The following is a 55727-nucleotide window of genomic DNA, read 5'->3' on the forward strand; positions in this document are numbered from 1 at the left end:
GATGGTGGGGTTGTCGAAGCTGACGTTGTACTTGCTGTTTTTTGCGCTGGCGGAGCGGGTGATGCGCAATGAGCGGTGGCGATCGCGCTTGCTGACGGTCTATCTGCTGACGGCGTTGCTGGTGAGTGTGGAGGGGATACGGCAGTGGATTTTTGGGGCGGAGCCGTTGGCGACGTGGACAGATCCAGAGTCGGCCTTGGCAAATGTGACACGGGTGTATAGCTTTTTGGGAAATCCCAATCTGTTGGCGGGTTATTTGTTGCCTAGTGTGCCGTTGAGTGCGGCGGCGATCGCGGTGTGGCGAGGCTGGCTGCCAAAGCTGTTGGCGGTGGTGATGCTGGGGATGAATACAGCAAGCCTGATATTGACGTTTAGCCGTGGTGGTTGGTTGGGGTTGGTTGCGGCGACGATCGCTGGGGTGGGGTTGCTGGGGATTTGGTTTTGGCCAAGGTTACCGCTGCAATGGCGGCGTTGGGGGGTGCCAACTGTGGGGGGGCTGGCGATCGCCCTCTGTATTGGTGCGATTGTGAGTGTGGCGCCGCTGCGGGAGCGAGCAGCGAGTATTTTTGTTGCCCGAGGGGACAGTAGCAATAATTTCCGCATTAATGTTTGGACGGCAGTGCAACAGATGATTTGGGCACGGCCTTGGCTCGGCATTGGACCGGGGAATGTGGCCTTTAACCAGATTTATCCACTCTATCAGGTGAATGTGCGCTTCACAGCATTGAGTGCCTATTCCATCTTTCTGGAAATCCTTGTGGAAGTAGGGGTGATGGGCTTTAGTGTCTTTCTCTGGTTGTTGGCGGTGCTCGCCGATCGCGCGTGGCGTTGTTTGCGGGCGTTACGGACAACAGCAAACCCTCAAGGGTTCTGGTTGATGGGAGCTGTGGCAACCATGGTGGGAATGCTCACCCATGGGTTGGTAGATACGATTTGGTTTCGCCCGGAGGTGGCTACCCTTTGGTGGCTGATGGTGGCGATCGTTGCCAGCTTTGCGCCGTTGGCAGACCGAACAGAGAATACAGCCGCTAACGGTCTGGATGCTGAGCCGTCAACCTAGGCATAAGCTCGGGATCGCCCGCTTGATCTTGCCAGCCACAGTGGGAGCAATGGCACTGACCTATCTTGAGTTGGGAGTGATGGATGGGTTGCCGACACGCAGGGCAGCGACCGGTGAAGTAAGGGTGGTACATCAGCATCCGAATCTGCTCAACAGGAGGAAGATGACCAATCACTTGCTCAAGACTGGCTGTGGGGGATTCTAGGGAAAACATCAGGGAGTCCACAGGAACGTTCGTATCGGTTGGCACAATCTCTTTTTTTCAGTGTGCGAGCGATCGCCGGCAAGGGGAATCGTAGAAATACGGAAATCTTCCCCCTCTAGCCTGTGGAAAACTCCAAAAAGCCTGTGGAAAATTCTGGGGAAAACCTGTGGAAAACCCCGGAAAAACTCTGAAAAACTGTGGAAAACTTTTTATTCTTTTTCCACTAAGATAATGGCTTGTGGAAAAACCCCCCACTTTTTCCACAAGTTTTCCACAGGGGGGAAGTGGCTCAAAGTCGCTCTGCAAGCGGGTTTCCGAAAATTTTTCCACATTTCCACAGCCCCTACTACTACTATAAATATTATTTAAATAATTTAGTAGCAGTAGTAGATCTCTAGATCTAAGGGGAATAAGATTCTGACAGAGAAAAATAAAAGATGTGATTTGGGGAACGTGGGGTTAGTTTGAAGCTGGCTTAGAGCTTGAGGAAATCTTGGTTGAGAGGGTTGTGATACTGGGAAACATTAGGAAGACAAGAACAAAACGAAAGGTTGAGATGGCTAGAGGATCAGAACTTCCAAGTGCTTGGGGAAAACTTTGGGGAATTTGGGGAAAACTGTGGAAAAGGATTTGAATTTAGGTTCAGGATGCTCTAATAAGGATCTGTTTGCGCCGCGAAAAATTTTTTTGGCCTGAGAAGGGTCTAGAAGCCCCTAGAAGGAGGGCGATCGCCCTAGTGAGTAGGTTTTATCGTTGAGGGGATTTTGCTGCCCATAGAAGCGATTTTATGAGGGGTTGTCTAGACAACCTTGGGATAACCGTTTGTCGATAGGATAGTCCAAGCAACTACCGTCCTCAAACTTGCCATGACACGCATTGTTACTCTCCTAGGAGCAACCCCAGAACAACAAACGGCACTGGGTCTGGCCATTGCCCAGTGGTTTGCCGGGCGACAGCAGCGAACCTTGTTAGCGGTGCCGAGTCCAGCCACTTCCCTGCAATTTCTCATTGGCAGTCCAGATCGGGCGATTGGTTGGCAACCCAAGTTGCTGTCGGAGGGATTAGCGATCGCCGAGCTGATGGCCACTGAAAGTCTCAACGCGGCATGGCAAGAACTTAGCCGTTTAGTGGAACCCTATTTGCCCCAAGAATTGGTGGGTAAGGTTTATGCGGGCGAATTGGTGATCTTGCCGGGGATGGATACTTTGCTGACCCTAAATGCGCTGCGCGTGCACTACAGCAGCGGTGAGTACGATGTGATTGTCTATGTGGGGGGGAATAGTCAAGATACACTGCGGCTGATTGGGTTGCCCCAAGGGTTGGCATGGTACTATCGCCGCTTTCAACGTTTGCTGGATCAACTGGATCTCAACGCGATCGCCAATGCGATTGGGGGGCCGATCGCCAGCGCAATTATGGCGGCCAATATTGACACCCAAAAAGTGCGTGAGCGTTTCGGTGAGGCGAAGGAGTGGATCGATCGCGGTGTGCAGATTGCCGCGGACTCGCAACGGTTATCGGTGTTTCTGCTAACGGATGGCACAGTGATCTCAACCGCTCAAACCGAATGGTTATGGGGCAGTGCTCAACAGGTGAATGTCCCTATTTCTGAGGTCTTTTGTATGGGGGAACCCACGCCAGAGGTCAGCCGCACGTTTGCACCGCTACGCATTTCCGCTCTTCCTAAAGACTGGAACAACTGGCAAAGTCTTGTTTCCTATCTTCCAGACTTGAACCAGCTAGGAGCGGCACCGGCTCCCTATGAGTTTGATGAGACGCAACAACAGGTGCGCATTTTTCTACCGGGATTTCGCAAAGATCAGGTGAAACTCAGCGAGTTTAGTGGGGAACTGACGGTGGAAGCTGGCGATCAGCGGCGCCACATTGAGCTACCCCCTAGCCTCAAAGGCAAACCCGTTCGCGGGGGTAAATTTGAAGCTCCCTACTTGATCGTCAGTTTCTAAGACTTTCTAAGGTTCAAGGCGCAGACGCACAGAGTCGCGGTGGGAAATCAGGCCTTCTGTTTCAGCGAGGGTCATGACCGCTCCCCCCTGTTTGCGCAAGGCAGCAGGGGTGTATTGAATAATGCTGGAGTGTTTGAGGAACGTTTCTACGCCCAAGGCAGAAGCATAACGGGCGGCACCAGAGGTGGGCAGGGTGTGATTGGGACCCGCGAGATAGTCGCCAACCGCTTCAGGGGTGGAATAGCCGAGGAAAATCGCACCGGCATGGCGCACCTGCTCGACAAGGCTCCAAGGGTCTTCGACTTCCAATTCCAGATGTTCAGGGGCAAAGTGATTGGAGAGTTCTACCGCTTGTTCTAGGCTCTCGACAATGCCAATCAGGCCATAGTGGGCGATCGCCTTCTCGGTGAGAACCCGGCGCGGATGGTCAGCCAATTGTTCGTTCACCGCTGTAACCACCGCCTTTGCAAGGGGCAAACTCGGAGTCAGTAAAATGGCCGCTGCCAAGGGGTCGTGTTCTGCTTGAGCTAGCAAATCAGCGGCAATGTGAACAGGATTGGCCGCCTCATCGGCAATGATTAAGACCTCTGAAGGCCCTGCTAGGGAGTCAATACCAACCCGCCCATAGACTTGCTTTTTGGCAAGCATGACATAGAGGTTTCCCGGCCCTGTAATCACATCCACGCGCGGAATCGTTTCTGTGCCATAGGCAAGGGCAGCAATGGCTTGGGCGCCACCAACGCGATAAATCTCTTGAATTCCCGCTTCTTGGGCGGCAACGAGAACCGCAGGATTAATACCTTTGCCCTGACCGGGAGGGGTGACCATGACAATCCGCTGCACACCGGCCACCTGAGCGGGAATCGCATTCATTAACACCGTACTCGGATAGGCAGCCCGTCCCCCCGGCACATACAGTCCGGCAGCATCAACAGCAGTGTAGCGTTTGCCGAGGACAATGCCATCTTCACCAAATTGCACCCAACTTTTGGGCACGCGCTGGCGGTGGAAGGCTTCAATTTGTTGCTTGGCAAGGCGAATGGCATCGAGGAGTTCTTTGGACACCTGTTGGTAAGCGGCATCCAGTTCATCTCCTTTCACTCGTAATGTTTCGGGGGTGAGGTCAATGTGATCAAACTGGGCAGTGTACTCAATCAGGGCGCGATCGCCTTCCTTGGCCACACGGCGCAAAATTGCCTCAACAGTAGCCTCTTGGTCGCTCATCTCCCCGCTATCGGTGCGATCGCAAATGCGGCGTAGTTCAGCGCGTAGGTCGGTTAACTGGGTGATGATCCGCAACATGGTCGTTCACGTAGGCGAGGCAGAGAGTCGGGGAAAGGTTAAAAAACCTTAATCAACCCTATCAATAGCTTACAGCGATTTTCCAATTACAGGGGCGGGCTAAGGCTGGCCAACAACGAGTGCTTAGGGCAAGATCGCGATTCACGAGACTGAGCCTTCGGAGTTCGCATCAGATTGCCAAGGCAGCCACTCCTCATCTAGAGCTTCCTCCATTGTGAAGTCGGGGACTTCCGGAATCACGTCAGGGGATAACCCAATCGCTTTCAACATATTTTTCCTTGCCTTTTGATAGGAGTCTAGGAAAGCTGCCTTTGCAAATGGCTGAAGACTGAGGCTATCCTGCAAAATTAGCGCAATTTCTAAACGGAAATGACTAATCTCCAACAGCCAACCCCTATAGCAGTATTGTCGCTCAGTTTCCCAGTATTTGAGCTTGAGAAGATGCTCACAAAGACGCAGTAGATAGCTGAATAGGGCGCATTTTTCGCTTCGACCCAAGCTCTCAATCTCCTCAATTAAATTTTCCACATCTAAGTGGTCAAAGTTCCCTGCCTTGAGGTGGGCAACGGTCTCCTTAAGCCAAAGGTAATAGTCGGTCTCATAGAGGAGTTGGGTCTTAAGACAAGGGGTCATGGGGACTAGATAACAACGGCAACTGGTTTTCTGGTGGAGTATAGCCTAGGTGTTGCCAAGCGCGGGGAGTGGCAACGCGGCCTCGGGGGGTTCGTTGCAGATAGCCCATCTGGAGCAGGTAGGGTTCATAGACCTCTTCAATGGTTTGCACATCCTCACCAGTGGCTGCAGCAAGGGTTTCAATGCCCACAGGCCCGCCTTGATAGGACTCAATTATCAGACTGAGGAGCCGGCGATCGCTCCAATCCAAGCCTGCTGGATCCACATTGAACAGTTCAAGGGCAGCGGTAGCCACCTCTAGGCTAATCGTGCCATCGTGCTTCACATCGGCATAGTCCCGTACCCGCTTTAGGAGCCGCAGGGCAATGCGGGGTGTACCCCGACTGCGGCGGCCAATTTCTAGAGCGGCTTCAGGAGTAATGGGAGTTTGTAAGAGGGCTGCCCCCCGCTGAACGATCTGCTGGAGTTCTTCGGGATGATAAAAGCGCAAGCGCTCCACTAAACCAAAGCGATCGCGCAAGGGCGAGGTCAAGGCGCCGGCACGGGTGGTTGCTCCCACAAGGGTAAAGCGATTGAGTTTCAGTCGTCGCGTGCGTGCCGTTTGCTGTTTGCCCACGGTGAGATCAAGGTAAAAATCCTCCATGGCGGGATAGAGGAGTTCCTCGGTCATGCGGGAGAGGCGGTGAATCTCATCAATAAAGAGAATATCCCCCGCTTGCAGGTTCACCAAGAGACCCACAATGTCGCGGGGGCGTTCCAAAGCTGGGGCACTGGTCACTTTGCAGTTGACCCCCATTTCTGCCGCTAAGATCAAGGCAATGGTGGTTTTCCCTAAGCCCGGCGGGCCATAGAGCAGCAGGTGATCAAGGGGTTCTTGGCGTGCCTTGGCTGCCTCGATCGCAATGTGCAGCACATCCTTGAGTTCCTGCTGGCCAATGTAGTCCTGCAAAAAGCGGGGACGTAGGGACTCCTCAGCCGGCGAGTGCTGTTCCTCTGGGGTGGGTTGATTGGAAAGCAGTAAAGGGGGGCGCGATCGCTCCGGCGGTGAATTTTGCGACGAAATAATCGCCATTGCTGCCCCCTAGGGCAAAGCTTAAGCCCGTTTTAACCAGCTAAACATGGAACGCAGTTCTTGACCCACCTGTTCAATGGGGTGTTCTGCCTCCCGTCGCCGCATTGCAGTAAAGCCCGGTTTACCCGCCATATTTTCCAGCACAAACTCACGGGCAAATTGACCCGTTTGAATTTCGTGGAGAATTTTGCGCATTTCCGCGCGGGTCTCCTCGGTAATAATCCGTGGGCCACGGGTGAGGTCGCCGTATTCTGCGGTGTTGGAGATGCTGTCCCGCATTTTGGCAAGCCCCCCTTCCACAATCAAATCCACAATCAGCTTCACTTCATGGAGACACTCAAAGTAGGCCAGCTCTGGCTGATAACCGGCCTGCACCAACGTTTCAAAGCCAGCCTTAATCAGGGCGCTGAGGCCACCACAGAGCACCACTTGCTCACCAAACAGATCGGTTTCTGTTTCTTCGCGGAAGGTGGTTTCCAGAATGCCGGCACGGGTGCCTCCAATTCCTTTGGCATAGGCCATGGCGAGATCACGGGCTTGACCACTGGCATTCTGATAGACCGCAAACAGGCAGGGTACCCCTTCCCCTTGGGCATAGGTGCGGCGCACGAGGTGACCAGGGCCTTTGGGCGCCACCATCACCACATCCACATTGTCGGGGGGCACAATCTGGCCAAAGTGAATGTTAAAGCCGTGGGCAAAGGAAAGGACATTCCCCGCTTGCAGGTGGGGGGCAATCTCCTGCTCATAAACAACCCGCTGAACTTCATCGGGCAGAAGAATCATAATCCAGTCGGCCAGTTTCGCAGCTTCCGCCACGGAGTGCACCGCTAGACCATCGGCACGGGCGCGCTCTGCAGAACGACTGCCGGCATAGAGACCCACCACAACATTGAGACCGCTATCCCGCAGGTTGAGGGCATGGGCGTGGCCTTGGGAGCCATAGCCAATGATGGCGATCGTTTTGTCCTTGAGGAGTTCTAATTGGGCATCTGCGTCGTAATACATGCGCGCCATAGTGATGATGTTCCTTTCCAATTGCATTCAGCAGGTCGTTATTATTTCTCTACCACATTGGCAGAGCCGATATAGCACCTCCTAGAGGGCTAGTTGCGGGAGTTAGCGATTACGGGAATAACGATTGTTCCCACCGCCCATGGCTTCACGGGGGCGTGCCTTGTTGACCTTGAGTTGCCGTCCCATCCACTCGGCACCGTCGAGATCAGCGATCGCCGCATCTTCTTCAGCATCCGTGGACATTTCCACAAAACCAAAGCCCCGCTTACGGCCTGTTTCCCGATCCACCGGTAAATAGACTTGTTTGACGGAACCGTACTCGGCAAAAACGGCCTCTAGGTCTTCTTGGGTGGCCGTGTAGGAAAGGTTGCCGACATAAATAGACATAATCTGATCTGCTCCAAAGCAAAAATTGAACCCTGTGTTGACGCTGACTTCGGAGAGACGACTGTCACGTAACCAACCTTCCCTAAAACCGAACTCAAGAATCGCTCTACTTAAAAAACTCAAGCGGCGATTACTCGCCAACCTTGTCTTCCGATTATAGCCGATTGCGATGGCCTGCGCTGCAAAAGTAGGGATGCTACCCTAAAAGAGGTAGATTTTTTGTGAATCTTAACAATGTCCGATTTACCGGCGGTTGTTGTGGGCCTTTCCGGCGGTGTTGATAGTTCCGTGGCCATTGCTAGCCTCAAAGCTCAAGGGTACCCCGTTGTTGGTCTGACGCTGTGGCTGATGAAGGGTAAGGGGCAGTGCTGCTCTGAGGGGCTAGTGGATGCGGCGCGTCTTTGTGAGGAGCTGGGAGTCCCTCACCATATTGTGGATAGCCGCGAAATTTTCGAGAAATATATTGTGAACTATCTGGTCAGTGGCTACGCCAGTGGGGTGACACCGCTGCCCTGTTCCCAATGCAACCGTTTGGTGAAGTTTGGGCCGATGCTCGCCTATAGCCGTGAGCAACTGGGGATTGACTACATTGCTACCGGGCATTATGCCCAAGTGAAATACAATCCCACCAGCGATCGCTATGAACTGTGGCGGGCGGTGGATCGTCATAAGGATCAAAGCTACTTTCTCTATGACTTGCCCCAAGAGATTCTGGCTCATGTGCTGTTTCCTCTTGGTCAGCAAACCAAGGCGCAGACCCGTGCCCTCGCGGCGCAGTATGGCCTGCACACCGCCAGTAAACCGGAGAGCCAAGATCTCTGCCTGATTGAAGCCCATGGCTCCATGCGCCAATTCTTGGATCAGTATCTGCCCAGACAGCAAGGGGAAATTGTCGATGTCCATGGCCGGGTGCTGGGGTACCATCAGGGGATTCACCACTATACGATTGGCCAGCGCAAAGGCTTGGGAATTGCGGCACCTGAACCGCTTTATGTGGTGGCCTTGGATCGGGAACACAATCGCGTCATTGTCGGCGATCGCGCCACCGCCGGCCGTCGTGAGTGTACAGTGGCCCGGGTGAACTGGGTCTCGATTCCCCCCCCCACAGAACCGATCACAGCCACGGTACAAATTCGCTATCGTACTCCTCCAGTGCCGGTGACTATCATTCCCGCTGCCAACGCTGAGCAGGTACAATTGGAGTTTACTGAACCGCAATTTGGGGTAACGCCGGGGCAAGCGGCGGTTTGGTATGCGGGCGATCGCCTGCTGGGGGGCGGCATTATCCAGCCCTTTGTGACACCGACACCACAACCCCTACAAGCAATGGCCACCCACGTTTAAGGAAAAGACTGACCATGCAAAAGCGCCTTCATTACTCATCCTTGGAAATTAACCGCCGAGCAGAAGAATTAATCAAGCACTCCGCCAATCGCTATCGGATTACGGTGCAAATTGCCAACCGGGCGAAACAGCGGCGGGGGCTAGAGGCCAGTGAAGATCTCGATGATCTGCCCCTGAAGCCGGTGACCCGTGCCATTATCGAAATGTCCGATGAAATTGCTCAACCGGAGTTACTGGCAGATTAGGCGCCATGGGAAGACGACGGGGCTGGACGTTTTTGGGCTGGGTGACGTGGGGGTGCTTGCTGGCACTTCTGTGGCTGCCCCTGAGCAGTACTTGGAGTGTGGGGCGATCGCAACCTGACCCCAACCTACCCGATGCCCCTGCCCAAATTCTCATTAACCCGCGGCTGGTGGCAGAAACCCTCTATCCGAAGTTGCCCGGTTTGCCGAAGGAAAACCACTATATCCGTCAAGACAACCGTCAGCCGGCACCAGAAAGTACCCTCCTTGAGCGATTCATTGTCTATCACACCACTGTCAAAGGGCGATCGCCCCTCTACCGTTTTGACTGGAAAATTTCCCTTGCTGACTATTTGGGGCTGAATGACTTCCTGCGCAGAGAAACCTATCCGGGACGTTCTTACCTGACAGTCAACCCCATGGAAGGGGATATGGCTGCCATTCGCCAACTCAATCGCCAACAACGGGATGCCTTGGTGAGCACACTGGCCACCTTCTACGCCCAGCAAGCGGGGTTACCCACGACTACACCCCAGCGTCCCCAACCCCAAACAACACTGCCAGAACCGACATGGAGACCCCCCACCGTTCTGCCCCCCGTTCCCCAACCCGGCAGTGCTGGACTTTTGGCGCCCCCCGAATCCCCCCGCCCGCTGCCCACTGGGGAATCCCGTTTTTTACTGCCCTAGATGTTTGCAATTGGGTTCATGAGTCATGGCTGTTCCGATTACTGAGTTGCTCACCCCAGAGATTCTCAAACCTGCTCGCTATTTGGGCAATGAGCGAGGGGCAGTTCATAAGCCGTGGCAGGCCGCAACGGTGCGCTGGGTGCTCAGCTATCCGGAAATCTATGAGGTGGGCGCCTCGAACTTAGGACACATTATTCTCTACAACATTCTCAATGCCGTCCCCGATCAACTGTGCGATCGCGCCTACTTACCCGCAGCGGACTTAGCCGCCAAATTGCGAGTGACCCAAACTCCCCTTTTTGCTGTGGAATCGCGCCGCGCCCTGCGGGAGTTTGACCTCATTGGCTTTAGCCTCAGTTATGAGTTGGGTGCCACGAACATTCTGGAAATGCTCGACTTGGCCGGCCTACCCCTGACTTGGCGAGAACGCCAACAGGCACCCCTAGAAGAGATTCCCCTTATCTTTGCCGGTGGACAGACAGCGACATCAAACCCTGAACCCTACGCTGACTTCTTTGACTTTTTTGCCCTTGGGGATGGCGAAGAACTCTTGCCCGAAATTGGCCTCGTGGTGGCAGAAGGCAAACGAGCCGGCTTGAGTCGGCAGGACTTGCTATTGGATTTGGCACAGGTGCCGGGGGTCTATGTGCCGCAATTTTACGATCGCCAAGGGGATGGCGCCGTCAAACCCAATCGTCCCGATGTGCCCGAGCGCATTTTGCGGCGAGTAGCTACCCCGATGCCCCACTATGCCATTGGCTTGGTGCCCTATGTAGAAACCGTTCACGATCGCTTGACAGTGGAAATTCGCCGGGGCTGTACGCGCGGCTGTCGCTTTTGTCAACCGGGGATGCTCACCCGCCCTGCCCGCGATGTTGCCCCCGATGAGGTGATTGCCGCCATTGAAACGGGGATGCGCGCCACGGGCTACAACGAGTTTTCGCTACTGTCGTTGAGTTGCTCCGACTATCTAGCTCTGCCCGCCGTGGGTGTGGAAATTAAAAATCGCCTGCAAAACGAGAACATCTCCCTCTCACTCCCCAGCCAGCGGGTGGATCGCTTTGATGAAAACATTGCCCACATTGTCGGTGGCACGCGCCAAGGGGGACTGACCTTTGCCCCGGAAGCGGGAACGCAGCGGCTACGGGACATTATCAACAAGGGGCTGACCAATGCGGAATTGCTGCGGGGGGTCAAAACTGCCTACGAACAGGGCTGGGATAAGGTCAAGCTCTACTTTATGATTGGCCTGCCGGGGGAAACCGATGCTGATGTGTTGGGCATTGCTGAAACGATCCGCTGGCTGAAGCGAGAATGCTGGATCAAAGGACGCAAGCCCCTGAGCTTTAACCTGACCATCTCTAACTTTACCCCCAAGCCCCATACGCCCTTTCAGTGGCACGCGGTCTCCACCAGTGAGTTTCTGCGCAAACAGGAGCTACTGAAGGCGGAATTCCGCACGATCAAGGGGCTAAAGGCCAACTTTACCGATGTGCGCATCTCAGCAATGGAAGACTTTGTCGGTCGGGGCGATCGCCAACTGGGGCCAGTGATCCGCCGCGCGTGGGAATTGGGGGCACGGGAAGATTCTTGGTGGGAAAGTCTCGATCGCGCCTATGCCGCTTGGACGCAAGCCATTCAAGAAGCGGGTCTGGACTGGAAATACCGTCAACTGGAAGCGGGTGAGTGGAATGTCTTTAGTGGTGGCAGCCACAACCTTGATGCGCCCCTGCCTTGGGATCACATTGATACGGGCATTAGTAAAACATGGCTGAAGGAAGACTTGCAGCGTGCCCTAGAAGCGGTGGTCGTTCCCGATTGTTCCTTTGAGGGCTGCTCCCATTGTGGCGTCTGTGGCATTGACTTTGGCCATAACGTGGTCGTGCCGCCCCCCCCGATTCCGCCTATTCAAGGTCAACCCCAAGCCCCCCAAGAACGGGTGCAACGTCTGCGCCTCACCTTTGGGAAAACTGGGGAAATGACGCTTCTCAGCCATTTAGATCTACTGCGCCTCTTTGAGCGAGCAGTACGCCGTGCCCATCTACCCATTGCCTTTACGGGGGGATTTCATCCTTCACCCCGCATCTCCACCGCCAGCGCCTTGCCCCTTGGGGTGACCAGTTATGGCGAAATTGTTGATCTGGAATTTTATCGCGAGGTGGAGCCGTCAACGGTGCTGGAGCAATTGCGGCAACAACTGCCGGCGGAGGTGCCCCTTTACACCTGTGCAGTGGTGCCCTTAAGTGAACCGGCAGCAAGTCAAGCCCTGCGGGCAGCTACTTATGAACTGCTCATCCGTACCCCTGAACCTGTGGAGCGGGACACTTGGCAACAGTGGTTAGAGGATTTGCGAGCCACCCCTGAAATTCTCTATGAGCTAACCACCAAGTCAGGGAAAACCCAAGTGGTGAATTTGCGCGATCGCCTGCTGCAGATCCGCCTCAAGGAGCACCAAGACCACTGGCCTGCCGTCAGCCTCATCTACACGGGAGTCTGTCGCAATGATGGCACGTTCCTGCGGCCAGAGCATTGTCTGTACCTCCTAGAAAAAGTGAGTGGTCTGTCCTTGGAACTGGGGGCGATCGCCCGTCAGAAATTACACCTCGAAACGCCATGAACCTAGCAACGCAAATTCGCGGCGGTCTGATTGTCTCCTGTCAAGCCCCGGCAGATTCCCCTTTGGCGGCGCCAGAAATCATTGCCGCTATGGCAGGGGCAGCGGTTTTGCGGGGCGCAGTGGCCGTGCGCATCAATACCCCGGCCCATATTCAGGCAGTGCGCCAAGCAGTAAAGGTGCCCATTATTGGTCTCTGGAAGCAAGTTTTGCCCGAGTACCCTGTGTATATTACGCCTCGCTTTGCCGATGCGGTGGCCGTTGCGACAGCAGGTGCTGATGTGATTGCCCTCGATGCCACAGCGCGATCGCGCCCTGAACCCCTACAGGACTTGATTCAGCGAATTCACGATGAACTGGGCAAGCCCGTCATGGCCGACATTGACTCCCTTGCAAGTGCTGAAGCGGCGATTGCTGCCGGTGCTGATTGGGTGGGCACGACCCTCTTGGGTTACACCGAAACCACGGCGCATACCCCACCCCCCAGTTGGGCGCTCCTGAGTCAGCTGGTTGAGCACCTCAACGTGCCTATTCTCTGTGAAGGGGGGATTGCCAGTCCCACAATGGCTGTAAAAGCTTTGACTTTGGGGGCTTGGGCAGTGGTCGTGGGCACCGATATTACAGGCATTGACCTCAAGGTGCAGCAGTATGTCCAGACCCTAAAAGCAACGACGATTGAAAATTCTCAACCCTAAATCCTATCCAATTCTATCGGTTTGTATATTTTCCTCTATATTCCGACCGATAAACGAGAGTTTGTGGCAAGATAGAATCCATAGCTAAAGATACATCGTTAGCCTAGGAGCCACCATCTATGAGCCTAAAACTTGGGGATGTCGTACCCAACTTTACCCAAGCCTCTTCCATGGGGGAAATCAACTTCTATGAGTGGGCAGGGGATAGCTGGGTTGTATTGTTTTCCCACCCAGCGGATTACACCCCCGTTTGTACGACAGAACTGGGCGAAGTGGCGCGGTTACGCTCAGAATTTGAGAAGCGCAATGTCAAAACCTTGGCCTTGAGTGTGGATAGTGTGGAGTCCCACCTTGGCTGGATCAAAGACATTGAAGAAGTCAACAACGTCAAGGTGGATTACCCGATTTTGGCAGATGAAGATAAAAAAGTCTCCAACCTCTACGACATGATCCACCCCAACTCCCTCAACAACCTGACGGTGCGCACAGTCTTTATCATTGACCCCCAAAAACGCCTGCGCTTGACCTTGACCTATCCCGCCAGCACGGGGCGTAACTTTGCTGAGATTCTGCGGGTGATTGATTCGCTGCAACTGACGGACAACTACAGTGTGGCCACCCCCGTCAACTGGCAAGAGGGTCAAGAGTGCGTGATTGTGCCTTCCCTCAGCGATGAAGAGGCGAAGCAGAAGTTTCCCAAGGGCTTCAATGCTGTTAAGCCCTATCTGCGGTTGACACCTCAACCCAACAAATAGCCTAGATTAGCCTAGACAAGTCATGGCGACACCCTGAGCTGTTCGGGGTGTTTTTTTGTGCCTTGGCAGCATCCCAAGATAGGATAATCTTGCACAGCAAAACCAAGGAAAGGAATAGAGGCGGAATGCAGCGCTGGATACTTTGGCTCTTGATACCCCTTGTGGTCTGTTTGAGTGGATGCGTCCAAGCAGATATGGTCATCCAGCATCAGGGACAAACTGGGGGGAACCTCACCTACACGCTGACGCTGCCCCAACCCGATCTCCCTTTTACCGAACAGGTGATTCAGCAGGCGCGCCGCTTGGGGGGAACGATCAAGGAACGGGATAAAACGCATCTTCAGGTGACGATTCCCTTTGACACCAGCCAGCAATTGGCCACTATCCTCAACCGCATTGGTGGTGTGCCCTATCTTCCCCAAGTCACTGCTGAGGCGGATATTTTTGACCAGAACTGGTTGCTCTTTGTGCGGGAGCGCTTTCGCTATGACATTGATCTGCGCCCCTTGGGTATTGAGTCCCGTGATCAAGCTGTTCTTGTGGCACCGCAGTCGCTCCTGAAGTTTCAACTTGCCCTAGAAACCCCTTGGGGGGCGCGCCCGATTGAGCGTCCAGCCACTACTGCTGATACCGTGGTCAATCCTCATGTTCAGCGGGGGGGCGATCGCCTGACTTGGACATTGATGCCCGGTTATCTGAATCACCTAGAGGCAGCCTATTGGTATCCAAGTCCCTTGGGTTGGGGCACACTGGCGATCGTGGGCTTGCTGGTGCTGGGCAATTGGTTACGCACTCGCCTGCCTAGGAGTCATTCAACCTAGAGTCCCATGAGATGGTCTGGCCCGCCGCAGAGTTGGCAACGGTATCTTGCCTATTTAATAGCGGGACCTCTGATTGTCCTCAATCTCTGGGTGGCGGAGCAAGTTTACCTCTATTTTGAATATCCGATTAATCTCCTTGTCATTGCCGCCATTTTGGCTTTTTTGCTCAATCAAGTGGTGATTCGCCTCTGTGCTCGTGGTTTGCGGCGGCGGAATGCGATCGCCTTGGTGTTACTGATTACCCTTTTGGTGGTCAGTGTCTTGATGCTGTTGCTGCTCCCCCTTGCTATTCAACAGGCGGAAGAACTCCTAAATCAACTGCCAGAGTTGGCGGATACGGGCAATCAAAATTTGCGCCATCTAGATCAAGTGCTGCGCCGCTACCAGTTCCCTGTGGGGGTGAATGACTTGATGGAAGAGCTGACGATCCAGCTCAAAGGGATTGCCGCCATGTTACCGGGTGTGGCGATTACAACCCTAACTAAATTTGTTGATGTGCTCCTCGTGCTGATCCTAACGGTGTATATGCTCTTTTATGGCAGTGAGATTTGGCGCGGACTCATGAAACTGGTACCCAAGCCTTGGCGGCAGATGGTGGATTACTCGCTGCGGCTGAATATTCGCAGTTTTTTCTCGGCACAGCTTTTTTTGGGGCTGTTTATGTTTCTTGCCCTGATTCCCTTTATGATCGCCTTCAAGGTCAATTTTGGCTTTCTCTTTGCCCTGATCATTGGTATTGCCCAGCTCATCCCTGTGGTGGGGGCGACCTTGGGCATTGGTTTAGTAACACTGCTTATCCTTTTTCAGGATGCGTGGCTGGCTTTGAATATTTTCGTGATTGCTGTGGTCTTGCAACAAATTAAGGATAACGTGCTTACCCCGAAGTTACTGGGGGACTTGATGGGTCTGAATCCCCTCTGGCAGTTTATTGCGCTACTCATTGGCGGACGGGTGGCGGGTTTCTTGGGAATTTTGCTGGCCATTCCCCTAGCCGCAACACTGAAAACCGTCCTCGAGTCTGAGCCTGTCGAAGACACCTAACTAGGCGATCGAATAACTAGGCGATCGAAACGTTTTGATCACCGTACACACCCCATGACCGCAAATGTTCATCATGACGGCATTTGTAGCCCCACCAATCACGCCACTCACAAGGGGAACGGCTCGCGCAGGTAGGGTGAGACTTTTACTCGAGACCTTGCCAAAAATCTGCTGCAAAAGGGGACGCGGAAGCTGCCTGAAGACCGCCATCAGCACTTGGGATAAATTTTTTTGCGCCGCCCGCCGGCCAAAGGTCTTGAAGATTTGCCGACAAAATTGGGTACCGAAGTGGTTTGCAAGTTCAGCGGCAGTAACCCCCAAGGCAGTGGGAATCAGCATCATCAGCACATTTTCGTTTTCAGAATCTAGGCCATAGATGGTGAACAGCGCCGCTGCCAGCTTGATTTGGGCATGGTAAAAGTAGGCAATATCGAGGGGCACGCCAGCCCAGCCCATGACGCCAGTGGCGACTCCAGAACCCACTGACCAGAGGGTGGCTTCATAAATTGCATGGTTGGCCATGCGATCGCGATCGCCCCCCCAGCGAGGATCATGGAGAAATTGGTATCCCCACTGCCGCCCCTCTTCGATGGCAAGGAGCATGAGCTTGAGCAGCCAATCGGGTATAGACGCTGACGCTGTGGCCATAGGCTTAAGAAATAATTGTCAACTTAAGGGATGGCATTGGCATAAATCTACCACAGTCAAAATTGAGCAACAATCTAAAAATGTAAAATTTTAATAAATAAAGTTTTAATAAAAATTATTGGCTAAAGTGTTGGACTGCATGGATGAATGTGAAACTTCAGGGGAGCGATCGCCCCTTGGCAATTTCTCACCGCTACGCGTTTGTTATAGACGGTATCATTCATCGAGGCACTGTTGAACACGCCCAGATTGACCAATAATTCGAAATCTTTTTTCTTTTTCAACCCGATCTTAAGGTGTTATTCTCTATCTGCTTCTGCAGCTTGCCTTAATGCTAAGAAAGCTTCTTTGAGAGGCTGACTCACTGCACTATCGGGTTCATTCAATACTAGCTTTTGATACGCGTCCAAAAACCTGGCTCGTGACCTGTGGAAAAAATGCAAAAAGTGGCGCAAAAAACCTAGTATGGCTTTCGGGGATCAACATCTGGTCGGTCTATTTTGGCTAACAGACAAGCCATAAGAAGTCTTGTGCACACCCGATTACTAATCTGTCGGCACACATACTCAATCCGTGAACGAATATCATGGTCTGAAATAGCCGAATTGTTTATATCTTGATAAGCACGTTTTAGGATGTTTGTAAGAGCCTTATCAGGTGTACTCATTGTTTTTTCCTAAAATAATGTCTTTTGATTGATCGCTTTGGGGGCATAATTTGTCCACAGAATCTCAGTTCGCTCATCTTTGGTCGAATGTATTGTTTTGCTCGGGGCGATATTTTTGTACCAATTCGGAGAAGGATACAACTCGTCCATTAAATCGCAATCGTAACCTGAAATGGCAACAATACCTTGAACTGAATTCAGCACGGACGCCAGCTCACGATGTTCTTTGTTGCTCATTTCATAAGCGTAAGCGTTACTATCGCCCCGCGTGTCATGGACATAAGGTGGATCACAGTAAAAAAGCGTATCTGGTGAGTCGTACAAACGTATGACTTCAATAGCGGGTCTATTTTCTATTTGAACACGCAACAAACGCAGGGCTATATCTGGTAAGTCTTCAATTGCACCAAGCCAGCGAGACACAGCTCCTGACATACCTGCTCTACTCGTGTTTTTGCAATTTGCCCAGCGTCCCAGTGTTGCAGATTGAGCTAGACCAGTTTGCACTTGACGGGCGCGTACATAAAACCTTCTTGCACGTTCAACAGGATCTAAAGATGGGTCTATTTCACAGGCGATTGAAAATTCTTCACGTGAAAAAGGGGTGAGACCAATTGCTCTTATCAAACGCTCTGACTCATCTCGTAAGACGCGGAAGAAATTTGCAACCTCACCATCAACGTCATTATATGTTTCTACAGCTGAAGGTTCTCGGTTCAATAAAACAGCAGCTGAGCCCCCAAATGGCTCACAGTAATGGTGGCAAGAGGGCAATAGAGGCAAAAGCCAATCAAGGTGTGAATATTTTCCACCATACCAACCAAATGCTATTATCCTTTTTCTGCTTCGCTTGACGACTGGGGAAGGTGTGCCGTTTCTCTTCATTACACGATGAGTGCCTTTTGCGATACTTCTCGGTATTGTCCTCTACGATGTCGATACCATAAATTGATGCCACTGCCAGCACCGTGTAGCGCTCATATTCAAGTTGAACCTTGGCATAACGGGCTTCCGCGCGAGGATTTCTACCAAGAAGTTGCCAGTACCGCAGGTGGGTTCCAAGAAACGCGAGTTAATGCGTTCGGTTTCTGGCTGGACTAAATCTAGCATGGCCTGCACGATGTGCTGGGGGGTGAGACTTCACCATGGTCAGGAACGCGGCGTTTGGATTTGACAGTTTTTTCCACGGGGACTTGCTGTAAAGGACTCAATGAGGAGGACTTCCTGCTTTCTATTATTTCGGCACAGCTGCTGTCAGTACTTCGTGCCCCTCGGTGGTGACCAAGACATCGTCTTCGATGCGCACACCAAGGCCGCGCCAGCGATCGCTAATCTCGGGCTGACCCTCAGCAGGAGTTGCTTCGGGGTGAATATAGATTCCCGGCTCCACTGTCAGCACTTGACCCGGTTGCAGCGTGACCCATGTTTCTTTGTTGTGCTTGTAAAGACCGACATCATGGACATCGAGACCCAGCCAGTGACCGGTGCCATGCATAAAGAAGGTGCGATATTTCTGGGTATTGTTCTCTTTGCCTTCGTTGATCAGATCGTCAATCGCTCCCCGCAGCAGGCCAAGCTCTACTAGACCCTCAACGATCACCCGCACCGCCGCATCGTGGATTTGGTTGTAGGTATTCCCCGGTTGCACCTGCTCAATGGCGGCTTTTTGGGCAGCGAGGACAATATCATAGATCGCCTGTTGCTCGCCGCTGAACTGGCCACTCACAGGAAAGGTGCGGGTAATATCAGCGTTGTAGTAGCGATAGGCACAGCCAGCATCAATTAAAAGTAAGTCTCCTGCTGCCATTTGCCGTTGGTTCTCAGTGTAGTGAAGCACACAGGCATTCGACCCCGAGGCAACAATCGAGGGATAGGCCGGGCCATCGCCCCCCCGTAGGCGAAAGAGATGCTCTATCTCTGCCTGAATTTCATATTCCCAGCGTCCGGGGGCAGCCACTTCGCGGGCACGCTGATGGGCTTCGACAGTGATGGCGATCGCTTGGCGCATCAAGGCCAATTCTGCTGCTGATTTAATTTGCCGCATCGGTGCCAAGAGAATACTGGGATCGGCGATCGCCCGTGGGCCTGTGCCCCGTTTTGGTAGTGTCGCCAAGAGGCGCTGATAGTGCTTGAGAATCACTTGATTAAAGCGCTCATTGTGACCAAAGTGGTAATACAGCGGATCCCCCGTCTCCAAATAGCGAGGGAGGTGCTGCTCTAGCTCACTAATGGGATATACGGCATCGGCACCTAATTGCTCCTTGGCTGCTTCTACCCCAAGGCGTGCCCCTGTCCAGATCTCTTGGCTGAGATCCTTGGGCTGCACAAAGAGAACATAGCGATGCTCACTGTGGTTTGGCGCAAAAACAGCAACGGCCTCTGGCTCATTAAAGCCCGTGAGGTAATAAAAGTTACTTTCTTGGCGAAAGTTGTAGTCCACATCATTGTGCATGATGGCGCGCGGGGCACTACAGAAAACAGCGACACCCGTGCCCAATTTCTCTAAAAACTGCTGCTGTCGTTGCTGGTACTCTGTTTTCATCGCGCCTTAAAAAGTGGGTCAACCCTTGGGAATGATGACCCTGAAGTGGTTTGGTGGGGGCGGAGGGACTTGAACCCTCACGACTTGTTTAAGGTCAACGGATTTTCATCCTCCTGCCGCTTTCGCGACCACCCCTTGGGTGTTGAGGATTGGACTCTCCCTTTACCCGCGTAGAGGATCTACGGTAGGGTAGCTCCCGTCGAGTCTCTGCACCTTCCGTTTCCAGTCTGGGTTTGAGAAACGGCTTGGCTCAGGATTGCCCTATTTGCCCTATGGACAAACGTAGGTTTCCCTGAATTTGAGAGCATTCACTTAATAGATTTCTCTACTAAGGCTCAATTTCTTAAGTCCGCAGCGTCTACCATTCCGCCACGCCCCCTTAAGTACCGCTACTATACCACCTTGGCTTTGGGGGATGCAATTCCTACTGGCGTTGGTAATAAGCCCGCAACCCCTCGAGGAGCCGCTGATTTTCGCTGTCACGGCGCACCGCCACTCGGAAGTAGGAAGCGCCCAATTCGGGAAAGCTGCAACAATCACGAATCAAAATGCGATGCTGCTGGAGGAGGTAGGTTTGCAGGGGCAAAATGGCGTCCGTTGCTTTGATGAGTAGAAAGTTTGCCTTACTCTCGGTCACCACCTTCAGTTCGGGCATAGTATTTAAGGCCGCCGCAAAGGCATGACGCGCTGGCGGTAACCATGCCCACGTCTGTTCCTGAAAGGGGCGATCGCCCAAAGCTGTGACACCGGCAATGATTGCTAGACTATTCACACTCCAAGGATCGCGCCACGATCGCCAGCGTTGCCAACGTTCTGGAGAGGACACACCATACCCTAAACGCAGACCCGCCAGACTATAGAACTTCGTTAGCGATCGCAGAACAATCAAGTTCGAGTACTGAGGCACAACCCCCACTAGGGATTCACTAGCCGCCGGCGGCAAAAAGTCCATAAAGGCCTCATCCACGACCACTAAGGCACCCGTCTCTAGCAACGGCTGGAGCTGATTGCGAGACCAGAGCTGTCCACTGGGGTTATGGGGATTGTTAATGAGGATGGCATCTTCAGGGGTTAGGGAGGGCGCGATCGCCCCAAAGTCGCTTTGCACCCGGGCTAGGGGAATCGGCACAATGGGGCAAGCAAAAGACGCCAGTGCCCGCCGGTAGTCAGCAAAGGCAGGAGTAATAAGATAAATCTGCTGGCGATCGCCACACTCGCGACCTACCCAAGTCAATAACTCCGCCGCGCCGTTGCCCACCAAAAAATAATCCCTCGGTAGTTGATGCAGGGTGGCAATAGCATCCACTAAGGGACGGCAATCGGGATCGGGATAGTCGCGAATCGTGGGCAAAGCAGTCTGTAGGGCGGCAATCACTGAATCAGGGGGCCCCCAAGGGTTGAGACTGGCCGAAAAATCCAAAATCTCATCGGGAGCACAGCCAGCGATCGCTGCCGCCCAAGCTAAATTGCCACCGTGGCGGGGGGGCATTCAGACTATTTTTTCTTGCCCTTGGCCGCCGGTTCGGGAGCTGCAGGCGGTGCAACTTTTTCTTTGAAGAGTTTCCCTGCTGAAAAGGCGGGAACGGTAGTTGCTGGGATTTGCATTTTTTCTTTCGTTTTCGGGTTGCGTCCCTCACGGGCCTTGCGCTCCCGCGGTTCAAAGGCACCAAAGCCCACTAGTGTCACTTTTTCTCCCTTGGCCACGGCCTCCATGATTTCCTCGACGGTGGCTGAGATAATCGCCTCAACTTGCTTTTTGGTGACGTTGTTGGTGCTATGGGCACGACTAAACACAGCATCCACGAGTTCAGCTTTATTCATGGGGATAACTCCACAGAAACATTAAAGGTTGTTAATTGAGGAACAAATGGGTGAAAGGCACGAAACCCTTGCCTCTGCTTGCTTTCAAGCCTCATTCTAGAATAGCCAGACCCCAACTGGAACCCTGAAACCTTTAAGATATGTGGTTTTCAGCCACTTTTATCCATTAGAAATTTCTCAAACCCTTGATTCATCAGTCTTTTAGTCTATTCCATCCTCTTTGCAGGGATAGTTTGGGGCAGTGACAGTTGTTAGAAAAATTAACAAATCACGGTGTCCCAAGGTCTGAATATCGCCCCAGAGAACAAAAAAGCCCCATGGCTGAGACGATGGGGCATTCACAAATTTCATGAATTTAATGCTTGGATTCGGAGGATTTGATCACAGCGTATTGGCGATGATCTATCCCCTAGGCATCATCCAAGGCGGCAATACCAGGAAGTTCTTTGCCTTCGAGGAGTTCAAGGCTCGCCCCCCCGCCCGTGGAGATGTGACTCATGCGATCGGCAACGCCCACTTTTTCAACCGCTGCCACAGAATCGCCACCACCAATAATCGTCGAGACGCCCTCACTGGTGAGGTCAGCCAAACAGCGAGCGATCGCCTCCGTGCCCTTGGCAAATTGATCAAACTCAAACACCCCCATTGGGCCATTCCAGATCACTGTTTTGCAATCCTTGAGCGCCTCTTGGAAGAGTTTGACCGAAGCAGGCCCAATATCCAGACCCATCCAGCCATCGGGAATCGCTTCGATACTGACCACTTGACTATTGGCATCGGCGGCAAAGTTATCCGCCACCACGACATCTGTGGGCAAGAGCAACTCCACCCCTTTTTCTTGGGCTTTGGCTGCGAGGTGTTTGGCTAGCTCCAACTTGTCTTCTTCCACCAAGGATTTGCCCACATTGAGACCCCGCGCTTTGTAGAAGGTGAAGATCATGCCGCCGCCGATCAGCAATTTATCCACTTTTTCTAAAAGGGCTTCAATCACACCAATCTTAGAAGAGACCTTAGATCCCCCCACAATCGCAGCCAAGGGACGGCGGGGATGCTCAATGGCGTTTTGGAGATATTCCAGTTCTTTCTCAATCAAAAAGCCCGCCACACAGGGACTGAGGTATTGCGTCACCCCAGCAGTTGAGGCATGGGCGCGGTGCGCAGTGCCAAAAGCATCATTGACATAGACTTCTGCACAGGCCGCTAGTTGCTTGGCAAATTCAGGATCATTTTTTTCTTCCCCCGGATGGAAGCGCACATTCTCGAGGAGACAGACATCCCCATTGGCCATTGCTTGGGTATGGGCCACCACGGCATCACCAATGCAGTCATCGAGCTTGGCCACGGGTTTGTGGAGCAGTTCCGAGAGCCGCTGAGCCACAGGAGTGAGGCGCAGTTTATCATCCACACCCTTGGGACGGCCAAAGTGGCTGACAAGAATCACCTTGGCACCTTTGCTGATCAGGTCTTGAATCGTCGGCAGTGCGGCGCGGATGCGGGTATCATCGGTGATGACACCATTCTCATCGACAGGAACGTTAAAATCCACCCGCACGAGGACACGCTTTCCTTCTAAGTCGGCAGCCGATAACTGTGCCACGGATTTTTTAGACACGCTAGAGCCTCCTAAATGCGTTAAAACATGGATGATGGTACTAGGGGCATAACAATCCCAGCCAGCGATGGAGTGACCCGTTACAGAACCCTCACCTGACCCTCATTCTACCCAAGGGCGTGCCCTTCCACTTGACTCCAATGAGGTGAACTCTATGTTCAAAACCATTCTTTTTCCCATTGACCGTAGCCGTGATACCCAAGAAGCCATGCCCACTGTGGTTGAGATGGTGAAACTGTTTCAGAGTCAGTTGTTTCTGCTCTCGGTGGAGGAAACCCCAGAACCCGATGCGGAGCTAGAGGCGGCGATCGCGGAATTTTTGAATCGAGTGAAGGAAGCCTTTGCCCAACACGCGATTGTGGCGGAAACACTGCTGCGGCGCGGCAAACCTGCCTTTGTGATCTGTGATGTGGCCGATGAGATCAATGCCAGTTTGATTATTATGGGTTGCCGGGGAACGGGTCTGACCCCAGAGGGGTTTCAAGAAAGTGTCAGCAACCGCGTGATTAATTTGGCGCCCTGTCCGGTCTTGGTGGTACCCTAGCGTAACTGAATCTTGCGGAGCTTAAAGTTTCGTCACAGGCGGCCTAGCCCTTGGGGCGATCGCCGATGATCAAGGAAAGTGAATGTGTTGTCTTGTGGTTGATCTGCATGCTGAATCCAACAGATGTAACGCCGACCGTGTTTTCCCCTGCTGCTGATCAACTGCAAGCCCTTGGGGTGTACGTAACCATCCATGGCCATTTCTATCAGCCCCCCCGCGAAAATCCCTACCTCAATGCCATTGAACACCAACCCAGTGCCCAGCCGTTCCACGATTGGAATGAGCGTATTTACTACGAGTGCTATCGCCCCAATGCCTTTGCGCGGATTCTCAACGATCGCGGTGAGGTCATTGGTATTGTCAATAACTTTGAATACCTCAGCTTTAATATCGGCCCGACGCTCTTTAGTTGGCTCGAACGCTACGATCTTGAGGTCTATCAGCGCATTATTGAGGCTGATCGCCACAGTTGTCAGCGCTTCAATGGCCACGGCAACGCGATCGCCCAAGTGTATAACCACATGATTTTGCCCTTGGCCAACTACCGCGATAAACTCACGCAAATTCGTTGGGGCAAGGCGGACTTTCGGCGGCGGTTTGGCCGCGAACCGGAGGGGATGTGGCTGGCAGAAACGGCCATTGACTATGACACCGTAGCCGCCCTGATTGAGGAGGGGATTCGCTTTACGATTTTGGCGCCTTCCCAAGCCCAACGCTGTCGTCCCATTCTTGCCGACGGTGAAAGCGAGTGGATTGAAGTCAGTGGCAGCCAAATTGATCCGACCCGTCCCTATCGCTGCTATTTGCCGGGGGGCGATCGCCAGCGGGATTACTTGGATATCTTCTTCTACGACGGCCCCATTTCGCGGGACATGGGCTTTAGCGATCTGCTCACTAGCTCGCAATTTCTAGCGGGGCGGTTGGGACAGGCCGTGCGCGGTGATCATCGCCCCAGTCAAATCATTGCCGTTGCCACTGATGGGGAAACCTTTGGCCATCACAAGTATGGCGGTGAAAAAGCCCTCGCCTATGCCTTTAAAGTGGAATTTCCACAGCGGGGCTGGCAGATCACTAACTTTGCCTACTACCTCAGCCTGTTCCCGCCCACATGGGAGGTGGAACTCAAACCCGTCACGGCGTGGAGCTGTGCCCATGGTGTGGATCGCTGGCAGGACAATTGTGGTTGCGGTGGGGGCGGTGAGTGGCATCAACGGTGGCGACGCCCCTTGCGGGAGGCACTGAACTGGTTGCGGGATGAGCTAATTGAAATTTATGAAACCTTGGGCAGTGAGCTATTTCAGGATGTTTGGGCAGCCCGCGATGCCTATATTCAGGTGCTGGGCGATCGCTCGCCGGAGACTCTGCATCGTTTTTTGGCACAACACCAACGCCGCCCCCTGAGTCAAAGCGAGCAAATTGATGCCCTGCGCTTGCTGGAGATGCAGCACCATGCCCTGCTCATGTTTACCAGTTGTGGCTGGTTTTTTGATGAACTCTCGCGGCCTGAGGGGGTGCAAATCCTCCGCTATGCGGCACGGGCGATCGAACTCGCGGCAGATGTGGCAGGGGTGCAGTTGGAACCCGAGTTTATTGAGCGTCTGGCCGCTGCCCCCAGTAATGTGCCGCAGTTTGGCGATGGGGCAACGGTCTATCACCAGTTGGTGAAAACGGCTCAAATTAGCTTGCAGCAGGTGGCCGCCCACTATGCCATGAGTTCCCTCTTTAATAGCTACCCCCGCCAACATCAACTGTACTGCTATGAGATTGAGCAGGGGGATTATCATCTCCAACGCATGGGCAGCCTGACCTTGGCGATCGGCCAGATTCAACTCACCTCGACGATGACAACCGAGTCCCAACTGCTGATCTTTGCTGTCTTGCACTTGGGGGGCTGGGATTTCCACTGTGCGATTCAACCCTTCCAAGGGCGGCGGGAATATAGCCAGATCAAGACCCATCTCCTGCAAGCCTTCCAACAGGGGAGTGCAGCACGGGTGGTGATGGCAATTACGGAACGCTTTGGGGGGGTAGCCTACAGCTTGGATGATCTCTTTGCTGAGGAACGACACCGTCTCATGGGGGTGCTGGCGCGGGAAACCCTTACGCGCTTGGATCAGCTTTATACCCAAGTTTATCGCGATAACTACGGCATCCTGATGGGGTTTCAGCGGGATGGCCTGAGTGTGCCCCAAGAATTGCAAGTCGCGGCAGCGGTGGCGTTGACCCATCGTGCCATTAGCCATTTGCGGAGTTTAGAGCAAGACCTGAGCGATCTCAGTGATTTGCCCTTGGCGGATCTGCAAAACCATTTGGCAGAATTGATGGCGATCGCCCGTGAAGCACGGTTGTTGGGTTGTCACCTTAGCCTTCAAGAGCAACAGCGACTCCTTGAGCAGCAAATTAGCACTGGATTGCGTTATCTTGCCCACCACCTCGACAGTGACACCCTTAGCCAGTTGAGTCCCCTGCTGCAGGACTTGATCACCATTGGCGATGCCTTAGGTTTGAACCTGAATCTGGATCGGGCACAGGAACAGCTTTATACCCTGATGGGTGAACTGCGGCAGAAGGGCACGCACCTCAGCGAGGGCGATCGGCGGCACCTACAAACCTTAGCTATCCGCCTCAAGGTTGATCCCCAACTATTGGTTGCCCTCTCTTCCTAGGGAAGAATCTCCGTTAAATCCAGCACGAATCCGGGGAGCAGGTCTTCCCCAAAGAGGTGCCGAGGGGCGATCGCGACTTCAGGGGGCATTTGAGAACGGTAGATTTCTACCCGTTGATTTTGCGGGTCAATCAGCCAGCCCAGGTGCAGACCATTGTCCAGATATTCGCGCATTTTGGCTTCGAGTGGCCGCAGATCATCACTGGCAGCGCGCAGCTCAATTACAAAATCGGGACAAAGCGGTACAAATCCTTGCCGTTGTTCGGGGGTCAAGGCGTGCCAGCGATCGCCTCGAATCCAAGCAACATCGGGACTGCGAATGGCGCCGTTGGGCAGCTTAAATCCCGTCGAGGAGTCAAAGGCAACGCCCAATCGGGATTGCTGATTCCAGAGGTACAGTTGAACAGCTATTTGAAGATGACGCCTGCCAGTTTCTCCACCTGTGGGGGGCATAATGATTAGTTCTCCACGGGGCGATCGCTCCAGCCGCAGATCAGGGTTTTGGCGGCAAATTGCGGCAAACTGCTCATCGGTTAGTTCCAGCACCGGTTGTAGGGCGATCGTCAGCATGGCTGAGCAGCCTCTCATCGCATTTCCACTACCCCAGTTCTAGCAAATTAGGAAAGTTGCCTCTGACCAGACCCAACCTACGTCCAGTTTCGTTAAAATCAGCGAACTAGCCCCATAGGTTGGCCTAGGTATCACCCAAAAAGTGTGTGAGGAGTACGTATGTCGTTAACGTCCCCAGAAATGGCTGAGGCGTTTGGTGCCGCTTCTGAACGCGGACTAATTCCCCGGGTCTTGCAACCGGCGTTGCACTGGTGGTTATCTGCGCAGTTGGAGCAGGCAACAGGCTTGGAAATTCAAATTCAAGGGGGCGATCGCCAGATTTTGCGGGGATACTTACCCCACGTGCGCGTTGCCGCAGCTAGCGCCAGTTATCGCGGTATTCAATTGCGCCAAGCAGCCGTCCAAGCGGAACAGATTCAGATTAATCTAGGGCAAGTGTTGCGAGGCAAACCCCTAAAACTCTTGGCACCAGTGCCGGTGCGCGGGGAACTAATTCTCAGCCAAGCCGATCTCGACGCCTCTTTGGGGGCGCCGCTCCTGCAATCCAGCCTACGGGAACTGCTGAAATTGCTCGATCAGCGCGGCTTGGGCAAAGCAGGGGTCAATCTGCAGGAGTGGCAATTGCGGCATACGCAGGCAGAATTGGGTGCTGGGTGCCTCAAACTGGTGTTCTCGATGGTGAATGCCCAAGGGGAGCAGGCGGATTGGCATTTGATGACCCAGGTGCGCTTGCAGGATGAGCGAACCCTCTGCTTAGAAAAGGTGCATTGGCAAGGGGAAGGTGACCCTCATCCCACGGTGGCCATTGATTTGGGTGAGGGGGTGGCCATCCAAGAGTTGCGGCTAGAAACGGGTGCCCTCAGGGTGCAGGGAATGATTTGCATTTATCCCTAGGTTGCTCAGCAATGCTGCTACGCGCCCTAAATCCTTGATCCCCGGTTGGCTTTCCACACCACTGGCTAGGTCAATCCCTTGGGGTTGGGTTTGGGCGATCGCTTGACGGCAATTTTCCGGCGTGATGCCCCCCGCCAGCCACCAAGGGCAAGGAATGGCTAAGTCTTTCAGCAATGTCCAGTCAAAGGGCTGCCCCGTGCCCCCCAACTGCTGCGGGTGATAGGCATCTAGGAGAATGCGATCCACAATCGGGGCGTAGGCGGGAATCTCGGCGAGGCTGGCTGCCGATCGCACCCGCAGGGCTTTGATCAACACAATATTAGGGAAGGCATGGCGTACCTGTTGGCAAAACTCGGGCGATTCGCTGCCATGAAGCTGCAGTGCCTGTACCCCTGTGGTTGTGACTAAATGGGCTAATGCTGCTAAATCGAGATTGGCAACCACGGCAACAGTCAGTACTGAGGGCGGCAACTGGCGACAGATCTCGGCAATGGTTGCTGCCGGGACATAGCGGGGGGAATGGGGCACGGTAATAAACCCCAAAGCACTGACGCCCATTTGGGCGATCGCGATCGCCTGTTCGGGTAGAGTCAAGCCACAAATTTTGACAGCAATTTTGACAGGGACAGTTGAGTTAAGCATTTGTAACGAGATGCACCATTTTGTAAAGAACTAGCGGTGGGCGATCAGGCCGTTCCGTATAATTCATGGGCAATTGTACCCATTTAGGAGGAACCATGGTGTTAGCCACGCTCCCCGATACCACTTGGACGCCGTCTGTGGGTTTGGTGGTGATCCTCTGCAACCTGTTTGCGATCGCCATTGGCCGCTATGCCATTCAATCACGGGGAAAAGGCCCCGGTTTACCCGTTTCCTTGCCCGCCCTCTTTGAAGGCTTTGGTCTGCCCGAATTGCTGGCTACCACCAGCTTTGGTCACCTTTTGGCGGCCGGGGTTGTCAGTGGCCTACAGTACTCCGGTGCCCTCTAGGGTCGGAATACCACTGGCAATTTGACGGGAAATAAAGGGCAAAACCTCTGTATTCATACTGGCAGTGCGATTCTCAATAAAGACCACCAAGGTATAGGGGCAATGATTGGGGAGTTCAATATAGGCCGCATCGTGGCGCACCCAACTGGTGAGTCCCGCCTTTGACCACAACTTTGCCCCCGGAGGTAGCCCTTCCCCCAAAAAGCCCTGTACTTGGTTTTCTGGATCCTCGGCCAAAAGCTCTGGATCGAGGGAACGCTCCATCAGTTCCATCATCGCTTGACTGGCGCTAGCAGACACGGCAACACCGCCCACAATACTGTGGATTAACTTAGCCGTGGCATCAGTGGTCAGACGATTAGCATTCTGGCGATCGCGCCCGACAAATTCCTGCTCTCGTCCATAGGGGCCATCACACCACGTTTTTTGATTCACGTTGATATTAGTTAGCTCTGGCCACCCTAAGGATTGAAAATAGCGATTGACGATATTGCGCTGGTATTGCCATGTGCGAAAAGGTTCCGGTGGCAGCACCGGGCCACTGGTCGTCCCCGTGAGCATATCCACCACGAGGCTCGTGGCATCATTGCTGGAGTCCACAATCATATCCCGCAGGGCGCGTGCTAATTCCGCATCCGGCTGAAGCATACCGCTGTGGAGCCACTCATGACAGGCCACCAGATAAAACAACTTCACCACACTGGCCGGGTACATCGGTACATCGCCGCGATAATGGGCGCCGGGAATCGAATACCGCCAAAATTCTGCTGCGGTCAGCGCTCCGCCCGTATTCACGGGAATGGGGGGTGGATACACCAATAAGGTCAGGGCAATGTCCTCTTGTCCCAGCCAAGGAAAGTGTTGCCATGTCGCTTGGAGCGTCCGCGTCACCAAATCCGTGAGATAGGTGTTGGCCTGAAAAAAAATCATTGCCTGTTCCACTCCTACTCGGGCGATCGCTCGACACCATTGCGCGCACCGGAATAGACCAAGCCCCGTTCCACATCCATAGTGAGAATCGTGCCCTCGCGGATCAGGCGGGTGGCATTTTTGACCCCGACAATCACTGGAATGCCCAAGCGCAACCCCAAGACCGCCGCGTGGCTCGTCAGGCTATCCTCTTCGGTAATAATGCCTGCCGCTTTGCGAATGGCTTCCACCAATTCAGCACTGGTGCGCTCGGCCACCAAAATTTCGCCACTATTAAACGTGCGAACTGGCATTCCTGCGTGCACCACCCGCGCCGGGCCACTCACCGACCCATGACCAATGCCACAGCCGCGTCCCATCACCGAGGTGACGAGTTCCACCTTGATCATATCCGTGGAGCCAGAGACCCCTTGCAGCGTGCCAGCGGTCATCACCACTAGATCCCCTTCCTCTAGGAAGCCCCGCTCCTGTGCCGCATTAATGGCTGCCTGAAACGACTGCCGCATCGAGGGATGATCCAGAGTCAGCAGTGGTTCTACCCCCCAGACTAACTGCAAGCGCCGTGCCACCTCGATATGGGGCGTTGCCGCCAAAATCGGAATTTGGGGACGAAACTTGGAGACATTGCGGGCGGTTGCCCCTGTTTTTGTTTGGGTGATGATGGCCTTGGCTTTGAGTTGAGCTGCTACTTGTCCCACCGCTTGGCTAATGGCATTGGGAATGGAACGTACCGCCACAGCATCGACAACAGGCGGTTGCCGCAGTTGGGGTTGGTTGTCAATGCGCGCCGCGATCGTCGCCATCATCTTCACTGCCTCGACGGGGTATTCCCCCATGGCCGTTTCATTGGAGAGCATCACGGCATCGGTGCCATCGAGAATAGCATTGGCGACATCGGAAATCTCGGCACGGGTAGGGCGGGGGCTTTTCACCATGCTGTCCAGCATTTGTGTGGCCGTAATCACGGGAATGCCCAAGCGGTTGGCGGCAGCAATCAGCCGTTTTTGCAGAATCGGCACCTCTTCGGCGGGCAGTTCCACCCCCAAATCTCCCCGTGCCACCATGACACCATCGCAGAGGGAGAGGATGGCATCCATTTGCTCGATCGCCTCGTGCTTTTCGATTTTGGCAATCACCGGCACCTGCTTGCCCGCATTGGCAATCAGTTCTTTGATCTCCAGTACATCTTGGGGATTGCGAACAAAGCTGAGGGCCACCCAATCTACCCCTTGATTGAGGCCAAACATCAGATCTTCACGATCTTTCTCTGTCAGGGCCTTAATGGAGAGGTAAACCCCTGGAAAGTTCACGCCCTTGGCATTCGAGAGCGTGCCGCCAACAACCACTCGGCAGTGGAGTTCACCCGCCTCCTTATCCACTTCTTCAACGACCATTTCCACGCGGCCATCATCCAGCAAAATCGTGGCGCCGGCGGGAACCTCCTGAGCCAAGGGGGGATAGGTAATCGAGCTAATGTGCTGGTTGCCCATGACGGAGCGACTGGTGAGGGTAAAGCGATCGCCCCGTTTGAGGGAAATGGCGCCCTGTTCAAACCGCCCGAGGCGAATTTTGGGGCCTTGCAAGTCCTGCAAAATGCCCACGGGTTGCCCCAACTCATAGGAAATTTGGCGAATCAGGCGAATGCTGCGCTGGTGATCGTCGTGGGTACCATGGGAAAAATTCAGGCGCAGGGTAGTCGCTCCCGCTTGGATAATGGCGCGCAGTTTATCGGGATGGCTAACCGCTGGACCAATGGTGGCGACAATTTTAGTGCGGCGTTGCAACGGCTGGTTCGACATATTCAACTTAATCGTTAGGCCTCAACAGGTTACCCTATTTTGCTTGACATGGGGAGACATGCAGGAGCGTTTTGGACATTGTCCTACCCACGGTAACGGCTGTTGGTGGCAATCGGGTCTTGTTTCTAGCCTACAGCGATCGCTCACCCCTTGAGCGAGGTGCAGCGGCTATAATTTGAGAATAATTCTCGCTCTTAACATCCTGCCTATGACGACTTCTTCCCTGCCTACAACTGCCAAAATGGAGGCAATGAAGCACGGCCTACCGGTAACTATCATTACAGGGTTTCTCGGTAGTGGTAAAACCACACTCCTCAATCATATTCTGACCAATCAACAGGGACTGAAGACCGCCGTCCTTGTCAATGAATTTGGGGAAATTGGTATTGATAATGAGCTATTGGTGACCCAAGATGAGGGCATGGTGGAGCTCACCAATGGCTGTATCTGCTGCACGATTAACAATGACTTGGTGAATGCAGTTTATCGGGTTCTCGAACGTCCTGACAAGGTGGACTATTTAGTCGTGGAAACAACGGGCTTGGCGGATCCACTGCCGGTGGCTCTGACCTTTTTGGGAACTGAGCTGCGGGATCTCACCCGTTTGGATTCAATTATTACGGTGGTGGATGCGGAGAATTTTAGTCTTGATCTTTTCAATAGCAGCGCTGCCCAAAGCCAAATTGCCTACGGTGACATTATTCTCCTCAACAAAGCAGATCTGGTGACTGAGGAACGCTTGCAGGAGTTAGAACGGCGAATTCACGAAATGCGGGAGGGAGCGCGGATCATTCGTACGGTGAAGGCGCAAGTGCCCCTGCCCTTGATTTTGAGTGTGGGGCTGTTTGAGAGCGATCGCTACTTCCAGCCTGAGGCAGCGCCCCAGCATTCAGAACACGACCATGAGCACCACCATCACGACCACGGTCACCACCATCATCATGAGTGTGATGACCATTGCGATCATGATCATCCTCACCCCCATCAGACCTCCAACCACCTTGAAGAGGATGGCTTTACCTCCGTTTCCTTCCAGAGCGATCGCCCCTTTGAACTGCGCAAATTCCAGTATTTTCTGGATCACCAGCTACCGGAATCCGTCTTTCGTGCCAAGGGCATCCTTTGGTTTAAGGAAAGTCCCCGCCGCCACGTCTTTCACCTCAGTGGTAAACGCTTTAGCCTCGATGATGAGGAATGGAAAGGCGATCGCAAAAATCAACTGGTTCTCATTGGCCAAAATTTGGATCATCCAACCCTGCTGACCCAGTTGGCCGCCTGTGTCACTGACGCATAACCCCCAATCATGGCCAAGCAACGGCGCAAAGAAAACCTTCCCAGCAAAATTTGTCTGGTCTGTGGCCGGCCCTTCCAATGGCGCAAAAAATGGGCGAATTGCTGGGAGGAGGTGAAGTACTGTTCTGAGCGCTGTCGGCGGCGGCGCTCCCAAGCCCAAAGTTAATGTGCTTTTGCTGGCTGAATCAAAAGGAATGGTTCTATGAAAGTTGCCTATATTTTTGCCACTGACATGGCCAGCACCTTTAAGCTGGCAACGATGGTTTTACCGCAGCTGGAGCGGGGCGATCATGGCGCTGAAGTGGTGGGTATGATGTTTTTTGATGATAACCTCTTTTGTTTGCGTTTAGGGGATCCCGTTGGTGAGCGCTTAGCCCGCATTGCCAAGGAACAGGGGATTTTACTCATGGCCTGTGATCAGTGTGCGGTGCGCCGTGGTTTGGCCGAAGGAACATTTGACGAATGTGGCACCGGTTCTGTCAAAGCCAAGGGGATGGTTGAAGGGGTAGTGTGTGGCTGCTTTCCGCATTTTTATGCTAGCCTTGCAGGCAGCGGACTCGATCAAGTCATTACCCTTTGAGTCTCTGCTGAGGAAGATGAGTCAACCGTCAGTTGTGTTTTCCAGCACCCTAGTCTGTCCCCATTGTCACACGGAGCAAGCGGAATGGATGCCCAGCGATGCCTGTGTCGTGTTCTGGGAGTGTCCCCAATGTCATGCCCACCTCAAACCCAAGGCGGGGGACTGTTGTGTCTTCTGTAGCTACGGCACGGTTCCTTGCCCATCGCGGCAGCTGGAACACACTGGCGATCGCTAGAATTGGGGGTTGCTACCCCCTGCGGAAACCGCTATCGTGGGGGCGCTTTTGCCTCCCGTGAGTAACCGTATGCAGGCAATCTACGACTGTATTGTGGTGGGTGGGGGTGCTGCTGGCGGGTCAGCCGCCTATCATCTCGCTTGCCGCGGACGTCAGGTTTTAGTTCTAGAAAAATTGGCCTTGCCCCGCTCAAAGCCCTGCACTGGAGGGGTTTCACCCGCCATTGCCCAGTGGTTTGATTTTGATTTTCAGCCCGCCATTGCCGATACCACCCGCACTGTGCGCTACAGTTGGCAGCTCAGTGATGCCATTGAAGCCGAGTTAAGCATTCCCGAACCCATCTGGATTGTTGATCGCACGGTGTTTGATCAGTACCTGTTGCAGCAGGCACAACAAAGGGGTGCGGTTGTTACAGATCAGACCGAGGTTACTGGGATTACGTTCCAAGCAGATCGCTGGCAGATCCACACGGCAACCACGACCTATGGTGGGCGGTATCTCATTGCTGCCGATGGTGCCAATAGTCAAGTGGCTCAGTGGCTGGGGTTTAAGCCCAAAGTGGTGCGCACTGCGGCGGTGATGACCATCCCCAATCTAGGGGGGGATCGCGCGGCGCATTTTGAATTTGGCCTCGTGAAAAATGGTTACCTCTGGAGTTTTCCGAAGGGGAACCAGCGAACCGTTGGGGTTGCCGTTGTGCGGGGCAGCGATCGCCCCAATTGGGAACCGATTTTGCGACAGTATTGCGCTGCCCATGGGCTGCAGTTGGCCGACGCTGCCATTCAATACCATCCCCTGCGGGTATGGGAGGGTCAGCAACCACTCCATACCCACCATGCCCTCCTTGCGGGTGAAGCCGCTGGTCTGGTAGATCCCTTTTCGGCTGAGGGAGTTCGTCCTGCTCTCTACAGTGGCATGCGGGCTGCTGAAGCCATTGACGCAGCTCTTGCTGGCGAAGTGGATGCCTTGGCCACCTACAGCAAAAGATTGCAGGAGGAATGGGGAGCGGATTTAGTGTGGGCGCAACGCCTCGCAGCACTCTTCCATCGCATGCCGAAGGTCGGCTACCACCTTGCCATGAAACGCCCCTCCGCTACCCAGCGGCTCGGTCAAGTCCTCTGTGGTGAGTTGCGCTATCGCGATATTGCTGGCCGTGCCATCCAACGGCTCAGCAGTTCCCTGATTCCCGGACGTTAGATCTCCACTTCAATGGCGGTGGGCTGATTGGGGGCGATCGCCAGCCCTTCGCGGACGCCGAGAATGCGAAAGACCTGAATTTTGCGCTCTTTGCCCTTGAGTTCCAACGGTCCCCATGCCTCGACCTCGTAGCGATCGCCGAGATACTCCAGCGTTTCCTGTGCCACTAAAATCCGACAGGGGCTAGGCTGGCGGTGCTTGTCCACACTCTCAAGGCGCGAGGCGGTATTCACACTGTCGCCAATCACACCGTACTCGAGGCGATTTTTACTACCGAGACTGCCGACCACAATCGGACCTGTGTAGATCCCCGCCCGCATCATCACCTGCGGTAACCCTTGAGCCGCCCATTCACGATTCAGTTCCTCTAGTAGTTGTCCCAAGGCCAAGGCACAATCCACGGCATTGCGGGCATCAATGGCAATTCCTTCGCGGCTGGTTCGTTTAATGGGCACGCCAAACACGGCCATAATGCCGTCACCGGTGAACTTATTAATCACGCCGTGGTAGCTTTGTACCACATCCGCCACTTTTTCGAGATAGGCATTGAGCCAGTTAAAGAGTTCCTCCGGTTCCATACCTTCAGAAATGGTGCTAAACCCCTTCAAGTCAGTAAAAAGCAGTGTGGCAATCAGGCGTTGGCCGGGCAACTTACCATCCTTGAGGAGTTCATCCCGCCGTTCCCACATGGCAGCGGCAATTTCCGGCGAGATATTTTGGCCAAGGAGGCGCATCACCATTTGCCGTTGCTGTTGGGCTTGTTGTGCAGTGTAGGTGACGACTCCGCCACTGCCAAGGAGGAGGGTCAATGCTGGCGGTACAAGGGGCACCCAGCCCAATTTCAAAAACAACCCATAACAGGCCAGCAGTAGGATGAGGAGAGCCGTGCCCACTGCCGTTGCTAGAGCCAAGGGATGGCGCACGCGCCAAGCAAGGATGGCACCAATCAATGCCCAAAGAACAATCCAAACGTTCTCGACACTGTTGGGCCAAAACCATATAACCGCGCGATCGCCCAAACCCGCATCAATGAATTGCCCCACCATTTGGGCGTGGATAAACACCCCTGCCATGCGCTGATTGTCCCGCAGGCCGGAACTAAAGGGGGTATAGAAAAAGTCTTTGCCACTTTCGGCAATGTTGCCAATGAGAACCACGCGATCGCGAATCAATGCAGGAGCAACCCGCCCATTGAGCACATCCTCCAAAGGTACCCAAGTCACTGCCCGCTGATCACCGCGATAGTTGAGCATAATTTGATAGCCCGCCGTATCGGCACCCACATAACCGCCGTCATTGGGTTGCAGGGGTGTGAAAATACTCTGCCCCAACTGCATTACATTGGGATCGGCATCACTGCCCCGTGGCTCAATCCCCCCATCGGCTAAGTACCGCAGCGCCAGCCGCAAGGAGAAAGAGTACAGCGTATTCCCCTGATCGTCCGGCAAAAATAACAAGCTGCGACGGACAATGCCACCGGCATCCACAGTGACATCATTAAATCCCACCTGATCGGCACTGAGGGCCGCCGACGGACGAATGGTTGGGTGAGTGGCATCCCCTAGTTTCGTGACCGCAAACAGGCGATCGGAACTTAACCAAAGGCGGTTTAATTCCTCATGTCCCGGCGGTACAGCAAAATCGCGGTAAATATCAAGACCAATGGCACGGGGCTGATGTTTGAGGAGTTGTTTTAGAGCTTGGGCATAGATCTGATCCGGCAGCGATAGGGAGCGGTAACGTTGAATATCGGCTTCGGTGACTGCCACCACCAAGAGTCGCGGATCGGGGCCGGGCATAGGGCGCAATTGCATCAGGCGATCGTAGGCACCCAATTCCAGGGGTTGGAGCCAACCCATTTCGCGAATCCCAATCACCACCGTGCTGGCGATGGCACTGGCTACGACAATCAGACCCAGATCAGCAAAGGTGCGGCGAAAGTGGGACAATAGGGGCAGCATAGCTTTGCAAGCAAGCAAGAGATTTTCTTCATCCTATCGCTATGAAAAATTACTTGGTAGCGACATTGGGCGATCGCCTCCAAGCCGAGGCCGTTTATACCCAGCTGGAAAAGGACGGCTTCCCCATGGCAAAGGTCGCCCTTTTGGGTCGAGGCTACAAACAGTGGTCAGAGTTGGGACTTACCGATCCCTTTCAAGTGGCACGCCAGCAAATGCAACGGATGTTGATCTGGCTTGTTCCCTTTGGCTTCTTTGCCGGTTTTACCTTTAACCAAGCGACTCAAATTGACATTCTGCCGATGCTGGATCGCCTCAACAATAGTCTTTTGGGGGGCATCTTTGGGGCGATCGCTGGCGCTCTCGGTAGTCTCACCGTAGGTGGTGGTCTGCAAGTGGTGATTACGGGTAAGTCGGGCATCCCCTTTGAAAAGCGATTGCAGCGGGGCAAATACCTGATCCTAATTCAAGGTAGCGACAGCGAGATTCGCCGCGCCGAACGTCTCCTCAAAGTGCAACCCCTAGAAAACCTGCAAAGCTACACCCTCGACGAGTAGGGAATGGTTTTCTCAAAACGGGAAGCTCAAGTCTCCCCCCTGATGTGGTATATTAAGAAATCGCGATGAAAGGGTCGGTGCCCGAGTGGTTAATGGGGGCGGACTGTAAATCCGTTGGCTACGCCTACGCTGGTTCGAATCCAGCCCGGCCCATAGAGATAAAAAAGCATGAGTGAACCTGTAACGCGATCTGAATGGAGTCAAGTGTTGGATGCCATCCAAGGGATGCAGGCCAGTCTTCAGGCTATAGAGAAAAAGCTAGATATTCACATTGCCACCAGTGGCGAGAGGTTCCAACGACTTGAGGACAAAATTGATGCTGTTGAGGCGAAGCTAGAGCAGCGTATCAATGCTGTTGAGGCCAAGCTAGAGCAGCGTATCAATGCCGTTGAGGCCAAGCTGGAACAGCGCATCAATGCCGTAGAGGCGCAATTGTCGCAGCGTATTAGTGCCGTAGAGACACAATTGGGGCAGCGCATTGACACAGTAGAGACCACATTGCAGCAAATTGTCAAACGGCAGGATGGAACCGATGCTCGTTTGTGGGGATTCTTGGTGACGCTGCTAGTGCTGGCTGCTGGCTTAATCACTAAGCTGCTGTTCTTTGACACGCCACGCCTTTGATGAAGTTTTGCGAATCCAGCCCAGCCCATCAAAGTAAATAGGCAATTCCCCAAGCGAGAGCGAGAATGCCTAGCCAAGGGTGCCACATCTGTCGTAGGGGCGATCGCGCAATCTTTTGACTGAGGAGCAAACTGGCAAGGGTACTGACGACAAGTGTGGTCGTTTGCAGGAACCCGATCACTGCTGGATGGGCTTGCCAACTGGGCAAACTCGTGCCATCGAGGCCAAAGGTTGCAAAGGTTACGGGCAACAACTGACCCGCCTCCCCTAGACCAAGGGGCAAATAATAGGCCAAATTGGCACCCAGCACCAAAGGCAGATACCCGTAGGCCAAGCGCACAAAGGGAACCGAGCCTTGTCGGTGTATCTGATGCCAACCCCATGCCAAGAGTCCCGGCAGAGCTAGCGCCACCACCGCAATCATCGCCTGCACGCCCAAATTGGCCTCTGCAAGTCCCAGCCATGCCAGAAGCAGCGGTAAACGGTGCAATACCACCGCCCCCAAGAGCAAAAACAGCAGGCAAACTTCAGCCGCCGTGGCCTCATGACTGGTCCAGAGATCAATAGCCGGCGGACGCAGATTCACTTCCACCGAGCGATGCGGGCAAGCCTTGAGACAGGTCATACACAAAACGCAATTGCGGTTATCCGTTAGTTGAGCCGGATGGGAATAGACGGGACAGCCCCCCGTTTCTTGACCTTCCCCAAGGGCGGGCCCCCCTTTGTAGCATTGGTAGGTCTGGCAACTGGCAGCGCACACCCCCTGCTGTGCCCGCAATTCAAGAATGGAGAGTTTGCCAAAGAGGCCATTCATGCCACCAATGGGGCAGAGATAGCGACACCAAAAGCGACGTTCATAGAGCTGAGAAAAAATCACGGCTCCCGCTGTAATCAAGATCAGTAGCCAACTGGAGAGATAGGCCGTATTGGGTAAATCCCACAATTCTTCCCACAGGAGAATCACGGCAAAGAGGCCAAAGAGCACCCAGCCCCCCCAGCGTTCCGCCAGTTGACGCGGCCAAGGGCGCAGCTTGCGCGGCCAAATCTTGAGGGATAGCCTTTGCAGGACTTCGCCGTAAATCATAAAGGGGCAGACCGCACACCAAATGCGCCCCAAGAAGGGAAAGATCAGCAATGAGACCGGCCACCACCACGCCCAGAAGAGGTTCAGGGTAAAGTTGTCTGGGCGATCTTGGGGTCCCCAGAGGCCAATGGCGACAATCAGCGGAAAAAGCCAAAGGGTCAGGCCATAGTTGAGGCGATCGGGCCACCACGGACTGCGTAGAAAAGCACGCAATTGGGGATAGGCATTGAGTAGGTTCCAACGAAATCGCCGTTGGCGCGATCGCTCCGGCCAAAAGACTTCTTCAGTGAGTAACTCCGCCCCGTCTGCTTGCACAAGGGCACGCTCCACCAGACTCGCCAACTCCCGCAAATTGCCGGGAAAATCATAACTTTGCAGCCGGCGTAGGGCTTCGGGGGTAATCTGAGGCTTAGGAATGCCCCGTTGCCGGCAGTAGAGGGCAATATAGTAATTCACCAAGGCTTCAATATCTGCTTTTGTCACCCGCAGTGGGGGTACTTTAATTTGGTGGTGCACCAGATTTTGGTAACCGCAGCCTTTCTTTTCGGCAATCAAGATCAATCGCCCCGGAAAGCGGCGGGAGGGTACGGGGGGGTCGGCGACGGGTTCATAGGTCTGTTCGGCCACAAGGCGGCGCAGTTGCGGATAGAGCTGGGCAGGCCATTCATGGACATTGTTGAGGATCAGGGTGCCCTCTGCGACCCAGTCAAGGAGACCTAGTTTCGTGGCTTTGCCAAAGAGTTCTGCCCCATTGGCGGATAGGGTGCCACAGTTAAAACGAATCAGGGGTTGGCGACGATCGCGCGAGCCATAATGAATTAGCGCAGCAATATTGTCCTTTTCCAGACCCGGTTCACCAAAAATCAATACCGGCTGGCGATCGCTCGCGGCCTCTTTAATCCCTTGGCGTAAGCGCACGGCATAGCGACTACTCCCCACAATTCCCTGTTTTACGCGCGGTACAAGATAGGGGCGCAAGACTGCCTGCCGCTCCTGCTCGTGGGCAAGATCACTGAGGGTACTTTGCAACTGCTGCGACACCTGTTGGCGGAGTTCGGGAAATTGATCAGCCAATGTGGCAAACACCTCGCGGGGCAATGTCCACAATTCACAGTCCGTGAGGGTAATCACTGTTTGCGGTGCCCGTTGCTCCAGTACCAGTTCTGGCCAGTGCAAAACCGTTCCCGGTGGCAGGGTCGTTATAGTGGCGGGGCGATCGCGGGTGGTGTGGTAGGCTTCCAGCTCTCCCGATCGCAGGATCATCAGATGAGTAACGGGTGTGTCTTCAAGGACAATGCGACGATTGGCCGCAATGGATTCTGTGCGCAGGGCGGCAGCGATCGCCTCTAATGCTGCCAAAGAAAGCGATCTAAGAGGAGTATGGGTTTGCAGCCAACTCAGGCGATCGGTCATCGAGGGCACCCCCCAACAAAATTAGTGATGAGGAAACACCTCACTACCTATGGCTCAGTTCCTTTACCAAACTACGCTAGGATTGTAAAGGTTTCTTACGCTCCTCAACGCTCTATTACAAAACCCGCAGGAAGTCGCTATGAGTCTGCCGATTCGTAATGTTGCCATTATCGCCCACGTTGACCACGGCAAAACCACTCTGGTGGATGCCCTACTGCGTCAGTCGGGTACCTTTCGTGAAGGGGAAGACATTCCTGAGTGCGTCATGGACTCCCATGATCTGGAGCGCGAGCGTGGCATTACGATTCTGGCCAAGAATACAGCGGTTCGCTACAAAGACTTGACGATTAACATTGTGGATACCCCCGGCCACGCCGATTTTGGCGGTGAAGTGGAGCGCGTCCTTGGCATGGTGGAGGGTTGTCTGCTGATTGTCGATGCCAACGAAGGGCCAATGCCCCAAACCCGCTTTGTCCTGAAAAAAGCCCTGGAAAAAGGTCTGCGCCCCATTGTGGTTGTGAATAAAATTGACCGGCCGCAGGCAGAACCCTACAAAGCCATTGATAAGGTGTTGGACTTATTTATTGAGCTGGGGGCGGATGATGATCAGTGCGAGTTTCCCTATCTTTTTGCTTCGGGCTTGGCGGGCTACGCAAAAACAGATCTAGACGAAGAGGGCAAGGATATGCAGCCCCTCTTTGAGGCCATTGTCCGCCATATTCCACCGCCCGTGGGCAATCCCGATGCGCCGCTGCAACTGCAGGTGACCACCTTGGATTACTCGGAGTACCTAGGGCGAATTGTCATTGGCAAAATTCACAACGGCACCGTGCAGGTGGGACAGCAGGCGGCCTTGGTCAAGGATAACGGCCAAATTGTCAAGGCAAAGATGACCAAACTCTTGGGCTTTGAGGGACTGAAGCGGATTGAATTGGACATGGCCAGTGCCGGCAATATTGTGGCGATCGCGGGCTTTAGTGATGCCAACATTGGCGAAACCATCACCGACCCCAACAACCCCCAAGCCCTACCCCTGATCAAGGTGGATGAACCGACCCTGCAAATGACCTTTGCGGTCAATGACTCCCCCTTTGCCGGTCAGGAGGGAACCTTTGTGACCTCGCGGCAATTGCGCGATCGCCTGTTTCGGGAACTGGAAACCAACGTGGCACTGCGGGTCGAAGAAACCGACTCCCCCGATCGCTTTGCCGTTTCTGGTCGGGGTGAATTGCACCTTGGCATTCTCATTGAAACGATGCGCCGCGAAGGCTATGAATTCCAAGTGTCCCAGCCACAGGTGATCTATCGTGAAGTCAATGGTCAGCCCTGCGAACCCTACGAATGCTTAGTGCTCGACGTTCCCGATGAAGCCGTTGGCGGCTGTATTGAGCGCCTCGGCCAGCGACGCGGTGAAATGCAGGATATGCAGGTGGGGGGCAATGGTCGGACGCAACTGGAGTTTGTGATTCCGGCGCGGGGTCTCATTGGTTTCCGGGGCGAATTTATGCGCCTAACGCGCGGCGAAGGGATTATGAACCACAGCTTTTTGGACTATCGTCCCTTGGCAGGCGAGATCAGCACCCGTCGCAATGGCGTCTTAATTGCCTTTGAGGAGGGCACGGCCACCTTCTATGCCCTGAAAAACGCCGAAGATCGTGGTGTCTTTTTCATTACCCCCGGCACCAAAGTCTATAAGGGTATGATTGTCGGTGAGCATAACCGTCCCCAAGACCTCGAAATCAACGTCTGCAAAGCCAAACAACTCACCAACTTCCGCTCCTCAACGGGGGATGAACTAGTGCAACTGCAAGCACCTGTGGAAATGAGCCTAGAGCGGGCACTGGAGTACATTGGCCCCGATGAACTGGTGGAGGTAACGCCCCAATCCATCCGACTGCGGAAAATGAGCAAGAAGCTGGCACGCCGCTAATGCTGACGAATGCCTTTTTTGCCCTCTCGCTGTTTCCCTATTTGGGGTTCTTGTACTTCATGACCCGCAACCCCAACACCCCCCGTTTAGCCCTCATTGGCTTCTATGGGACACTGGTGTTTGTTGCTGTCACCATTCCAGCGGGACTCTATGCCCAACAGGTCTATGGCACAACCTTGGCCAATGTGGATGGGTTGCACGGGGGGGCAGAATTTTTTCTAACCTTGGCCAATATCCTGATTGCCTTGGGCTTTCGCCGCGCCCTCAGGGAATCCTCCTAACCGCCTATTGCCAGCGGCATAACCAAAGAAAGCGCAGCCAACTACGCAGGAGTGCCAAACCCGCTAGTGCTGCTACTGTAAAAAGAGCGATCGCCCCCCCCAAAGCTTTGGCTGACCACAACATCGCCCCCGCCAAAAGGGTAAAACCAGCCAATCCCAAATAAACTAAACAAATTAACAAACTCTCAATGCGCCGCAGTTGCCGCTCCATGGTGGGATTGCGCACCGACAGTTGCAGTTCGCCACAAGCCAAGCGATCCTCTAACTGTTGCAGCCGCACTTCAACCCGACTGGGCTGCTGTAATCGCTGGTTGATTAGGGTTTGGGTTTGGTGAATCAGTTCTCGCCAGCCCCCCCGCGAGTGACGCATGAATTCCTTGACAAAGGGTTGGGCCGCCGCACTCAGGTTGTACTCAGGGTCTAAACTGCGGGCAATCCCATCGAGGGTTGTGAGGGACTTGAGAATATAGGTCATCTTTGCGGGTAGGCGAAAGGGTTGCTGCTCAAAAAGGGCATACACATCCTGTTGCAACTCCCGAAACGCGGTTAAATCCACAGGCCGTTCGGTAAATCGATCTAAAATCAATTGCATAATCCGTTGTAGGGGGACTCTATCGGTAACAGGCATCAATAGCCCCAGTTCAATCAAGGCAGCAATCACGCGATCGCTATCCTTTTGCAGCACCGCAAAAAATGTTTGTACCATCTGCTGCTGATTCAGGGCTGGCACTTCCGTCATCATGCCGTAGTCATAGAAGATGAGATCGCCTTCCTTGGTCACGGCCAAGTTCCCCGGATGCGGATCGGCATGGAAAAAGCCATCAACTAATAACTGCTTGAGATAGCAACAAATTCCCCGCTGGTTAATCATCTGGGGATTCAAGCCAAAGGCTTCGATGGCGGCGCGATTGTCAATGCGAATGCCGGGGAGATACTCCATCGTCAGGACATAGCGGCAAGTATGCGTCCAATAGACCTTGGGGACGCGAATATGGGGGTCTTGGGCAAAGTTGGCACGAAAGCGATCGGCATTTTGCCCCTCTTGAACGTAATCAATTTCCCGCAGCAGAATACTAAAAAACTCCTCATAGATTTCGTGGAGGGCATAGGGACGGAGAAAGGGCAGCCAGCGATCGCCCCAGCGAATGAGTTCACCAATGGCCAGATAGTCCAGATACAATTTCGCCTCTAGATGGGGGCGTTGCACCTTGACAACAACCTGTTCACCACTGTGGAGTGTGGCGCGATGGACTTGACCGAGACTGGCGGCTGCAAGGGGTTTGGGATCAAAGGTGGCGTAGAGATCGGCAAGGGGTTGCCCCAAGTGCTGCTCAATCAGGGCGATCGCCTGTCGCGAGTCAAAGGCAGGCACCTGATCCTGTAGCTTTCTTAGCGCTTCAATGTATGCCGGGGGCAAAAGATCAAAACGAGTGGAGAGAAACTGACCCATTTTAATAAAGGTCGGCCCCAAGACCAATAATTGCTGTACGAGCCAACGCGCACGTTGAGATTGGGCGCGATCGCTCCGCCGCCGCCAAGTATAGTCCCACAGCAGTTGACTCCCAAAGCGCCCCAACACCCCCACAATTTGGCTCACACGGCGAAACAGGAGCCAGCAACTCGGACGATAGGTAGAGGCAGTAACCAGCATTCAGCAGCAATCACAAAAAGTGCCCAACCTCAACAATACTCCCTTTTTCACGGGCATTCAGATTTGCTCGCCCCGATTCTCTTCTGCCGTGTCTATGATGAGAACTAGAGTCCTGATCGGAATTTGCTATGGCGACCACACGTCAATTTAGTAGCTTCAGCGATCTCCTAGCCACCACAGACAAACCCCTCTTGGTTGACTTTTATGCCGACTGGTGTGGTCCTTGCCGCATGATGGCGCCGATTTTAGAGCAGGTCAAGCAAGTTTTGAAATCGGCTGTTGAGGTCGTCAAAATTGACTCCGAGCGCTATCCCCAACTGTCGAGTCAATACCACGTTCATGCTCTGCCAACCTTGATTCTTTTCCACCGAGGCCGTGAGGTTCAGCGCTGGGAAGGGGTTCAGCCGCCAGAAGTTCTGATTGATGCGATTCGCCGCCTGTAAAATTCTTCAAAAGAAAGGTGTTTGAGGAATCAATCAGGATTGGCCAATATCAGCTATTGGACATTGCTCGTACCACCGTTGGCGGGGGGCGTCATCGGCTACTTTACGAATGATTTAGCCATTACCATGCTCTTTCGCCCCTACAAGCCTATTTATGTCGGCGGCAAGCCACTCCCCTTTACCCCCGGTCTGATTCCCCGCAATCAGGAGCGGCTGGCTCGTCGCATTGCTGATGCCATTCTGGGTTCTCTCCTGACGCCAGAGGAGCTGCAAAACTTAGCGCGGCGTCTGTTGCAAGTGGAACGAGTGAAGGCGGTCATCCATTGGCTCCTACAAACAAGTCTGAGCCAAATTCAGGCTCAAAGTGAACAGCGATCGGCCCAAGTTTTGGCCAATATTCTACGGGATTTTTTTGGCAGTGCCCTACCCCGTTTGATTAAAGTGTGGTCGCGGCGGGAAGATTTTCTGGAACCACAACTGAATCAACTCTTTGATCAGGTATTAGTGGAGCTGCAACTGAGTGATGAGCAGGCGGAAAAACTGGCAGATTGGCTGCTGTCGGTCATGTTGCCCCCCGATCGCCTGCGACTGGCGATTATTGACTTTCTCACCGATCGCACGATTAATGTCCTCGATCAAGAACTGCGGCAAAACACCAGTGGCACCTACTGGGTGGTGGCTAATCTGGTGGGGGTGCGCAATACGTTAATTCGCCTGCGGGAGTATTGTCTCAATGAACGCGAAGCTTGTAACCGCCGCCTTGGAGAATTAATCACGGCATTGGCACTGCGGCAACGCTTGGTGGAAGCGCTGCAAAATATCACCCTACAAAGTTTGCCCCTCGGTACGGTGCGGGAGCTACGGCAACTGTTTCGGCAGACAGTGCGCAGCTATATCCAGGAGCAGGGCTTTAGTGTCGTTGAAACGCTCAGTCAAACGGTGGAGTGGGAAACGATTTCCCTGAGTATTTTGCGGCGACTGCGGGATTCAGCCAGTCTGGGTGCCTCGCTGGAAGTGGTCAGCGATGAATTGGCTCTAGTGCTCGATCGCTATCTGGAACGGGATATGGAACTGATTATTGAGCGGGCGATTCCGATTTTGGATTTGGATCGGGTGATTGTGGAGCGGGTCAAGGCCACCTCGCCAGAAAATCTGGAACTAGCCATTCAGGGCATTGTTCGCAGTGAGTTGCAAGCCATTGTCCGCTTGGGGGGCATTCTTGGCTTTTTGATTGGGGTGGCACAGGCCGGCTTTTTGTACTGGCAAAGTCTTCAGGGGGTCTAAACAGGGACTTTGACCTCAGATTCACCCGCCAACTGGCGTAGATTTTGGCAGCGAATGAGTTCAGTGACATCAAGAATAGGACGCCGCTCTAACTCTGCTACCTGAGCAATGCCTGAAAGAAGGGCTTTGGCAGCCTCTTGTTCACTGTAGCCACGCCGTTGAGCCAATTGCAGGGCTTGGCGATCGGCCGCCACTTCCACGGGAATGCCCCGCGTATTTTGCCACACTTGAAGGCCAGCAAAGGTGGTTAGCCCCCCGGCTACCAAAATGCCGACAGGATCTGCTTGGATAACTTGTAAGACTGTACCCAGCAAGCCTGCCACCGTGAGTCCTTGGTAGAGGTCAAGTTTGATCAAACCCGTGGTGTTAAACCACGCCACTGCCCGCAGCAATAAAAGATCGCGCTCTGGGGTATCGAGATGCTGCCACAGGCGAAAGTTAATTTCAATCGGGCGATCGCCCCAAGGAAGAGCGGGCTGATAGCGCAACACTTTGCTTTGTTGTGGTCGAGAAACCAACTTACAGCGCATCCGTGCCGACGCCGGCATCAGATCAAGCAAGCGCGGAATCTCAGCCTCTGGGGTCATAGGGAAAGTCATACACTCATTGCTCTGCCTTTAGTCTGCCATTACCATCCCTTTTCTGCAATCTTTTAAATTCCTTAGAATGAGGGAGCAAGTGTTTTTTGTGCCCAAATCAAAATGGTGATGACATCGGCCTTTGCCCCCTCAGAACAATCGCTGGTTGCTTCTGGCCAAGAATTGCCCGCCGTGGATGTGGCGATTGTCGGTGCGGGGATTGTGGGTCTGAGCTTGGCCTGCGCCCTACGCCATAGTGGCCTAGCGATCGCTCTCATCGAAGCAACACCCTACGCGCGGGAAAACACCAAAGGCCAAGCCTATGCTCTGCACCAAGTGTCCCGCTACTTCTTTGAGGGGATAGGGGTGTGGGATCAGCTGATGCCCCATGTGCAGCCCTTTGAGGTGGTGCAACTCTCCGATGGCCATTGCCCCTTGACCGTTCGCTTTTATCCTGAGGATTTGGGCACAGCGGCCATTGGCTATGTCGGTGAACATGCAGCGATCGCCGAGACCCTTCAGAGCGTTCTACAGTCTGTTGGCAATGTGACGTTCTATTGTCCGTGGCGGGTGGTGGCCAATGAAGTGAAGGGCGATCGCGCTCAGTTGACGCTCATTTCTGGTGACCCGGCCGCACCCAAGGTGGCTCACTTGGCAGCGCGTTTAGTGGTGGCAGCAGATGGTGGCAAGTCTCCCCTGCGGCAGCAGATGGGTATTGAACCCAAGGGATGGCAATATGGTCAGTCCTGTGTGGTTGCTACCCTCGATGTTGCCCATCCCCGACCCGTGATCGCCTATGAACGCTTTTGGCCAACAGGCCCCATGGGGGTGCTCCCCCTAGCAGGGAATCGCTATCGAGTGGTTTGGACACTGCCCCACCCAGAGGCGGAAGCCGTTGCTGCCCTCGAAGATCGCGCTTTTCTAGCGAAACTTCAGCCCTATCTTGACCCGCAGATGGCGGAGATTACGGGGGTGAGCGATCGCTTTGTCTTTCCAACCCAATTAATGCAAGTGAATTCCTATGTGGCCGATCGCTTTGTGGTTATTGGCGATGCCGCCCATCGCTGTCATCCAGTGGGAGGGCAAGGGCTAAATTTAGGCCTGCGGGATGTGTGGGCACTGGCGCAACAAATTCTCGCTACACCTTGTGAGAGACTGGGCGATCGCCCGTCCTTGATCCAATTTCACCGTCAACGCTGGTGGCAAAATGCCCTAACCCTTGGATTTACCGACCTACTCAATCGGCTTTTTTCCAATGCGTGGTGGCCTTTGGTGGGGGTGCGCCGCTGGGGCTTGTGGCTGTTGCGAACTGTTGCCCCCTTCAAACGTCTGGTGCTGCGGTTTATGGCCGGTCTCCTGCTACCCCTACCGAGCGATCGTCAATTCCCCAGAGGGCGTTAAAACTTTCTGCGCAATTATCTCCAGCGCCGTCATTCTGTAGGATGAATTTGACAGAGAAACGAACCACTTGGGAGAAATAGATGGCTGCTACGGATGATCTAGAGAAAATTCGCCGCCAGTTTGACTATGGTCCCTATCCCCGTGTTGCCATTGACAAAACTCCCAAGGATGAGCCGAATGTTCTCTTTGTCCACGATTTGGTGACCGCCTTTTATGTGCGGGATCATCGGGTACCAGAGACCAAGGGCAAGCGGATTCTCGATGCCGGGTGTGGCACTGGCTATAAGTCCTTAGTGCTGGCGATCGCCAACCCCGGCGCGGAAATTGTCGGTATTGATCTATCCCCTGAGTCTGTGAAGTTAGCGGCAGAGCGACTCAAGTTCCATCACTTTGACAACGTTTACTTTGAGGCGCGCTCCATTTTGGATTTGCCCAGTTGGGGCGAGCAGTTTGACTACATCAATTGCGATGAGGTGTTGTATCTGCTGCCTGACCCCGTCGCAGGCCTCAATGCCCTCAAAAGTGTCCTTAAGCCCGATGGTATCTTGCGCGCCAATCTCCACAGTGCGCTGCAACGCTTCCCCTACTTTCGTGCCCAAAACCTCTTTAAGCTGATGGGCTTGATGGACGACAACCCCGAAGAAATGGAAATGGACATTGTCCGCGAGATCATGAAAGAACTCAAGGATGGTGTCGATCTGAAGGTTCGCGCTTGGAACCCGCACTATGAGAAGGAGGAGAGTAATGAGACCCTCTTGGCGAATCATTTACTGGTGGGCGATAAGGGCAGCACGATTCCCCAACTCTTTCAATACCTAGAAGCAGCGGGTCTGGAATTCATTTCCATGGTTAACTGGCGCCACTGGAATCTGGTGGATCTCTTCAAAGACCCAGAGAACCTGCCCACCTTTTTAGCGCTGAGCTTGCCCGATGTGCCCCAGGCAGTGCAATTGGAGATGTATGAACTTTTGCATCCCGTGCATCGCCTCTTGGATTTTTGGTGTAGTCCGCAACCCCGTGCCGCGGTACCCGACTTAGGGGAATGGTCTGAGGAGCAGTGGGATCAAAGTACGATTTATCTCCATCCGCAACTGCGCACTGAGGCAATCAAGGAAAAATGGCTAGGGTATCTCAATGACCGCATGATTGTAGACTTGGGCACATTTATGTCCTTTTCTAGTCCCACGTCGGTCTATGTGGATCCGCTGGGATTGGCAACACTGCTGCCCTTGTTTGATCAGCCCCTTCCCTTTCCAGAGCTGTGCGATCGCTATCAACGCTTGGCTCCCCTCGACCCCCTCACCCTAGAACCCATTGAACCAAGGGTGGCACGGCAACAACTGCAAGCCCTTTTGACCCGCTTGGAATTGAGTTTATTTGTTCTGGTTAGTTTACCCTAAACCCATCCAGCCAAGAACTTGGGCAAGCGCCAGTCCCAAATAGCTGGCGATCGCATAGCCAAGCAGTCCCAAGGTAATCCCGACCCCCATTAACTGGGGTTGATGCCGACCCGTGGCTTGGGCAACGGCTGTGGTTGGTCCGCCAACAGCTGCCTGGGAGGCAAGGGCAAGCAGTTCCACATCCAACTTCAGGAGTGCCCCAAGGCCGAAGGTGACAAGACCGTGGGTAAACACAATCATGGTGGTAAAGAGAATCATTTCCAGTCCCACCGGAATGAGCGAGGGCACATGGGTACCGGCACCAATCACCGTAAAAAAAAGATTCAGGCCAAACATTCCCAAAGCGCCCGTGCCCCGCAGGTAGCGCATCCATTTGAATTGCGCCAGCGCCAAGCTGAGGGTGGTGAGCCAGACAATGGTGGGAATCAGCGGCCAAAACTGATGCAGTGCCGTTGACAAGACCAAGATAGCTATGGCCAAGCTGAGGAGAATGGCCAAATCCACAGGAGCGATCGCTGAGGTCGTCGGTAGCGGCATCACTCTAACAGTTGCCTCTGCATCCCGTGAAGGATAAAAACGGGCTAATAGCGAGGGTAGAGTAAGGGTTATCGCCAGCCAAACTGCCGTGAGCAGGTTATCCGCCGTCGTGGCCGCACTAAAGAGCAAATCCGAAAGGTTGAGGGCACGCCCAACCCCCACGAAGTTAATGCTGCCGCCAATATAACTAGCCGCCAAACTGCCCGCCAAGCGGGGGGTATCCCCCAAAAACCAACGATGGAACAGCACACCTGCAAGGAGAGCGCCCACCAAGGTTCCACAACTGGCCAGGCCAAAGGCCAACAGCGCCGATCGCCCCAAGCGCCGCACATCCTGTAAATTCACCAGCAGTAGTAGCCAGACGATCGCCAACGAAGTGATGGTGCCGTAGATCGTGTCATAGACCGGCGATTGTTGGGGAATAAGACCCAAATTTGCACAAATGGCCGCCAAGATCAAAATGATCAGCGAAGACCCCAAGCGTGCCGCCCAGCGAAAGCGATGCTCTAGCCATAGCCCCAGAGCCGTTAGGGTTAATAGGATGCCCCAAAGGATCAAGTCATCCATGAGGGGTCAACTCCGCTAGCCGCTGTCCCAACCGTGTCGGCTGCTCATAGACCCGCCGCAGGGTATTCACATCCCGCTGTGAAATGGGGGGCGGATCCGCCACTTGGGCAAAATAGAGGGCATCAGTGGGTAGGGGGCTATGTCCCCAAATGCCGAGGGCATGACCCAGTTCGTGGCGCAGCGCTGCAAGGACAAACTTGGCAGCTTGAGTCGGACGCACCACGACACGGCAGCGATGGCGCAGCACCCCTTGGCTATCCACAAAGAGTTCGTAGCTGGTTTCAGCAAAGCGGGCGCGGCGGTTATTTTGATCCGTGGGTCGCTGCGAGCGCAAGCGAATATTCGCCGCTAGGCTGGCATCCACAATTTTTAAGGGCAAATAGGCGGACCACTCCTTTACGGCCTGTTCTGCCGCTGCTTGCCACACATGGTTCGGATCCCACGGCGGCGGTTCAATTGCAACGGTGACCGGGAACTCTGTCCACAGTAGATAGCCCACTTCCACCGCTTGGACTTCATCAAAATAGTCCTCACCTTTCCTAGGAATCTCAGCGAGGGAGGGGGGCAACGGATAATGCACTGCTGCTGGCAGTTGGATATTCTGGCGCGTCAGGTTTGCGGTGCCTGCCAAGGACTCCCAATTCCCTTGGGTACCGCCCAGCATCAATCCTAGGGCAACCATGCACACCAAGAACCACCAGCGACGCTTCATCCTTGCTCCTCAACAGGTCTGTACAAAGGGCCAGCCCGGAAATCGCCAGAGAATAAGGGGAATTGCCACCGTCCAGAAAAAGGCATTGAGCAAGGCAATTTGACCCGCCAGATTCATCGGCAAATGCAACCATCCCTGCAACACCCAGCGATCCAAGGGCAAGACCAAGAGCCACATAAAACAAATGACGGCCATTCCGCCCCAAAAGATTGGCCAGCGGGCGTTGCTATTGAAGCCCTCAAAAAAGGTTTGACCCACCAGTTCTTCGAGAATGGCGACGGGGGCAGAGCGGTATTGCCCACCTGTGACTTGGGTAGCGGCGGCCAGTTGCGGAGCATGATCACCGACAACAATGGCGTTGATTTTGACTCGTTGTTGGCGGGCATTGGCCACCACGCCTGCATCTACTGGGGCTTCCCCATCGGTAATGAGGAGCAGTTGGCGGCAGCGATTCGAGATCTGTTGCAGTTGTTGGGTGGCCATGGCGATCGCCCCCGAAAGATTGGTGGCACTGGGATCCACTTGGGCAAGCAAGTCACTGCGATTGAGGGCTTGATCCAATTGGGTGAGGAGCAGATCACTATTGGTCTCAAACCGCGGCGTCAGAAACACCACATTGCGGCCAAAGCCGTGGATCATGACTTCGTTGGGGGTGGTGAGTTCCCGTTGGTTGCGTTGCAAGTAGAGCTTGGCAGCGAGCACCTGCTGCGCCATTACAGTTTGGGGTTGATTAAATTGCAACGGATTATTGCCAAACGTACTGCCGCTGAGATCAAGGGAGAGGACAACGGCGACACTAGGGCGTCCCCAATTCAACAGTGAGAAGAGCAGTGCCAGCAGGACACAGCCTATGAAAAGAATGAGGGGAATCTGAAAAAGAGGGTAATACCACAGTTGTCGCCGACGGGTCATAACTCACCTAAGGCAAGGTACCGCTAAAGACTGCGAGGGCAGGCCCGGTCATATACAAATGTTGGCTAGGCAAATCCCAGCGAATATGGAGATCTCCCCCCGGCAGTTCAACCATGGCTTGGGCTTGATCGCCCACAGGACTCAGGCGATGGGTCAAGACGGCAGCGACGAGAGTGGCACAGGCTCCCGTTCCACAGGCAAGGGTCATGCCCGCTCCCCGTTCCCAGACGCGCATCCGCAGGCGATCGCTCCCTAGGACTTGGACAAACTCAGTATTGGTACGCTGGGGAAAAACGGGGTGATGTTCAAACTGTGGGCCAAGGGTTGCCAGATCAACCGCAGCGACATCCTCGACAAACGTGACACAGTGGGGATTTCCCATACTCACACACGTCACCAACCACGGGCGATCGCCCACCATTAGGGGCACATCAATCACCTTTTGATCTGCGGCTGCCAAGGTGGTGGGAATCTGCTGCGCCAAGAGTTGGGGTTTGCCCATATCCACCGTTACCTGACCATCCGCTTGTACCTCTGGCACAATGAGACCGGCAAGGGTGTCAATGCGGTAGCGCACGATTTCGCCGGCGGAGCGACCCTCAAGGGCAAAAATAAACTTGGCCAAACAGCGAATGCCATTACCGCACATTTCGGCCACTGAGCCATCGGCATTGTACATCCGCATGCGGTAGTCGGTATCCCCCGTGCCTGTCAGCAAAAAAATGACGCCATCGGCGCCCACGCCAAAGTGGCGATCGCACCAGTGTTGCGCTTGTTCTGGGGTTAAGAGCAGCTCTTCCTGATGGCGGTTGTCAATGAGGAGGAAGTCGTTTCCTAACCCTTGATACTTCTGAAAAGATAGGCTCATAAAATTGAAAAGGTATGAGAGGGAAATCCATGACCGACGAATTCAATACGGCACTGCCCAGCATTCACCAGTTGCAGACCTTCATTAAAGATAGCACCGAGGTTGAAGTCAAGCTCAGCACCAGTGATCTCGTGGTTGGTAAGGTGCGCTGGCAGGACGCCAATTGCCTGTGCGTTGTCGATCACTACGATCAACCCACCATTATTTGGAAACAGGCCATTGTCTTTATTAAACCCAAGCTAGCCTAGGAGCCACAGTGGCAGCGCCACAGCCAAGGCCTCTTGATAGACCACCTGCCAAGGTTGCTGATGCTGACGGGCAAGGGCGGCACAGTCTTCGTATTCGGGCTGGACATTGAGCCGCTGTCCTTGGTGTTCGGCTACTTTCACCCGTACTTCACCAAATGATGTTGTGATGGTTTTGATTTGGCGTTCAAGGATATAGCGCTCCTGTACCTGCCGCCGCAGCCCCAGCGTCGTTGTTTCGCGAAAGAGGGTCTGGACACAGGCGGCCTCTGCACTGGGGGGACACAACACCGTGAGCAACACCCCCAAGCGTGACTTTTTCATCGTAATGGGTTGGTAAAAGACCTCAATCGCACCAGCAGCATAAAGTTGTTCAAGAGTATAGCTGAGGGCTTGGGGTGTCATGTCATCCAGTTGGGTTTGCAGTTCGACAATGGTTTTTGCCGTAGTTGTTTCTGCTGAGTTCGACAGGGTTCCCAACCAGAGACGCAAGAGATTCGGTAGGGGCAACTCTTGACTCCCAGCGCCTAAGCCCACCCGTTTCAATGTCATCGCTGGCGGTGCCCCAAAGCCCTCACTCAGGGCACAAACCAAGGCAGCTCCCGTAGGCGTGACCAGTTCTTTTGCAATGCCATTGCTATAGAGGGGCACTTGGTAGGTTTGGCACAGTTGTAAGACCGCAGGAACAGGGACTGGTAGTTGACCATGGGCCGCTTTGACCGTTCCGCCCCCAGTGGGTAGCGCCGAGCAGTAAATGTGACTAACATCGAGGTAATCCAACCCCAAGCAGGTGCCGACAATATCCACGAGGGCATCTACCGCTCCCACTTCATGGAAATGTACTTTTTCTGGCTCAATGCCATGCACGGCGCCCTCAGCAATGGCCAAGGCTTCAAAAACCTTGAGGCTCCAGTCACGGGCGCGATCGCTGAGGTGGGCGGCACGGATTTGCTCTGCAATGTCTGGCCAATGGCGATGGTGATGGGAGTGGCGATCGCGCAGATGCACCTGTGCTTTTAATCCCCGCTGTCCCTTGCGCTGCACCGTTTCTGTGGTCAACTCAAACGCATCGGCAATCCCGAGCTTGGCCAGTTGGCTTTGCAGATAGTCGAGGGGAACCCCCAGATCAAGGAGGGCACCCAGACACATATCCCCTGCCACCCCAGCAGGGCAGTCAAAATAGGCAACCGTCATAGCAAACTCACAGGTGCAGCGGCACTAAGGACTATGATACCGGGTTTATAGTGAGCGAAACTGCAAGGAGACTTACCCTACCGCTGAGGTTTCTGTGGCGATCAACAGCTCATCAACTATAACCGACGGTTGCCACTGGTAGCGCCTCAAGTTAATGCGATCGCCCGCCTCAAAAATAATCCCCTCTGCCTCTAGGCGCCAGCGCTGTAACTCATCCGTCCCTTGGCGTTGGGGCGCGTAGGAGATTTTGCCTTGGGCATTAACCACCCGATGCCATGGAATGTCAGAATTCGGTGCCACTTGATAAAGGGCATAGCCCACATAGCGTGCATGACGCGGCCAACCACACAGGGCGGCAATTTGGCCATAGGTGGCCACACGTCCTACGGGGATTTGCTTCACTAACCAATAAATTTTTTGTTGAAACGTCAGTGCCTGCGTGTCTGTCTTCATAAGATTTCACATTTTAAGGCACATTCAACTCCTCTAAATCCGTATTCCTACGGAGGAAAGCATCAAAATGAACCCCCTAGATTAAACATTAAGGGTGGTAACAGGATTACTAAATTCAATTAAGAACACCTGCCCCCGAAAAGATAGATCGGTCATGATTTAAGCAGCAGCAATGCTGAGGCAGGGGAGGGTGGAATTCGTTGTTTTGTGTTGAACCATGATGTGTTTCTCATCGAATTGCTTTTTGCTGAATGATGGCTTCTATGCTTTTTTGACTTGAGTTCCCAATTCTCTTTGTCGATATTCTTGACGCTATTTGATGGAGTCACCCTATGACCATGACCAGTTCCCGACCCCAAGCCGCCACTGGCGATCGCTATGGTGTTAACCATCTCCTGCGCAAAAAATACCCGAAACGCCACCATCACTATGCCTTTTGGGACTTCTTTGAATTCGATAGCGATCGCGGTACCTACACCGATTGGAACAATGCCCGCAACCTCCTCGTCACCGAAGACTTCGTCATTGGCCTCATTGAAGGCCTTGAAGAGGAAGTTGGCCCTGCCTCCAGCGTCGTCATGTACAAAATTGGTGAAGAATGGGGACGCCGCGATGCCGAGTTCTTTGCCAAATGGTTCCCGACCGAATATGGCTATGAGCAGGGGATCAAGCAAATGCGGCTTCCCTATGTCCTCGAAGCTTGGTGGTGGCCCTACACAACCCAAGGCTGGGGTAACTGGGAAGTGGATCTCAGTGAGCAAAAACACGGCTTCATGTTTATCAACATCTTTGATTCGGTTGTGGCGCG

Annotated in this window: 55 protein-coding genes, 1 tRNA gene and 2 pseudogenes (2 of these 58 running past the window's edge); 30 read left to right on the plus strand and 28 right to left on the minus strand. The window is 53.9% G+C overall.

Features of this window, described 5'->3' with window-relative positions; all coding sequences use genetic code 11:
* A protein-coding gene (locus tag RHI63_RS08710) for an IctB family putative bicarbonate transporter (RefSeq protein WP_206199833.1) crosses the window boundary here: on the plus strand, positions 1-1060 show its 3' portion. The gene continues 338 nt to the left of window position 1, outside the view; only the last 1060 of its 1398 coding nucleotides appear in the window; its start codon lies beyond the left edge, outside the window; the stop codon is at positions 1058-1060.
* Here the strand turns inward: RHI63_RS08710 and RHI63_RS08715 are convergent.
* Complete coding sequence (locus tag RHI63_RS08715) at positions 1029-1310, minus strand: hypothetical protein (protein ID WP_302678079.1); 282 nt, start codon at positions 1308-1310, stop codon at positions 1029-1031. The genes RHI63_RS08710 and RHI63_RS08715 overlap by 32 nt on opposite strands.
* 821 nt (positions 1311-2131) lie before the next feature.
* On the opposite strand from RHI63_RS08715, the gene RHI63_RS08720 reads away from it, so the two are divergent.
* On the plus strand, positions 2132-3229 hold the full coding sequence (locus RHI63_RS08720) for an ArsA-related P-loop ATPase (RefSeq protein WP_206199835.1): 1098 nt from the start codon (positions 2132-2134) through the stop codon (positions 3227-3229).
* Between the two features lie 6 nt (positions 3230-3235).
* Here RHI63_RS08720 and hisD read toward each other — a convergent pair whose 3' ends face one another.
* The 5 genes from hisD to RHI63_RS08745 form a co-directional block, all read right to left on the minus strand.
* Entirely contained in the window at positions 3236-4531 is a 1296-nt protein-coding gene (gene hisD / locus RHI63_RS08725; protein ID WP_206199836.1) for a histidinol dehydrogenase, read from the minus strand.
* Between the two features lie 141 nt (positions 4532-4672).
* Entirely contained in the window at positions 4673-5164 is a 492-nt protein-coding gene (locus RHI63_RS08730) for a DUF29 domain-containing protein (protein ID WP_206199837.1), read from the minus strand.
* Positions 5148-6236, minus strand: coding sequence for a Holliday junction branch migration DNA helicase RuvB (ruvB, locus tag RHI63_RS08735; RefSeq protein WP_206199838.1), 1089 nt, complete (start codon positions 6234-6236; stop codon positions 5148-5150). Before ruvB ends, RHI63_RS08730 begins: the two co-directional genes overlap by 17 nt.
* A 21-nt stretch (positions 6237-6257) precedes the next feature.
* A complete protein-coding gene (gene ilvC / locus RHI63_RS08740; RefSeq protein WP_149818542.1) occupies positions 6258-7253 on the minus strand; it encodes a ketol-acid reductoisomerase in 996 nt (331 codons plus the stop codon).
* Between the two features lie 102 nt (positions 7254-7355).
* Positions 7356-7640 (minus strand): RNA-binding protein, encoded by a 285-nt coding sequence (locus tag RHI63_RS08745; RefSeq protein WP_181494467.1) that lies wholly within the window; start codon positions 7638-7640, stop codon positions 7356-7358.
* Between the two features lie 234 nt (positions 7641-7874).
* On the opposite strand from RHI63_RS08745, the gene mnmA reads away from it, so the two are divergent.
* From mnmA to RHI63_RS08785, 8 genes are all read left to right on the plus strand, one after another.
* A complete protein-coding gene (gene mnmA / locus RHI63_RS08750) occupies positions 7875-8984 on the plus strand; it encodes a tRNA 2-thiouridine(34) synthase MnmA (protein ID WP_310821495.1) in 1110 nt (369 codons plus the stop codon).
* A gap of 14 nt (positions 8985-8998) precedes the next feature.
* Positions 8999-9229, plus strand: coding sequence for a DNA-directed RNA polymerase subunit omega (locus tag RHI63_RS08755; protein ID WP_206199840.1), 231 nt, complete (start codon positions 8999-9001; stop codon positions 9227-9229).
* A gap of 5 nt (positions 9230-9234) precedes the next feature.
* Positions 9235-9915 carry a hypothetical protein gene (locus tag RHI63_RS08760; protein WP_206199841.1) on the plus strand — a complete coding sequence of 227 codons (681 nt, stop codon included), beginning with the start codon at positions 9235-9237 and terminating at the stop codon, positions 9913-9915.
* Between the two features lie 25 nt (positions 9916-9940).
* A complete protein-coding gene (locus RHI63_RS08765; RefSeq protein WP_302678083.1) occupies positions 9941-12532 on the plus strand; it encodes a TIGR03960 family B12-binding radical SAM protein in 2592 nt (863 codons plus the stop codon).
* Positions 12529-13224 carry an N-acetylmannosamine-6-phosphate 2-epimerase gene (locus RHI63_RS08770; RefSeq protein WP_206199843.1) on the plus strand — a complete coding sequence of 232 codons (696 nt, stop codon included), beginning with the start codon at positions 12529-12531 and terminating at the stop codon, positions 13222-13224. Before RHI63_RS08765 ends, RHI63_RS08770 begins: the two co-directional genes overlap by 4 nt.
* Before the next feature lie 119 nt (positions 13225-13343).
* Complete coding sequence (locus RHI63_RS08775) at positions 13344-13979, plus strand: peroxiredoxin (protein WP_149818527.1); 636 nt, start codon at positions 13344-13346, stop codon at positions 13977-13979.
* A 194-nt stretch (positions 13980-14173) separates the two neighbouring features.
* On the plus strand, positions 14174-14800 hold the full coding sequence (locus RHI63_RS08780; protein WP_206199844.1) for a DUF3153 domain-containing protein: 627 nt from the start codon (positions 14174-14176) through the stop codon (positions 14798-14800).
* Between the two features lie 6 nt (positions 14801-14806).
* Complete coding sequence (locus RHI63_RS08785) at positions 14807-15841, plus strand: AI-2E family transporter (protein WP_206199845.1); 1035 nt, start codon at positions 14807-14809, stop codon at positions 15839-15841.
* Here RHI63_RS08785 and RHI63_RS08790 read toward each other — a convergent pair whose 3' ends face one another.
* The 8 genes and pseudogenes from RHI63_RS08790 to RHI63_RS08815 all read right to left on the minus strand — a co-directional run bounded on the left by RHI63_RS08790 (position 15842) and on the right by RHI63_RS08815 (position 23131).
* The gene (locus RHI63_RS08790) at positions 15842-16489 is read right to left on the minus strand and encodes a hypothetical protein (protein WP_310742913.1); all 648 of its coding nucleotides are present in this window, start codon (positions 16487-16489) and stop codon (positions 15842-15844) included.
* 299 nt (positions 16490-16788) lie between these two features.
* A pseudogene (locus RHI63_RS13180) lies at positions 16789-16953 on the minus strand (DNA methyltransferase); the annotation flags it as partial.
* A gap of 212 nt (positions 16954-17165) precedes the next feature.
* The gene (locus RHI63_RS08795; RefSeq protein WP_310742914.1) at positions 17166-18041 is read right to left on the minus strand and encodes a DNA adenine methylase; all 876 of its coding nucleotides are present in this window, start codon (positions 18039-18041) and stop codon (positions 17166-17168) included.
* 13 nt (positions 18042-18054) lie between these two features.
* Positions 18055-18343 (minus strand): annotated as a pseudogene (locus tag RHI63_RS13095) (N-6 DNA methylase); the annotation flags it as partial.
* Between the two features lie 47 nt (positions 18344-18390).
* Entirely contained in the window at positions 18391-19698 is a 1308-nt protein-coding gene (locus tag RHI63_RS08800; protein WP_310821496.1) for an aminopeptidase P N-terminal domain-containing protein, read from the minus strand.
* A 424-nt stretch (positions 19699-20122) separates the two neighbouring features.
* Positions 20123-21187 carry a threonine-phosphate decarboxylase CobD gene (gene cobD / locus RHI63_RS08805; protein WP_310744465.1) on the minus strand — a complete coding sequence of 355 codons (1065 nt, stop codon included), beginning with the start codon at positions 21185-21187 and terminating at the stop codon, positions 20123-20125.
* Between the two features lie 5 nt (positions 21188-21192).
* A complete protein-coding gene (locus RHI63_RS08810) occupies positions 21193-21519 on the minus strand; it encodes an HU family DNA-binding protein (protein WP_190278230.1) in 327 nt (108 codons plus the stop codon).
* A gap of 409 nt (positions 21520-21928) precedes the next feature.
* Positions 21929-23131 carry a phosphoglycerate kinase gene (locus RHI63_RS08815; protein ID WP_302678089.1) on the minus strand — a complete coding sequence of 401 codons (1203 nt, stop codon included), beginning with the start codon at positions 23129-23131 and terminating at the stop codon, positions 21929-21931.
* Between the two features lie 154 nt (positions 23132-23285).
* On the opposite strand from RHI63_RS08815, the gene RHI63_RS08820 reads away from it, so the two are divergent.
* Positions 23286-23675 (plus strand): universal stress protein, encoded by a 390-nt coding sequence (locus tag RHI63_RS08820; protein WP_206199852.1) that lies wholly within the window; start codon positions 23286-23288, stop codon positions 23673-23675.
* Between the two features lie 107 nt (positions 23676-23782).
* Positions 23783-26341, plus strand: coding sequence for a DUF3536 domain-containing protein (locus tag RHI63_RS08825; RefSeq protein ID WP_310821497.1), 2559 nt, complete (start codon positions 23783-23785; stop codon positions 26339-26341).
* Here the strand turns inward: RHI63_RS08825 and RHI63_RS08830 are convergent.
* A complete protein-coding gene (locus tag RHI63_RS08830; protein ID WP_310800807.1) occupies positions 26338-26928 on the minus strand; it encodes a Uma2 family endonuclease in 591 nt (196 codons plus the stop codon). The genes RHI63_RS08825 and RHI63_RS08830 overlap by 4 nt on opposite strands.
* A gap of 141 nt (positions 26929-27069) precedes the next feature.
* Here RHI63_RS08830 and RHI63_RS08835 point away from each other — a divergent pair, with 141 nt between their 5' ends.
* Positions 27070-27804 carry a DUF2993 domain-containing protein gene (locus tag RHI63_RS08835; RefSeq protein ID WP_310438196.1) on the plus strand — a complete coding sequence of 245 codons (735 nt, stop codon included), beginning with the start codon at positions 27070-27072 and terminating at the stop codon, positions 27802-27804.
* Here the strand turns inward: RHI63_RS08835 and RHI63_RS08840 are convergent.
* Positions 27754-28446 carry a phosphoribosylanthranilate isomerase gene (locus tag RHI63_RS08840; protein WP_206199855.1) on the minus strand — a complete coding sequence of 231 codons (693 nt, stop codon included), beginning with the start codon at positions 28444-28446 and terminating at the stop codon, positions 27754-27756. The genes RHI63_RS08835 and RHI63_RS08840 overlap by 51 nt on opposite strands.
* Positions 28447-28541: 95 nt before the next feature.
* On the opposite strand from RHI63_RS08840, the gene psaK reads away from it, so the two are divergent.
* Complete coding sequence (psaK, locus tag RHI63_RS08845; RefSeq protein ID WP_225901542.1) at positions 28542-28793, plus strand: photosystem I reaction center subunit PsaK; 252 nt, start codon at positions 28542-28544, stop codon at positions 28791-28793.
* On the opposite strand, the gene RHI63_RS08850 is transcribed toward psaK, so the two are convergent.
* Together RHI63_RS08850 and pyk are read right to left on the minus strand one after the other, a co-directional pair.
* A complete protein-coding gene (locus tag RHI63_RS08850; RefSeq protein ID WP_206199857.1) occupies positions 28770-29723 on the minus strand; it encodes a serine hydrolase in 954 nt (317 codons plus the stop codon). The two genes, psaK and RHI63_RS08850, sit on opposite strands and share 24 nt — an antisense overlap.
* A 14-nt stretch (positions 29724-29737) precedes the next feature.
* Positions 29738-31522: a pyruvate kinase gene (gene pyk, locus RHI63_RS08855; RefSeq protein WP_302678094.1), complete on the minus strand. Its 1785-nt coding sequence runs from the start codon at positions 31520-31522 to the stop codon at positions 29738-29740.
* A gap of 208 nt (positions 31523-31730) precedes the next feature.
* Here pyk and RHI63_RS08860 point away from each other — a divergent pair, with 208 nt between their 5' ends.
* Genes RHI63_RS08860 through RHI63_RS08880 form a run of 5 tightly spaced genes read left to right on the plus strand, consistent with a single transcriptional unit; the run spans position 31731 to position 34827 of the window.
* Positions 31731-32816: a GTP-binding protein gene (locus RHI63_RS08860; protein ID WP_206199859.1), complete on the plus strand. Its 1086-nt coding sequence runs from the start codon at positions 31731-31733 to the stop codon at positions 32814-32816.
* A 9-nt stretch (positions 32817-32825) separates the two neighbouring features.
* Positions 32826-32981, plus strand: a complete 156-nt coding sequence (locus RHI63_RS08865) for a DUF2256 domain-containing protein (protein ID WP_206199860.1) — start codon at positions 32826-32828, stop codon at positions 32979-32981.
* A gap of 36 nt (positions 32982-33017) precedes the next feature.
* Positions 33018-33395 (plus strand): SaoD/DsrE family protein, encoded by a 378-nt coding sequence (locus RHI63_RS08870; RefSeq protein ID WP_310821498.1) that lies wholly within the window; start codon positions 33018-33020, stop codon positions 33393-33395.
* A gap of 16 nt (positions 33396-33411) precedes the next feature.
* The gene (locus RHI63_RS08875; RefSeq protein WP_206199861.1) at positions 33412-33630 is read left to right on the plus strand and encodes a GDCCVxC domain-containing (seleno)protein; all 219 of its coding nucleotides are present in this window, start codon (positions 33412-33414) and stop codon (positions 33628-33630) included.
* A 57-nt stretch (positions 33631-33687) separates the two neighbouring features.
* A complete protein-coding gene (locus tag RHI63_RS08880) occupies positions 33688-34827 on the plus strand; it encodes a geranylgeranyl reductase family protein (RefSeq protein ID WP_310828258.1) in 1140 nt (379 codons plus the stop codon).
* On the opposite strand, the gene RHI63_RS08885 is transcribed toward RHI63_RS08880, so the two are convergent.
* Positions 34824-36788 carry an adenylate/guanylate cyclase domain-containing protein gene (locus RHI63_RS08885; RefSeq protein ID WP_310821499.1) on the minus strand — a complete coding sequence of 655 codons (1965 nt, stop codon included), beginning with the start codon at positions 36786-36788 and terminating at the stop codon, positions 34824-34826. The genes RHI63_RS08880 and RHI63_RS08885 overlap by 4 nt on opposite strands.
* Positions 36789-36829: 41 nt before the next feature.
* On the opposite strand from RHI63_RS08885, the gene RHI63_RS08890 reads away from it, so the two are divergent.
* The 3 genes from RHI63_RS08890 (at position 36830) to RHI63_RS08900 (ending at position 37966) form a co-directional block, all read left to right on the plus strand.
* The gene (locus tag RHI63_RS08890; protein WP_206199863.1) at positions 36830-37342 is read left to right on the plus strand and encodes a hypothetical protein; all 513 of its coding nucleotides are present in this window, start codon (positions 36830-36832) and stop codon (positions 37340-37342) included.
* 71 nt (positions 37343-37413) lie between these two features.
* A tRNA-Tyr gene (locus RHI63_RS08895) sits at positions 37414-37495 on the plus strand.
* A gap of 15 nt (positions 37496-37510) precedes the next feature.
* Entirely contained in the window at positions 37511-37966 is a 456-nt protein-coding gene (locus RHI63_RS08900; protein ID WP_206199864.1) for a hypothetical protein, read from the plus strand.
* A gap of 28 nt (positions 37967-37994) precedes the next feature.
* Here the strand turns inward: RHI63_RS08900 and RHI63_RS08905 are convergent, their stop codons facing one another.
* On the minus strand, positions 37995-40463 hold the full coding sequence (locus RHI63_RS08905; RefSeq protein ID WP_302678098.1) for a cyclic nucleotide-binding domain-containing protein: 2469 nt from the start codon (positions 40461-40463) through the stop codon (positions 37995-37997).
* Between the two features lie 139 nt (positions 40464-40602).
* Between RHI63_RS08905 and typA the strand changes: the two genes are divergently transcribed.
* Together typA and RHI63_RS08915 are read left to right on the plus strand one after the other, a co-directional pair.
* Positions 40603-42393: a translational GTPase TypA gene (gene typA / locus RHI63_RS08910; protein ID WP_206199866.1), complete on the plus strand. Its 1791-nt coding sequence runs from the start codon at positions 40603-40605 to the stop codon at positions 42391-42393.
* A complete protein-coding gene (locus RHI63_RS08915; RefSeq protein WP_149818699.1) occupies positions 42393-42674 on the plus strand; it encodes a DUF3593 domain-containing protein in 282 nt (93 codons plus the stop codon). Before typA ends, RHI63_RS08915 begins: the two co-directional genes overlap by 1 nt.
* A gap of 4 nt (positions 42675-42678) precedes the next feature.
* On the opposite strand, the gene RHI63_RS08920 is transcribed toward RHI63_RS08915, so the two are convergent.
* On the minus strand, positions 42679-44325 hold the full coding sequence (locus RHI63_RS08920) for an AarF/ABC1/UbiB kinase family protein (protein WP_206199867.1): 1647 nt from the start codon (positions 44323-44325) through the stop codon (positions 42679-42681).
* Positions 44326-44453: 128 nt separating this feature from the next.
* On the opposite strand from RHI63_RS08920, the gene trxA reads away from it, so the two are divergent.
* On the plus strand, positions 44454-44768 hold the full coding sequence (trxA, locus tag RHI63_RS08925) for a thioredoxin (RefSeq protein ID WP_149818701.1): 315 nt from the start codon (positions 44454-44456) through the stop codon (positions 44766-44768).
* Between the two features lie 126 nt (positions 44769-44894).
* Positions 44895-46052 carry a DUF445 family protein gene (locus RHI63_RS08930; protein ID WP_310743548.1) on the plus strand — a complete coding sequence of 386 codons (1158 nt, stop codon included), beginning with the start codon at positions 44895-44897 and terminating at the stop codon, positions 46050-46052.
* Here the strand turns inward: RHI63_RS08930 and RHI63_RS08935 are convergent.
* Positions 46049-46639, minus strand: coding sequence for a DUF3318 domain-containing protein (locus tag RHI63_RS08935; protein ID WP_310828259.1), 591 nt, complete (start codon positions 46637-46639; stop codon positions 46049-46051). The genes RHI63_RS08930 and RHI63_RS08935 overlap by 4 nt on opposite strands.
* A 114-nt stretch (positions 46640-46753) precedes the next feature.
* Here RHI63_RS08935 and RHI63_RS08940 point away from each other — a divergent pair, with 114 nt between their 5' ends.
* The gene (locus tag RHI63_RS08940; protein ID WP_310828260.1) at positions 46754-48031 is read left to right on the plus strand and encodes an FAD-dependent hydroxylase; all 1278 of its coding nucleotides are present in this window, start codon (positions 46754-46756) and stop codon (positions 48029-48031) included.
* Between the two features lie 80 nt (positions 48032-48111).
* A complete protein-coding gene (locus tag RHI63_RS08945) occupies positions 48112-49431 on the plus strand; it encodes a class I SAM-dependent methyltransferase (RefSeq protein ID WP_310821502.1) in 1320 nt (439 codons plus the stop codon).
* Here the strand turns inward: RHI63_RS08945 and RHI63_RS08950 are convergent.
* Genes RHI63_RS08950 through dapF form a run of 4 tightly spaced genes read right to left on the minus strand, consistent with a single transcriptional unit; the run spans position 49423 to position 53027 of the window.
* Positions 49423-50535 carry a DUF819 family protein gene (locus RHI63_RS08950; RefSeq protein WP_310744473.1) on the minus strand — a complete coding sequence of 371 codons (1113 nt, stop codon included), beginning with the start codon at positions 50533-50535 and terminating at the stop codon, positions 49423-49425. The genes RHI63_RS08945 and RHI63_RS08950 overlap by 9 nt on opposite strands.
* Positions 50528-51247: a peptidase gene (locus tag RHI63_RS08955; RefSeq protein ID WP_310744474.1), complete on the minus strand. Its 720-nt coding sequence runs from the start codon at positions 51245-51247 to the stop codon at positions 50528-50530. The genes RHI63_RS08950 and RHI63_RS08955 overlap by 8 nt, the downstream gene beginning before the upstream one ends.
* A 9-nt stretch (positions 51248-51256) precedes the next feature.
* Positions 51257-52159, minus strand: coding sequence for a VWA domain-containing protein (locus tag RHI63_RS08960; protein ID WP_310744475.1), 903 nt, complete (start codon positions 52157-52159; stop codon positions 51257-51259).
* 7 nt (positions 52160-52166) lie between these two features.
* A complete protein-coding gene (dapF, locus tag RHI63_RS08965) occupies positions 52167-53027 on the minus strand; it encodes a diaminopimelate epimerase (RefSeq protein ID WP_310744476.1) in 861 nt (286 codons plus the stop codon).
* A gap of 29 nt (positions 53028-53056) precedes the next feature.
* On the opposite strand from dapF, the gene RHI63_RS08970 reads away from it, so the two are divergent.
* On the plus strand, positions 53057-53275 hold the full coding sequence (locus RHI63_RS08970) for an Hfq-related RNA-binding protein (RefSeq protein ID WP_206199875.1): 219 nt from the start codon (positions 53057-53059) through the stop codon (positions 53273-53275).
* Here RHI63_RS08970 and larC read toward each other — a convergent pair.
* Both larC and RHI63_RS08980 read right to left on the minus strand, forming a co-directional pair.
* On the minus strand, positions 53267-54466 hold the full coding sequence (gene larC, locus RHI63_RS08975; RefSeq protein ID WP_310742928.1) for a nickel pincer cofactor biosynthesis protein LarC: 1200 nt from the start codon (positions 54464-54466) through the stop codon (positions 53267-53269). The genes RHI63_RS08970 and larC overlap by 9 nt on opposite strands.
* A gap of 72 nt (positions 54467-54538) precedes the next feature.
* On the minus strand, positions 54539-54919 hold the full coding sequence (locus RHI63_RS08980) for an MGMT family protein (RefSeq protein WP_149818723.1): 381 nt from the start codon (positions 54917-54919) through the stop codon (positions 54539-54541).
* Between the two features lie 332 nt (positions 54920-55251).
* On the opposite strand from RHI63_RS08980, the gene RHI63_RS08985 reads away from it, so the two are divergent.
* Positions 55252-55727: the 5' portion of a V4R domain-containing protein gene (locus RHI63_RS08985; protein ID WP_206199877.1), read on the plus strand. 262 nt of this gene lie beyond the right edge of the window; 476 of the gene's 738 nt are visible here — the first part of the coding sequence; it begins with the start codon at positions 55252-55254; the stop codon falls past the right edge of the window.

Source organism: Thermosynechococcus sp. GLH187 (assembly GCF_031583395.1).
Taxonomy (GTDB): domain Bacteria; phylum Cyanobacteriota; class Cyanobacteriia; order Thermosynechococcales; family Thermosynechococcaceae; genus Thermosynechococcus.

Excerpts from the sequence above, each read along its gene's own strand:
- RHI63_RS08835 (WP_310438196.1), top strand. The coding sequence starts at position 27,070 with ATGTCGTTAACGTCCCCAGAAATGGCTGAGGCGTTTGGTGCCGCTTCT.
- RHI63_RS08920 (WP_206199867.1), bottom strand. The coding sequence starts at position 44,325 with ATGCTGGTTACTGCCTCTACCTATCGTCCGAGTTGCTGGCTCCTGTTT.
- RHI63_RS08830 (WP_310800807.1), bottom strand. The coding sequence starts at position 26,928 with ATGAGAGGCTGCTCAGCCATGCTGACGATCGCCCTACAACCGGTGCTG.
- psaK (WP_225901542.1), top strand. The coding sequence starts at position 28,542 with ATGGTGTTAGCCACGCTCCCCGATACCACTTGGACGCCGTCTGTGGGT.
- RHI63_RS08850 (WP_206199857.1), bottom strand. The coding sequence starts at position 29,723 with ATGATTTTTTTTCAGGCCAACACCTATCTCACGGATTTGGTGACGCGG.
- typA (WP_206199866.1), top strand. The coding sequence starts at position 40,603 with ATGAGTCTGCCGATTCGTAATGTTGCCATTATCGCCCACGTTGACCAC.
- RHI63_RS08785 (WP_206199845.1), top strand. The coding sequence starts at position 14,807 with ATGAGATGGTCTGGCCCGCCGCAGAGTTGGCAACGGTATCTTGCCTAT.
- RHI63_RS08780 (WP_206199844.1), top strand. The coding sequence starts at position 14,174 with ATGGTCATCCAGCATCAGGGACAAACTGGGGGGAACCTCACCTACACG.
- trxA (WP_149818701.1), top strand. The coding sequence starts at position 44,454 with ATGGCGACCACACGTCAATTTAGTAGCTTCAGCGATCTCCTAGCCACC.
- ruvB (WP_206199838.1), bottom strand. The coding sequence starts at position 6,236 with ATGGCGATTATTTCGTCGCAAAATTCACCGCCGGAGCGATCGCGCCCC.
- RHI63_RS08865 (WP_206199860.1), top strand. The coding sequence starts at position 32,826 with ATGGCCAAGCAACGGCGCAAAGAAAACCTTCCCAGCAAAATTTGTCTG.
- RHI63_RS08905 (WP_302678098.1), bottom strand. The coding sequence starts at position 40,463 with ATGACCGATCGCCTGAGTTGGCTGCAAACCCATACTCCTCTTAGATCG.
- RHI63_RS08820 (WP_206199852.1), top strand. The coding sequence starts at position 23,286 with ATGTTCAAAACCATTCTTTTTCCCATTGACCGTAGCCGTGATACCCAA.
- RHI63_RS08945 (WP_310821502.1), top strand. The coding sequence starts at position 48,112 with ATGGCTGCTACGGATGATCTAGAGAAAATTCGCCGCCAGTTTGACTAT.
- RHI63_RS08930 (WP_310743548.1), top strand. The coding sequence starts at position 44,895 with ATGCTCTTTCGCCCCTACAAGCCTATTTATGTCGGCGGCAAGCCACTC.
- RHI63_RS08755 (WP_206199840.1), top strand. The coding sequence starts at position 8,999 with ATGCAAAAGCGCCTTCATTACTCATCCTTGGAAATTAACCGCCGAGCA.
- RHI63_RS08790 (WP_310742913.1), bottom strand. The coding sequence starts at position 16,489 with ATGGCCACAGCGTCAGCGTCTATACCCGATTGGCTGCTCAAGCTCATG.
- RHI63_RS08890 (WP_206199863.1), top strand. The coding sequence starts at position 36,830 with ATGAAAAATTACTTGGTAGCGACATTGGGCGATCGCCTCCAAGCCGAG.
- RHI63_RS08900 (WP_206199864.1), top strand. The coding sequence starts at position 37,511 with ATGAGTGAACCTGTAACGCGATCTGAATGGAGTCAAGTGTTGGATGCC.
- RHI63_RS08800 (WP_310821496.1), bottom strand. The coding sequence starts at position 19,698 with ATGAAAACAGAGTACCAGCAACGACAGCAGCAGTTTTTAGAGAAATTG.
- RHI63_RS08730 (WP_206199837.1), bottom strand. The coding sequence starts at position 5,164 with ATGACCCCTTGTCTTAAGACCCAACTCCTCTATGAGACCGACTATTAC.
- mnmA (WP_310821495.1), top strand. The coding sequence starts at position 7,875 with ATGTCCGATTTACCGGCGGTTGTTGTGGGCCTTTCCGGCGGTGTTGAT.
- RHI63_RS08775 (WP_149818527.1), top strand. The coding sequence starts at position 13,344 with ATGAGCCTAAAACTTGGGGATGTCGTACCCAACTTTACCCAAGCCTCT.
- RHI63_RS08935 (WP_310828259.1), bottom strand. The coding sequence starts at position 46,639 with ATGACCCCAGAGGCTGAGATTCCGCGCTTGCTTGATCTGATGCCGGCG.
- hisD (WP_206199836.1), bottom strand. The coding sequence starts at position 4,531 with ATGTTGCGGATCATCACCCAGTTAACCGACCTACGCGCTGAACTACGC.
- RHI63_RS08770 (WP_206199843.1), top strand. The coding sequence starts at position 12,529 with ATGAACCTAGCAACGCAAATTCGCGGCGGTCTGATTGTCTCCTGTCAA.
- RHI63_RS08955 (WP_310744474.1), bottom strand. The coding sequence starts at position 51,247 with ATGAAGCGTCGCTGGTGGTTCTTGGTGTGCATGGTTGCCCTAGGATTG.
- larC (WP_310742928.1), bottom strand. The coding sequence starts at position 54,466 with ATGACGGTTGCCTATTTTGACTGCCCTGCTGGGGTGGCAGGGGATATG.
- RHI63_RS08720 (WP_206199835.1), top strand. The coding sequence starts at position 2,132 with ATGACACGCATTGTTACTCTCCTAGGAGCAACCCCAGAACAACAAACG.
- RHI63_RS08795 (WP_310742914.1), bottom strand. The coding sequence starts at position 18,041 with ATGAAGAGAAACGGCACACCTTCCCCAGTCGTCAAGCGAAGCAGAAAA.
- dapF (WP_310744476.1), bottom strand. The coding sequence starts at position 53,027 with ATGAGCCTATCTTTTCAGAAGTATCAAGGGTTAGGAAACGACTTCCTC.
- RHI63_RS08885 (WP_310821499.1), bottom strand. The coding sequence starts at position 36,788 with ATGCTGCCCCTATTGTCCCACTTTCGCCGCACCTTTGCTGATCTGGGT.
- RHI63_RS08870 (WP_310821498.1), top strand. The coding sequence starts at position 33,018 with ATGAAAGTTGCCTATATTTTTGCCACTGACATGGCCAGCACCTTTAAG.
- pyk (WP_302678094.1), bottom strand. The coding sequence starts at position 31,522 with ATGTCGAACCAGCCGTTGCAACGCCGCACTAAAATTGTCGCCACCATT.
- RHI63_RS08940 (WP_310828260.1), top strand. The coding sequence starts at position 46,754 with ATGGTGATGACATCGGCCTTTGCCCCCTCAGAACAATCGCTGGTTGCT.
- cobD (WP_310744465.1), bottom strand. The coding sequence starts at position 21,187 with ATGCCCCCCCGCCACGGTGGCAATTTAGCTTGGGCGGCAGCGATCGCT.
- RHI63_RS08825 (WP_310821497.1), top strand. The coding sequence starts at position 23,783 with ATGCTGAATCCAACAGATGTAACGCCGACCGTGTTTTCCCCTGCTGCT.
- RHI63_RS08980 (WP_149818723.1), bottom strand. The coding sequence starts at position 54,919 with ATGAAGACAGACACGCAGGCACTGACGTTTCAACAAAAAATTTATTGG.
- RHI63_RS08875 (WP_206199861.1), top strand. The coding sequence starts at position 33,412 with ATGAGTCAACCGTCAGTTGTGTTTTCCAGCACCCTAGTCTGTCCCCAT.
- RHI63_RS08950 (WP_310744473.1), bottom strand. The coding sequence starts at position 50,535 with ATGGATGACTTGATCCTTTGGGGCATCCTATTAACCCTAACGGCTCTG.
- RHI63_RS08970 (WP_206199875.1), top strand. The coding sequence starts at position 53,057 with ATGACCGACGAATTCAATACGGCACTGCCCAGCATTCACCAGTTGCAG.
- RHI63_RS08860 (WP_206199859.1), top strand. The coding sequence starts at position 31,731 with ATGACGACTTCTTCCCTGCCTACAACTGCCAAAATGGAGGCAATGAAG.
- RHI63_RS08745 (WP_181494467.1), bottom strand. The coding sequence starts at position 7,640 with ATGTCTATTTATGTCGGCAACCTTTCCTACACGGCCACCCAAGAAGAC.
- RHI63_RS08765 (WP_302678083.1), top strand. The coding sequence starts at position 9,941 with ATGGCTGTTCCGATTACTGAGTTGCTCACCCCAGAGATTCTCAAACCT.
- RHI63_RS08915 (WP_149818699.1), top strand. The coding sequence starts at position 42,393 with ATGCTGACGAATGCCTTTTTTGCCCTCTCGCTGTTTCCCTATTTGGGG.
- RHI63_RS08840 (WP_206199855.1), bottom strand. The coding sequence starts at position 28,446 with ATGCTTAACTCAACTGTCCCTGTCAAAATTGCTGTCAAAATTTGTGGC.
- ilvC (WP_149818542.1), bottom strand. The coding sequence starts at position 7,253 with ATGGCGCGCATGTATTACGACGCAGATGCCCAATTAGAACTCCTCAAG.
- RHI63_RS08810 (WP_190278230.1), bottom strand. The coding sequence starts at position 21,519 with ATGAATAAAGCTGAACTCGTGGATGCTGTGTTTAGTCGTGCCCATAGC.
- RHI63_RS08960 (WP_310744475.1), bottom strand. The coding sequence starts at position 52,159 with ATGACCCGTCGGCGACAACTGTGGTATTACCCTCTTTTTCAGATTCCC.
- RHI63_RS08760 (WP_206199841.1), top strand. The coding sequence starts at position 9,235 with ATGGGAAGACGACGGGGCTGGACGTTTTTGGGCTGGGTGACGTGGGGG.